The sequence below is a fragment of the Pseudomonas sp. EB271-G4-1 genome, from assembly GCF_058791355.1.
In genome coordinates this window covers 57,672-102,467 of the sequence record NZ_JBYTEO010000023.1, presented here as the reverse complement: position 1 = coordinate 102,467, position 44,796 = coordinate 57,672, and the positions used below count along the sequence as shown (strand labels likewise).

General features: G+C 61.4%; 48 protein-coding genes (1 of these 48 cut by a window edge). 28 read left to right on the top strand and 20 right to left on the bottom strand.

The genetic code is table 11. The annotated features are described in order from the left end of the window. Positions 1-86: 86 nt before the first annotated feature. Positions 87-476, bottom strand: coding sequence for a c-type cytochrome (locus AC3WWR_RS13805; RefSeq protein WP_020796904.1), 390 nt, complete (start codon positions 474-476; stop codon positions 87-89). Between the two features lie 207 nt (positions 477-683). Here AC3WWR_RS13805 and AC3WWR_RS13800 point away from each other — a divergent pair, with 207 nt between their 5' ends. The 3 genes from AC3WWR_RS13800 (at position 684) to AC3WWR_RS13790 (ending at position 2,538) form a co-directional block, all read left to right on the top strand. Then, positions 684-1,433, top strand: coding sequence for an SDR family oxidoreductase (locus AC3WWR_RS13800; RefSeq protein ID WP_492598799.1), 750 nt, complete (start codon positions 684-686; stop codon positions 1,431-1,433). Between the two features lie 34 nt (positions 1,434-1,467). Continuing rightward, positions 1,468-1,869 carry a cupin domain-containing protein gene (locus AC3WWR_RS13795; RefSeq protein ID WP_492598798.1) on the top strand — a complete coding sequence of 134 codons (402 nt, stop codon included), beginning with the start codon at positions 1,468-1,470 and terminating at the stop codon, positions 1,867-1,869. A 186-nt stretch (positions 1,870-2,055) separates the two neighbouring features. Continuing rightward, a complete protein-coding gene (locus tag AC3WWR_RS13790; RefSeq protein ID WP_492598797.1) occupies positions 2,056-2,538 on the top strand; it encodes a hypothetical protein in 483 nt (160 codons plus the stop codon). A gap of 189 nt (positions 2,539-2,727) precedes the next feature. Here AC3WWR_RS13790 and AC3WWR_RS13785 read toward each other — a convergent pair whose 3' ends face one another. Next, positions 2,728-3,558: an oxidoreductase gene (locus AC3WWR_RS13785; protein WP_020796900.1), complete on the bottom strand. Its 831-nt coding sequence runs from the start codon at positions 3,556-3,558 to the stop codon at positions 2,728-2,730. Positions 3,559-3,688: 130 nt separating this feature from the next. Here AC3WWR_RS13785 and AC3WWR_RS13780 point away from each other — a divergent pair, with 130 nt between their 5' ends. After that, on the top strand, positions 3,689-4,594 hold the full coding sequence (locus AC3WWR_RS13780; RefSeq protein ID WP_492598796.1) for a LysR family transcriptional regulator: 906 nt from the start codon (positions 3,689-3,691) through the stop codon (positions 4,592-4,594). 168 nt (positions 4,595-4,762) lie between these two features. Here AC3WWR_RS13780 and AC3WWR_RS13775 read toward each other — a convergent pair whose 3' ends face one another. After that, on the bottom strand, positions 4,763-5,482 hold the full coding sequence (locus AC3WWR_RS13775; RefSeq protein WP_033042620.1) for a cysteine hydrolase family protein: 720 nt from the start codon (positions 5,480-5,482) through the stop codon (positions 4,763-4,765). Positions 5,483-5,634: 152 nt separating this feature from the next. Here AC3WWR_RS13775 and AC3WWR_RS13770 point away from each other — a divergent pair, with 152 nt between their 5' ends. The 4 genes from AC3WWR_RS13770 to AC3WWR_RS13755 all read left to right on the top strand — a co-directional run bounded on the left by AC3WWR_RS13770 (position 5,635) and on the right by AC3WWR_RS13755 (position 8,070). Beyond that, entirely contained in the window at positions 5,635-6,531 is an 897-nt protein-coding gene (locus tag AC3WWR_RS13770) for an AraC family transcriptional regulator (RefSeq protein ID WP_083349369.1), read from the top strand. 21 nt (positions 6,532-6,552) lie between these two features. Further along, a complete protein-coding gene (locus tag AC3WWR_RS13765) occupies positions 6,553-6,879 on the top strand; it encodes an NIPSNAP family protein (RefSeq protein ID WP_020796896.1) in 327 nt (108 codons plus the stop codon). A gap of 193 nt (positions 6,880-7,072) precedes the next feature. Next, a complete protein-coding gene (locus AC3WWR_RS13760) occupies positions 7,073-7,882 on the top strand; it encodes a DUF2092 domain-containing protein (protein ID WP_033045360.1) in 810 nt (269 codons plus the stop codon). Beyond that, positions 7,879-8,070: a hypothetical protein gene (locus AC3WWR_RS13755; RefSeq protein ID WP_020796894.1), complete on the top strand. Its 192-nt coding sequence runs from the start codon at positions 7,879-7,881 to the stop codon at positions 8,068-8,070. Before AC3WWR_RS13760 ends, AC3WWR_RS13755 begins: the two co-directional genes overlap by 4 nt. 141 nt (positions 8,071-8,211) lie before the next feature. Here AC3WWR_RS13755 and AC3WWR_RS13750 read toward each other — a convergent pair whose 3' ends face one another. The 5 genes from AC3WWR_RS13750 to speB form a co-directional block, all read right to left on the bottom strand. Next, entirely contained in the window at positions 8,212-8,670 is a 459-nt protein-coding gene (locus AC3WWR_RS13750) for a GNAT family N-acetyltransferase (RefSeq protein WP_033045361.1), read from the bottom strand. 159 nt (positions 8,671-8,829) lie between these two features. Continuing rightward, on the bottom strand, positions 8,830-10,518 hold the full coding sequence (gene betA / locus AC3WWR_RS13745) for a choline dehydrogenase (RefSeq protein WP_492598800.1): 1,689 nt from the start codon (positions 10,516-10,518) through the stop codon (positions 8,830-8,832). Positions 10,519-10,535: 17 nt separating this feature from the next. Continuing rightward, a complete protein-coding gene (locus tag AC3WWR_RS13740) occupies positions 10,536-12,110 on the bottom strand; it encodes a purine-cytosine permease family protein (protein ID WP_020796890.1) in 1,575 nt (524 codons plus the stop codon). Between the two features lie 198 nt (positions 12,111-12,308). Further along, entirely contained in the window at positions 12,309-13,817 is a 1,509-nt protein-coding gene (locus tag AC3WWR_RS13735; protein ID WP_492598795.1) for an aldehyde dehydrogenase family protein, read from the bottom strand. Between the two features lie 71 nt (positions 13,818-13,888). Continuing rightward, positions 13,889-14,887 (bottom strand): agmatinase, encoded by a 999-nt coding sequence (gene speB / locus AC3WWR_RS13730; protein ID WP_020796888.1) that lies wholly within the window; start codon positions 14,885-14,887, stop codon positions 13,889-13,891. Positions 14,888-15,039: 152 nt separating this feature from the next. Between speB and AC3WWR_RS13725 the strand changes: the two genes are divergently transcribed. The 8 genes from AC3WWR_RS13725 to AC3WWR_RS13690 all read left to right on the top strand — a co-directional run bounded on the left by AC3WWR_RS13725 (position 15,040) and on the right by AC3WWR_RS13690 (position 25,190). Beyond that, a complete protein-coding gene (locus AC3WWR_RS13725; RefSeq protein ID WP_020796887.1) occupies positions 15,040-15,954 on the top strand; it encodes a LysR family transcriptional regulator in 915 nt (304 codons plus the stop codon). A gap of 69 nt (positions 15,955-16,023) precedes the next feature. After that, entirely contained in the window at positions 16,024-17,532 is a 1,509-nt protein-coding gene (gene gcsR, locus AC3WWR_RS13720) for a transcriptional regulator GcsR (protein ID WP_151142734.1), read from the top strand. A 398-nt stretch (positions 17,533-17,930) separates the two neighbouring features. Beyond that, on the top strand, positions 17,931-18,314 hold the full coding sequence (gcvH, locus tag AC3WWR_RS13715; RefSeq protein ID WP_020796885.1) for a glycine cleavage system protein GcvH: 384 nt from the start codon (positions 17,931-17,933) through the stop codon (positions 18,312-18,314). Between the two features lie 9 nt (positions 18,315-18,323). Further along, complete coding sequence (gene gcvP / locus AC3WWR_RS13710) at positions 18,324-21,173, top strand: aminomethyl-transferring glycine dehydrogenase (protein WP_492598794.1); 2,850 nt, start codon at positions 18,324-18,326, stop codon at positions 21,171-21,173. 129 nt (positions 21,174-21,302) lie between these two features. Then, positions 21,303-22,559, top strand: coding sequence for a serine hydroxymethyltransferase (gene glyA / locus AC3WWR_RS13705; RefSeq protein ID WP_033045713.1), 1,257 nt, complete (start codon positions 21,303-21,305; stop codon positions 22,557-22,559). Positions 22,560-22,714: 155 nt separating this feature from the next. Next, positions 22,715-23,671 (top strand): lipoyl synthase, encoded by a 957-nt coding sequence (lipA, locus tag AC3WWR_RS13700; protein ID WP_020799576.1) that lies wholly within the window; start codon positions 22,715-22,717, stop codon positions 23,669-23,671. A 14-nt stretch (positions 23,672-23,685) separates the two neighbouring features. Further along, the gene (locus tag AC3WWR_RS13695) at positions 23,686-24,471 is read left to right on the top strand and encodes a M15 family metallopeptidase (RefSeq protein WP_237750000.1); all 786 of its coding nucleotides are present in this window, start codon (positions 23,686-23,688) and stop codon (positions 24,469-24,471) included. Continuing rightward, positions 24,468-25,190, top strand: a complete 723-nt coding sequence (locus AC3WWR_RS13690) for a L,D-transpeptidase family protein (protein WP_492598793.1) — start codon at positions 24,468-24,470, stop codon at positions 25,188-25,190. Before AC3WWR_RS13695 ends, AC3WWR_RS13690 begins: the two co-directional genes overlap by 4 nt. On the opposite strand, the gene AC3WWR_RS13685 is transcribed toward AC3WWR_RS13690, so the two are convergent. From AC3WWR_RS13685 to AC3WWR_RS13675, 3 genes are all read right to left on the bottom strand, one after another. Then, positions 25,093-26,196: a sterol desaturase family protein gene (locus AC3WWR_RS13685; RefSeq protein ID WP_151142741.1), complete on the bottom strand. Its 1,104-nt coding sequence runs from the start codon at positions 26,194-26,196 to the stop codon at positions 25,093-25,095. The two genes, AC3WWR_RS13690 and AC3WWR_RS13685, sit on opposite strands and share 98 nt — an antisense overlap. Before the next feature lie 148 nt (positions 26,197-26,344). Next, positions 26,345-27,190 (bottom strand): nitrilase-related carbon-nitrogen hydrolase, encoded by an 846-nt coding sequence (locus tag AC3WWR_RS13680; protein ID WP_151142742.1) that lies wholly within the window; start codon positions 27,188-27,190, stop codon positions 26,345-26,347. Beyond that, positions 27,187-28,686 (bottom strand): purine-cytosine permease family protein, encoded by a 1,500-nt coding sequence (locus tag AC3WWR_RS13675; RefSeq protein WP_492598792.1) that lies wholly within the window; start codon positions 28,684-28,686, stop codon positions 27,187-27,189. Before AC3WWR_RS13675 ends, AC3WWR_RS13680 begins: the two co-directional genes overlap by 4 nt. Positions 28,687-28,885: 199 nt before the next feature. Here AC3WWR_RS13675 and AC3WWR_RS13670 point away from each other — a divergent pair, with 199 nt between their 5' ends. Further along, the gene (locus AC3WWR_RS13670; protein ID WP_020799581.1) at positions 28,886-29,791 is read left to right on the top strand and encodes a LysR family transcriptional regulator; all 906 of its coding nucleotides are present in this window, start codon (positions 28,886-28,888) and stop codon (positions 29,789-29,791) included. Between the two features lie 109 nt (positions 29,792-29,900). Here AC3WWR_RS13670 and AC3WWR_RS13665 read toward each other — a convergent pair whose 3' ends face one another. After that, positions 29,901-30,434 (bottom strand): cysteine hydrolase family protein, encoded by a 534-nt coding sequence (locus AC3WWR_RS13665; protein ID WP_033044615.1) that lies wholly within the window; start codon positions 30,432-30,434, stop codon positions 29,901-29,903. 63 nt (positions 30,435-30,497) lie between these two features. Continuing rightward, positions 30,498-32,225 (bottom strand): gamma-glutamyltransferase, encoded by a 1,728-nt coding sequence (ggt, locus tag AC3WWR_RS13660; RefSeq protein ID WP_020799583.1) that lies wholly within the window; start codon positions 32,223-32,225, stop codon positions 30,498-30,500. Between the two features lie 135 nt (positions 32,226-32,360). Here ggt and AC3WWR_RS13655 point away from each other — a divergent pair, with 135 nt between their 5' ends. Further along, on the top strand, positions 32,361-32,873 hold the full coding sequence (locus tag AC3WWR_RS13655) for a methylated-DNA--[protein]-cysteine S-methyltransferase (RefSeq protein WP_033044616.1): 513 nt from the start codon (positions 32,361-32,363) through the stop codon (positions 32,871-32,873). Between the two features lie 97 nt (positions 32,874-32,970). On the opposite strand, the gene AC3WWR_RS13650 is transcribed toward AC3WWR_RS13655, so the two are convergent. After that, positions 32,971-33,417 carry a hemerythrin domain-containing protein gene (locus tag AC3WWR_RS13650; RefSeq protein ID WP_033042600.1) on the bottom strand — a complete coding sequence of 149 codons (447 nt, stop codon included), beginning with the start codon at positions 33,415-33,417 and terminating at the stop codon, positions 32,971-32,973. Positions 33,418-33,562: 145 nt separating this feature from the next. Between AC3WWR_RS13650 and AC3WWR_RS13645 the strand changes: the two genes are divergently transcribed. Next, complete coding sequence (locus AC3WWR_RS13645; RefSeq protein ID WP_492598791.1) at positions 33,563-33,988, top strand: GNAT family N-acetyltransferase; 426 nt, start codon at positions 33,563-33,565, stop codon at positions 33,986-33,988. A gap of 136 nt (positions 33,989-34,124) precedes the next feature. On the opposite strand, the gene AC3WWR_RS13640 is transcribed toward AC3WWR_RS13645, so the two are convergent. Next, a complete protein-coding gene (locus AC3WWR_RS13640) occupies positions 34,125-34,475 on the bottom strand; it encodes a hypothetical protein (RefSeq protein ID WP_020799587.1) in 351 nt (116 codons plus the stop codon). Positions 34,476-34,623: 148 nt separating this feature from the next. Between AC3WWR_RS13640 and AC3WWR_RS13635 the strand changes: the two genes are divergently transcribed. The 9 genes from AC3WWR_RS13635 (at position 34,624) to AC3WWR_RS13595 (ending at position 39,618) form a co-directional block, all read left to right on the top strand. Further along, complete coding sequence (locus AC3WWR_RS13635; RefSeq protein ID WP_020799588.1) at positions 34,624-34,872, top strand: hypothetical protein; 249 nt, start codon at positions 34,624-34,626, stop codon at positions 34,870-34,872. 20 nt (positions 34,873-34,892) lie between these two features. Then, entirely contained in the window at positions 34,893-35,222 is a 330-nt protein-coding gene (locus AC3WWR_RS13630) for a DUF6388 family protein (RefSeq protein ID WP_020799589.1), read from the top strand. 24 nt (positions 35,223-35,246) lie between these two features. Beyond that, entirely contained in the window at positions 35,247-35,951 is a 705-nt protein-coding gene (locus AC3WWR_RS13625) for a YoaK family protein (protein ID WP_020799590.1), read from the top strand. 198 nt (positions 35,952-36,149) lie between these two features. Continuing rightward, positions 36,150-36,542: a sulfurtransferase complex subunit TusD gene (tusD, locus tag AC3WWR_RS13620; RefSeq protein ID WP_042955684.1), complete on the top strand. Its 393-nt coding sequence runs from the start codon at positions 36,150-36,152 to the stop codon at positions 36,540-36,542. A 1-nt stretch (position 36,543) separates the two neighbouring features. Next, positions 36,544-36,906: a sulfurtransferase complex subunit TusC gene (tusC, locus tag AC3WWR_RS13615; protein WP_020799592.1), complete on the top strand. Its 363-nt coding sequence runs from the start codon at positions 36,544-36,546 to the stop codon at positions 36,904-36,906. Next, complete coding sequence (tusB, locus tag AC3WWR_RS13610; protein WP_020799593.1) at positions 36,906-37,199, top strand: sulfurtransferase complex subunit TusB; 294 nt, start codon at positions 36,906-36,908, stop codon at positions 37,197-37,199. Before tusC ends, tusB begins: the two co-directional genes overlap by 1 nt. Then, positions 37,196-37,531, top strand: coding sequence for a TusE/DsrC/DsvC family sulfur relay protein (locus AC3WWR_RS13605; RefSeq protein ID WP_008062047.1), 336 nt, complete (start codon positions 37,196-37,198; stop codon positions 37,529-37,531). Before tusB ends, AC3WWR_RS13605 begins: the two co-directional genes overlap by 4 nt. Further along, the gene (locus AC3WWR_RS13600) at positions 37,528-38,529 is read left to right on the top strand and encodes a glycosyl transferase family protein (protein ID WP_492598790.1); all 1,002 of its coding nucleotides are present in this window, start codon (positions 37,528-37,530) and stop codon (positions 38,527-38,529) included. The genes AC3WWR_RS13605 and AC3WWR_RS13600 overlap by 4 nt, the downstream gene beginning before the upstream one ends. Before the next feature lie 90 nt (positions 38,530-38,619). Next, complete coding sequence (locus AC3WWR_RS13595; protein ID WP_033042494.1) at positions 38,620-39,618, top strand: glutathione S-transferase family protein; 999 nt, start codon at positions 38,620-38,622, stop codon at positions 39,616-39,618. Positions 39,619-39,749: 131 nt separating this feature from the next. On the opposite strand, the gene cysG is transcribed toward AC3WWR_RS13595, so the two are convergent. The 5 genes from cysG to lolA all read right to left on the bottom strand — a co-directional run. Beyond that, positions 39,750-41,144: a siroheme synthase CysG gene (gene cysG, locus AC3WWR_RS13590; RefSeq protein ID WP_492598789.1), complete on the bottom strand. Its 1,395-nt coding sequence runs from the start codon at positions 41,142-41,144 to the stop codon at positions 39,750-39,752. Continuing rightward, on the bottom strand, positions 41,145-42,425 hold the full coding sequence (serS, locus tag AC3WWR_RS13585) for a serine--tRNA ligase (RefSeq protein WP_033044210.1): 1,281 nt from the start codon (positions 42,423-42,425) through the stop codon (positions 41,145-41,147). Between the two features lie 15 nt (positions 42,426-42,440). Beyond that, on the bottom strand, positions 42,441-42,815 hold the full coding sequence (gene crcB, locus AC3WWR_RS13580) for a fluoride efflux transporter CrcB (RefSeq protein WP_020799521.1): 375 nt from the start codon (positions 42,813-42,815) through the stop codon (positions 42,441-42,443). Then, positions 42,815-44,137: a replication-associated recombination protein A gene (locus AC3WWR_RS13575; RefSeq protein WP_492598788.1), complete on the bottom strand. Its 1,323-nt coding sequence runs from the start codon at positions 44,135-44,137 to the stop codon at positions 42,815-42,817. The genes crcB and AC3WWR_RS13575 overlap by 1 nt, the downstream gene beginning before the upstream one ends. A 150-nt stretch (positions 44,138-44,287) precedes the next feature. Next, positions 44,288-44,796, bottom strand: partial view of an outer membrane lipoprotein periplasmic chaperone LolA gene (lolA, locus tag AC3WWR_RS13570; RefSeq protein ID WP_008062032.1) — the 3' portion only. The gene runs 115 nt beyond the window's last position; the window shows 509 of its 624 coding nt (coding positions 116-624); its start codon lies off the right edge, out of view; it ends in the stop codon at positions 44,288-44,290.

Below are 44,796 nucleotides of genomic sequence, written 5' to 3'. Positions count from 1 at the left end.
ATCTTTTGATTTTTCCAGGGCCAAAGCAAGATCAAAAGATCGCAGCCTGCGGCAGCTCCTACAGGTCGAGGTACATCTGCCAGTTTTCAGGGTGCCGGGAAGGTCTGGATGTAAGCCAGCAAATCATCGATCTTCTCTCGATCGCTGATCCCCCAGAAAATCATCCGTGTGCCCGACACCACGGCTTTCGGGTCCTCGATGTACGCCGCCAGTTTTTCCCGCGTCCAGACAATGCCCGACGATTTCATCGCATCGGAGTACTGATAGTCCGTGGTGCTGCCGGCAACCCGTCCGACAACACCGTTGAGTTGCGGACCAAAAAACGCCCGCGCCGACTCGCCGATCTGATGGCAGCCACCACACACCCGCTTGAACAGTTTACCGCCCGCCTCGGCATCGCCCTGCGCGTTCGCTTGCGTGGCGAACAGGCCTGTACCGAGGGTCAGGACGAGGGTCATCACGGCCGCTTTGTTCATTTCCAGCTCCCGCCTGCAGCGAAAAAAAAATGGCCGCCATTTGAGCATGACCAGGGCCCATGGCCGAAGCTTTTCGCATGTACAAGGCCCAAGCGTGCCGTCCATCCCGCCAAGCCTCGCTGCGCTTTTGCCCGCCTAGACTAGCTACTCACAACGTGAGTGGCATGTACAGCCGCCACCCCCACACCAACTTACGGAGACTCAATCATGAAAATTGTTGTCATCGGCGGTACCGGCTTGATCGGGGCACAACTGTGCAAACTGTTGCGCGAAGGTGGCCATGATGTGGTGCCCGCCACGCCGAGTACCGGCGTCAACGCCGTCACCGGGGAAGGCTTGCAGGCAGCCCTGCAGGGCGCTGACGTGGTGGTCGACGTCGCCAACTCACCTTCGTTCGAAGATGCCGCCGTGCTGGAATTCTTCGAAAAATCCGGGCGCAATCTTGCCGCCGCCGAGAAGGCCGAAGGGGTCAAGCATCACGTCGCGCTTTCGGTAGTGGGCACGGAACGGATGCTCGAAAGCGGCTACTTTCGCGCCAAGATGGCCCAGGAAGAGATCATCAAGAAAGCCGGTGTGCCTTACTCGATCCTGCGCGCTACGCAGTTCTTCGAGTTCATCGGCGCCATTGCACAATCAGGCGCACAAGGCGACACCATTCGCCTGACATCGGCCGCCCTGCAGCCGATCGCCTCGGCCGATGTCGCCGCGGCACTGGCCAAAATTGCCGTGGCGGCGCCCACCGGCAAAATCGAGGAAGTGGCTGGCCCTGACAAACAACCTCTGGTGTCGTTCGCAAAAACCTACCTGCAACACACCAAGGATCAGCGTGAAGTGATTACCGACGACAACGCCGGATATTACGGCGCGATCATCAACGACCAGTCACTGACCCCTGGCGCCAATCCCATCCTCGGCAAGATTCACTTCGATCAATGGCTCAAGAGCGCTGGCGTCTAATAAGGCAAACCGCGTACACATTCAGGAGAGTCCCATGCGAACCCACGTTCTCCTCGCCCTGCTTGCACTGTCCACCCTGCCAGCCCGGGTCCTGGCCGCCGACGCGCCGCACCCGGATGTCAAGGAAGTGTCGGTCACGGCGCTGCCCGATTACCCCGGCAAGGAAGTGCTGATGCTCACCGTCGAATACCCGCCGGGCGGTGCCGACCCGGTTCATCGACACGACGCCCACGGCTTCATCTATGTGCTCGAAGGCTCGATCGTCATGGGGGTCAAGGGTGGCAAGGAAGTCACGTTGAAGCCCGGACAAAGCTTCCATGAAGGACCCAACGACATACACACGGTGGGCCGCAATGCCAGCAACGACAAGCCGGCGAAGTTTGTCGTCTTTCTATTGAAGGACCAGGGTAAGCCGCCAGTGTTGCCTGCCGATTGATCATCGCCCGGCATACTCGCGTATGACTGGCTAATACCTGGATGTTGATCTGGACAACCTATGCATGAGTGACGGGGTTTTTCAGGCAATTAAGATGCAGGCATCGAATGTCAGGGCTGCAATAGCCGGCATTCCTGCCTGCCCACTTGTTGCTTGAACAATCCCGTGACTCATTAGGTGAACATGATGAACACCCCCCGCCTTGCATCAGGACTTGCCCTCCTTTCAGCCCTCGCTTTACTCACCGCCAACGCACAGGCCGTCGAAGCGGGAGCCGGAACGTCCGGCGCCCACACGGCCGTGCATAACGCTGCCGAGGGGGGTGCAGACCGCACCAAGGAACCACAACTGGCTGCCGATGGTGCGCAGCGTCTCAAGCAGAATCAGGTGGCTGAAGGTGGCGCCGATCGCCTGAGAGAACGGCAGCTCAAGCAAAATCAGGTCGCCGAAGGTGGCGCCGATCGCCTGCGCGAGCGGCAACTGGCATCGGACGGTTCCGATCGACTGAAGCAAAACAACGTTGCCGCAGGCGGATACAACTCGATGCGCGGGACAAGGGTGGCAGAAGGTGGCTCCGACCGCCTGCGGCACAATCATTACGCCGATGGCAGCAATGGCTACGATGCCAGCTCCGACGTCATGCCCTATTTCTGCATGGAATGCCGCTGATCTCCTGTAGGAGCGAGCATGTTCCGGGCGGCGTTCCGACGATGGTCGTGAACGATAACGCGTAGAACCAGATGCCCAGCGGCGCCCGTGGGTTTCTCGCGAGCATGCTCGCTCCTACAAGGGTAAATCTCATGCACAAAAAAATCCGGAGTCCTGTGAATGGGTCCGGATTTTTTGTTGCGCGTGTAGTCAGTCCTTGAAATCGGTGGACAGTGCCAGCTCGTTCCATTGCGCCAATTCCTGGGCGACAAAGCGGTTTTTCGCTTCGATGCGCGCGATGGTATCGCTGCCCAGTGCCAGCCGTTGTGGCGGCTTCGGTGCATTGACCAGGGCCAGCATGGCGTCGGCGAACTTCACCGGATCGCCCGGCTGGGCATGGTTGGCGGCTTCGGCATGCTTGCGCATGGCGCCGACGGTTTCATCGTAGTCCGACAGTTCCAGCGCGGTCTTCACCAGCGATTGCTCGTCGAGGAAGTCGGTGCGGAAGAAGCCCGGCTCGACCACCGTGGCATGTATCCCTAGCGGCGCCAGTTCCTGGTGTAGCGCTTCGGTAATACCTTCTACCGCAAACTTGGTGGAACCGTAGACACCCCAGCCCATGTAGGCGTGGTAGCCGCCGATGGAAGAAATGTTGATCACATGTCCGCTGCGCTGGCGACGCATGTGCGGCAGTACCGCCCGGGTCACGTTGAGCACGCCGAAGACGTTGGTGGCGAACAGACGCTCGGTCTCGCTGGCGCTGGTTTCTTCCACCGCGCCCAGCACGCCGAACCCGGCATTGTTGATCAGCACATCGATGCGGCCGAAACGCTTGATGCCTTCTGCGACGGCCTGATGCGCTTGCTCCTCGCGGGTCACGTCCAGGCGCACGGCCAGCAGGTTTGGGTGATCGCCCAGTTTGGCGGTGATTTCTTCAGGTTTACGGGCCGTGGCGATGACCGCGTCGCCGGCATGCAGAGCACGTTCTGCGATGAGAGTACCAAAACCACGGGAAGCCCCAGTAATGAACCAAGTGCGCATTTCAACTCCTCCTGTCAGCGACCCGAGCGTTATTGCCGGGCCTTCCTGATGAGTTGACGCCACTTTAAAACTGCACTACTGATGTGATAATCCCAGTAATTTTGCATGACTTTGTGAAAGGTATTCACATATGAAAGGGCCGTCCGCGTCAGACCTCTCGACCTTCCTGAGCGTGGCCCACCACTTGAACTTCAGCCGGGCGGCGGTGGAACTGGGGCTGACGCCGTCTGCGCTGAGCCATGCGGTGCGGACCCTGGAGAACCGGCTCGGCGTGCGGCTATTTAACCGCACCACCCGCAGCGTCGGCCTGACCGAAGCCGGTGAGCGCCTGTTCGCGCGATTGAAGCCCGCATTTCGCGATATCGACGATGCCCTGGAGGACCTGAACAATTTTCGCGATAAACCCTCGGGCAACCTGAGAATCAACGCTGGTCGCCAGGCCGCCGAACTGGTGCTGCTGCCGCTGGCGGCCAGGTTCCTCGAAGCCTGCCCAGACGTGAAACTGGAGATCGTGACGGACGACGCGCTGGTCGATGTGGTGGCGCAGGGCTTTGACGCCGGCGTCCGCTTTGGCGTCCGGTTGGAGGCGGACATGGTCTCCCTGCCGATTGGCAGCCACATGCGCTCGGTGGTCGTGGGCTCGGCGGAGTTTTTCCGCAGGCATCCCGTTCCGCAAAAACCCGAGGATTTGCATGGCCTGCCGTGCATCCGCCATCGTTTCCCCAGTGGCGCTATGTATCGCTGGGAGTTCGAACGGGGTGCAATCGCCCAGGAAATCGAGATAGACGGCCCACTGACCCTGGGCGACGTCAGCCTGATGGTCGGCCCGGCGTTGCAGGGCGTCGGCCTGGCCTACATCTTCGAAGACATGGTCAAGGCGCAGATTGCCGACGGCAGCCTGATCCAGGTGTTGGGCGACTGGTGTCCCTACTACCCCGGCCTGCATCTGTACTACCCAAGCCGACGGCATGTGCCGGCAACGCTCAAGGCTTTCATCGAATGTGCACGAGCGGCACGGGAGGTCGGTCCACGATAGGTTTTTTGGAACCTGTAGGAGCGAGCATGCTCGCGAAAAACCTGAGGGCACCGCGGGGTGCCAGGCTCCCCGCGTCATCGTTGACGACCATCGTCGGAACGCCGCCCGGAGCATGCTCGCTCCTACAGTAAATCGGGTACAGCCGTCTCCCCCCTAGTATCAGGGCGATCAGGTCTTGAGGTAGTCCAGCGTCTGCGCCGTGGTCCACAAGGCATTGGCGATGTAGCGATAGTTGATCAGCGCAGCCAGGTAGCCATCGCCCTCAGGCGTGCTCGGGCCGGCGGTGGCGTCGCGGACCACCGCCACTTCAAAGCCCTGCTCCAGCAACTCACGCAGGTGCGACTCGACACAGAGGTTCGCCGCCATCCCCGCCAGTATGATTTGCGAAACACCGTGCTTGCGCAGTTGCAACGCCAAGTCATTGGTTTCAGGGCCGTACACTTTATGCGGCGAAGCGATAATGGTCTTGCCGTCGAGGATGTACGGCTTGAACCCGGGCATGAAGTCGGCACCGGAGTTTTCGAAACCGTCGAGGCTCAGCGGCCCCTGCCGATCGAACATGCAGATGCTGTGCATGACCTTTTCCAGCGGCCCGCCGAAATGCCAGTCGTGATCGCACGGGTAGTAATAGTGCGGGGAAACAGCGACGGTGATGCCTGCTTCTTTGGCAGCGGCAAACAACTGCCCGAGGTGATTGACCACATCGTGCTCGACGACACTCTTGCCGAATACACCCCAGCTCACACCTTCGGGGCTGAGGAAGTCGATCTGCGGGTCGATGACCACCAGTGCTGCGCGGGCCAGGTCGAGCTGCATGCCCGGGTCCGGCAGCGCAGGCTCTGTCGGGTCGGCATACGGGGCGGTGGTGCGAATCGAATCGTTGCTCATGACAGTTGACTCCGCTCAAGGATGGAAAAATCGCGCTGCGCCATGGCACCCGGCAGGGGTGTTGTTTACCATCGGCGAGAACGTCATCCTACGGTCGCGCCCTGTTCCTCTTTTGCCAGGGCGTACAGCGTCTTTACCCAGGCGTCTCCAACATGGATATCCTTTCCGAATTCTTCGAGCGCACACAACTGCAGGGTCGGCTGTTCTTTTCCGGCCCCATGGTGGGCACACTGGTGCTCGACAAGCCGCCGGGCATGGCGTTCATCCATGTGATCCGTCGTGGCGGTATCCACATGGTGCAACCGGGGCTGCCAACGATCTCGATCAACGAGCCCAGTGTGCTGTTTTGCCCCAGCAGCTGCCGTTATCAATTGCGCTCAAGCTCGGTCGAGGGCGCCGAATTGATCTGCGCTTCGTTCCAGTTCGGACGCAATTCCCTGCAACCCTTCCCGCTCGGGCTCAAGGAAACCCTGGTGTTTGCCTTTCGCCAACTGGAAAACCTCACGCCCCTGCTCGGCACCCTGATCAATGAATTTCAGGACAAGGCCCCCGGCCGAACCAAAGCCCTGAACCTGCTGCTCGAATACCTGTTCGTGCTCCTGGTGCGCCGCTCGGTCAGCGAGGGCAAGATATCCAGCGGTTTGCTGTACGCCCTTCAGGATGGGCGCCTCGGGACAGTGTTCAAGCGCATTCACCAGGAGCCCGAGGCGCCCTGGACCGTAGAGAAAATGGCCAGCCTTGCGAATATGTCGCGGTCAAAATTTGCCGCCTGTTTTACCCGGATCATGGACATTTCGCCGATGGGCTACGTCACCGCCTGGCGAATGAAACTGGCCCAGGATCTATTGCGCGATGGTGTGCAGATCAAAGTCATCGCCGCGACAGTCGGCTACAGTTCGCAAGCCTCGCTCTCTCGAACCTTCCTCAACGTGGTGGGCTGGCCGCCGGCCGAATGGCTCAAGCGCGATACCTGCGGCGAGGCTGTCGCAGACGTGGCGGCGCGGCTTCTGCCCGACCTGCCGGACGATTCAACCACCGAACATAGCTAACCTGTCAGAGAGAAAAAACCGATGGTCACCTGCTACCTGAAATATGTGCTGGACCCCTACAAGCTCGATGCATTCGAACACTACGGCAAACTGTGGATTCCACTGGTGGAGAAGTTCGGCGGCCAGCATCACGGCTACTTCCTGCCGTCCGAGGGGGCCAACAACGTTGCCCTGGCCATGTTCACCTTCCCTAGCCTTGCGGCCTACGAAACGTATCGCCAACAGTCTATGAAGGACGCGGAATGCATCGCCGCCTTCAAGTACGCAGAAGAAACGCGCTGCATCCTCAGCTATGAGCGCTCCTTCTTTCGTCCGGTGTTCGGCGAGCAGAAACAGCAAACGGCCTGATGGGTTCACAGCGCATTGGAATCAATAAACATGCCGCCTGACCGGGCGGCATTTTTCATTGCCAAACCCAGAGTGTAATGGCGGGTTTGAATGTCAGATGAATGGTCGGCCAATAGACGGCAAACTGCTGATGATGGGACTAACTTTACAAGTCCGCACTGCCAACCCGGCATTCTTATAGCGGTGACCTCTCATGGAAAAGATCGCCCAAAAGTTTCTCGACACTTCTATAAACCGCTTCGCTGGAGCGAGCCTCGCACTGATTATCGGCTTGAGTACATCAACAGCGGCATTGGCCGATGAGGCATATGCCAAAACACTGCTCAAGAACATGTCCGACTATATGTCAGCGCAAAAAAATATATCGTTTAGCTACGACACGATTCTGGATGTCGTTACTAAAGATAAGCAACGACTTGCACTGGCAGGTTCCGGCACCGTTGCCATCACCCGGCCTGACAAGCTGCGCGGTACACGCACCAGTGGCTTTGCCGACCTTGAGATGCTGTTTGATGGCAAGACGCTGACCTTGATCGGCAAAGGCAAAAACATCTACACGCAGGTCGAAATCCCGGGCACGGTTGACCAGCTTCTCGATACGCTGCGCGACAAATACAACAGGCCACTGCCCGGTGCAGATCTGTTGATGTCCAATCCCCAGGATCAATTGATGTCAGGCGTGACCAACATCAAGGATCTTGGAAGTGGCGTTATCGGGGGGACCGAATGCGATCACCTGGCTTTCAGGAAGAAAGACGTTGACTGGCAAATATGGATCGCCCAAGGCGATCGCCCCTACCCTTGCCGTTATGTCATCACTTCCAAAACAATTGCCGGTAGTCCCCAATACAGCATCCAGCTAAGCGACTTTAAAAGTGGCGATGCCGTCGCGGTTGATGATTTCACGTTTAACAATTCGACCAATGCCGAGAAAATCGAACTCAAAGACCTGCCCAACGCCGAGGACTTGCCCAGCAACTTTGTTCGAGGAAAAGCCCAATGAACCTATTGATGAAATCCTTCGGCTTCCTTCTGGCGGCATTCGTACTGATGTGTGCGCTGGAGCTTGGAGAGACCTTGTCGATCCCCGGCGTGCACAGCGTCGTTCCTCACGCCGAGGCGGTGGTCGGGCGTCCTCTTACGCCCGTCAGCGTTGCCGGCGTCGCGAGGCGCACGGCGCGGCGCAATTAACCTTGATGTTCGAGCAAACCAGCAATAACGATCAACGCTCGAGCGCACCTGGACGATGGTGCCTGCCAACATGGCAATCACCACGCAGATGAAAACCTGCCTCCAGAGCGGCAGCCTCGTCGAGGCTGCCGCTTTTTGAACCTAACCTTGTTTCAAGTCCAGGCAATAGGTGTAGTAACCGGGATCGCGCACATAACCCAATGACTCGTACAGACGCTGGGCACCGTAGTTGTCAGTTGCGGTTTCCAGGGTCATGCCCTTGGCTCCCATCAACCGCGCAAAGTCGCGGGCGGTATTCATCAGCAGCGTACCAACGCCTTTGCCCCGGGCGGCGGGCGTGGTGAACAGGTCGCCGAGCAGCCAGGTGCGGTGCGCGTCGATGGAGGAAAAGGTTGGGAACATCTGCACGAAACCCAGCGCCTGGCCGTCGGTGTCCTCGGCGAAGAAGATCACCGACTCGTCGCGGGCAATGCGTTCGGCAATGAAGTTGCGGGACTGGGGCAGGTTCGACGGCTGGCCGTAGAAGCCACGATAAGCGTCGAATAACGGCGCGATCGTGTCGATGTGGGAAGCGTCGGCGCGCAGGGCCAGGATAGCCATGAGGGTGCTCCATTGCGGTCTTGGGAGTTTGAGCCTAGCAATGGCAATCGAATTTTTCCTGTGGGAGCGAGCCTGCTCGCGAAGGGGCCATGACATTCAACATTGATGTTGACTGGTCCATCGCTTTCGCGAGCAGGCTCGCTCCCACACAGGATTTGCTTAAACGCGCACGTTACGTCCTGGCAAGGTCGTGCGCTGGCTGTTTTCCCAATTCTCTACCAGCCCCACCGGCACATCCGACGCTGGCAACATCTTCACCCCGCGAACCAGGTCCGAAGCCCGTTCGGCGAGCATGATGGTCGGCGCATTGAGGTTGCCGTTCGGTTCGGTCGGGAACACCGAAGAGTCGATGACCCGCAAGCCCTTGATGCCATGCACCCGCAGCTCGGAATCCACTACCGCCATGTCGTCCTCGCCCATGCGGCACGAACCACAGGGGTGGTAAGTGCTTTCGAGGTTGTCACGGACAAAGGCGTCGAGGTCTTCATCGCTGGTCACCAGCGCTCCGGGAGCGATTTCGCCGTCGCGGAAACGGTCCATGGCTTTCTGGCCGATGATCTCCCGGGTCAGGCGGATGCAGCGGCGGAAGCCTTCGCGGTCCTCTTCGCGCTCCAGGTAGTTGAAGCGAATCTCCGGGTGTTCGTACGGATCGGCCGACCGCACGCGCACATAGCCACGGCTTTTCGGTTTGTTTGGCCCTGTGAGCACCATGAAACCGTGGCCCTTGATCGGCTTGTTGCCGTCGTAGCGCATCGCTGCCGGCAGGAAGTGGAACTGGATGTCCGGCCAGCGCAGGCCCTTCTCGGAGCGAATGAAACCACCGGCCTCGAAGTGGTTGGTGGCGCCCAGGCCGTCCTTGAACAGCAGCCAGCGCAAACCGATCATCAATTTGCTCAGCGGGTCCATCTTGCTGTTGAGCGTCACCGGTTCCTTGCAGCCGAACTGGATGTACACCTCGGCGTGATCCTGCAGGTTCTCCCCTACCCCCGGCAGGTCATGGCGCACGCCGATCCCGGCCTTGCGCAGGACCTCGGCCGGGCCGATGCCGGAGCGTTGCAGCAGGTGCGGCGAACCGATCGGCCCGGACGAGATCAGGACTTCGCGGTTGCAATAAACCTGGTGGGTCTGACCTCCGTGGTCATACATCACCCCGACTGCACGCTTGCCTTCGAGGATGACCTGGCGCGTCATCGCATGGGTGATCACCGTCAGGTTCGGACGGCCCATGGCCGGACGCAAGTAGGCGTTGGCCGTGGAGCAGCGCACGCCATTTTTCACGGTCATGTGCATCGCACCGAAACCTTCCTGCATGTAGCCGTTGCAATCTTCGGTCTTGATGTAGCCCGCCTCCGCGCCGGCTTCGACCCAGGCCCCGTACAACGGATTTTTCATGTGATTGCCGTTGCTGGTGTGCAGTGGTCCGGTCTGCCCGCGATAGCTGTCGCCACCGGACTCGTAGCTTTCGGCGCGCTTGAAGTACGGCAGGCAATTCTTGTAGCCCCAGCCCTGGGCGCCGAGGGATTCCCATTCGTCGAAATCCAGGGCGTGGCCGCGAATGTACACCAGGCCATTGATCGACGACGACCCCCCCAGCACCTTGCCCCGCGGGCAATGAATGCGCCGGCCGTTAAGGTAGGTTTCCGGCTCGGTTTCGTAGCGCCAGTTGTACTTCTTGGTGTTCATCGGGATCGAGAACGCACTGGGCATCTGAATCACCACGCTCTTGTCGCTGCCACCGAATTCCAGGACCAGCACCGAGGTGGCCGGGTCTTCGCTCAGGCGGTTGGCCAACACACAACCTGCCGAGCCTGCGCCAATGATGATGTAGTCGTATTTTTGCGTGGTCATTCTTTGCGTGGTCATGGCTATCTCCCGACCGTCGTTTGAGTGAATACCGGCCGTGGTTGCTGTTTATGGGTCAGCGTGTCGCCAGTGGTGTATTGCGGGGAGGTTATTTCGACCTGCTGGATAACGGCCTCTTCGCGCGCAAGGTCGATCGAACGGCTCAGCCAGTAGTACGCCAGGCCCGAGACGATCAGCCCCACCAGCCAGGCGATGTCGATGCTGCCCAGGGCCTTGGCCAGCGGGCCGACATACACTTCGCGTTGTTCGACGCCGTCGTAGATGTAGAAGAACGGAATCATCGAGATAAAGCCGATGGCATAGGCGGCGATGCCACGCAGGCCCCAGTTGCCGTAGATGTTGCCGTGGGGCATGAAGAAGTGCGGGATGGCGTAGCGGCCCTTGCGCACGAAGAAATAGTCCGTGAGGTTGACCGAGGTCCAGGGCACCAGGAAGTACAGCATCACCACCAGGTAGATGCCGAGCACCGACAGGCCTTTGCCGGAACTCTGGATGCTCAGGGCCACGCCCAGTTGCAGCAGGATCACGAACGCGATGGCGAGGATCCGCGCCTTGCGGGTCGGCTCGATGTGCCTGATCGAATCGACACAGGTCAGGGTAGTCAGCTTGGCGCTGTAGATGTTCATCGCGATCACCGGCAGGAACGCCAGGATGGTCACCACCACGACCGCGGTGCCCATCAGTGGCGACACGGTGTTGCCGACTTGACCCAGGGCCACCAGCACATCGGTGGAGTGCAGGTGATCGGCCAGCCAGCCACCGACGGAAATCATCCACGCTCCGGACAACGAAGCGCCGAGAAACACCACGGCGATCAGCTTGCCGCTGGAGGTGTTCTTTGGCAGGTAACGCGAGTAGTCCGACACGTAGGGGGCATAGGCGATGTTGTAACTCGCCGCGGCCGCGAACTGCGCGATGAAACCGGTCCAGTTGAAGCCCAGCGGTGCGGGGGCCGCTTCGCCCTCGGCCAGCGCCGGCAACACGGCGTCCGGTACCCAGCCCATCAACACCGCCAGGGTCACCAGGCCGTACAGCGGCAGCGACAGGCACAACGCCCATTTGAAGCTGCGGTGCATCCAGTCATGGCCGAGGATCGCCAACACCGCCGCCGGGAGGGTCACCGCCACCGCGATCACCGCGGGGCTGAAACCGAACAGCGTGTGCAGGCCCTGCATCATCAGCACCAGGTTGACGATGTTGAACCCGGCGAACACGAACAGCGTCGCCAGCAGCACCAGGATCACCCCACGGTAACCGAACTGCGCGCGGGACTGGATCATCTGTGGCAAGCCGAGGTGCGGGCCTTGCGAACCGTGAAACGCCATGAACAGCGTGCCAAACATGATGCCCAGGGTGCCGGCGAGTGTGGTCCAGAGCGCGGTCAGGCCGACGCTTGGGCCGACGAAGCCGATGGTCATGGTGAAGAAGGTGAAATTGCCGAGGAACCAGAACGGGCCCTGGCTCGACAGTTTGTCGGTGCGCTCGTTCTCGGGGATGAAGTCAATCGAATGCCCCTCGACGACGGATTTGTCGTCGAGGGAGGAGACACTCGTGGCGGACTTGGCGTTAGTGTTCATGATGGACTCTTATTGTTGGAAGATCATGACGAGATAACCGCGTTCTTTTGGGTGAACGACATCCCTGCTGGGGAACCTGTGGGAGCGAGCCTGCTCGCGAAGGCGATGTTTCAGGCGACATTGATGCTGGATATGCCAGCCTCTTCGCGAGCAGGCTCGCTCCCACAGGGTTTGTGTCGTTCAAGAGTCAGCCATGACTCACGGCAAGGTGATCCACACCGCCTTGGTTTCGAGCAAGTAATCGAGCTGCTCGGCGCCCAGGTCCTTGCCGAACCCGGACTGCTTGTAGCCACCGAACGGCATCGACGGGTCGAGGGTGCCGTGGGCGTTGACGTAGACCGAGCCGGCCTTGAGGCGTGGTATCAGGCGATGCACCTTGCCCAGGTCGTTGGAGTACAGGGCAGCCGCCAAGCCAAAAGCTGAGTCATTGGCCAGGGCCAGGGCCTCTTCATCATCATCGAACTTTGCTGTCACCAGCACCGGACCGAAGATCTCTTCCTGGACGATGCGCATGTCGTTGCGGCAATTGGCGAAGATGGTCGGCTCGACGAAGAACCCCGGACCGTCGACCGGTTGGCCGCCGTACACCAGTTCGGCGCCTTCGGCCTTGCCGGTCTCGATGTACTCGGTAACGCGCTGCTTTTGCAGGGCCGACACCAGTGGGCCGATGAAGCAGTCCGGGTCCAGGCCCGGGGCCATTTTCAGGGTGCGTGTATAGGCGATCAGCTCACGCAGGAATTCGTCATGGACGCTGCTATGAATATAAGCCCGCGTACCGGCATCGCATACCTGCCCGGAGTTGAAAAATACGCCATTGGCGACCGCTTGTGCCGCGGCCGGAATGTCGGCATCGGCAAACACGATGACTGGCGACTTTCCACCGAGTTCGAGGGTCAGCCGCTTCATGTCGTCCAGCGCCGCGCGGCCAACGGTAAGGCCCACCGGGGTGGAACCGGTGAAGGTCAATTTGTCGATGCCGGGGTGGGTGGTCATGGCCGCGCCGACCACGCTGCCGCGACCAGTGACAATGTTGATCACGCCGTCCGGAATGCCCGCTTCCTGCACCAGTTCCGCGAAACGCAGGGCCGACAGCGAGGTCAGCTCAGCGGGCTTGACCACCACGGTGCAACCGGTGGCCAGCGCCGCGCCGAGTTTCCAGGCCATGGTTTGCAGCGGGAAGTTCCACGGCACGATGGCGCCGACCACCCCTACCGCTTCCTTGCGGGTATAGGCCAGGTAATTACCCGGCAGCGAAGGCTCGACGGTGCGCCCGTGGAGCTTGGTGGCCCAACCGGCGAAATAGCGCAGGGTTTCGACAGTGCCCTGGATATCGACGTCCTTGGCGAAGGCTACCGACTTGCCCATGTCGATCGATTCGATTTGCGCCAGCTCGTCGGCGTTCTGTTCGATCAAATCCGCCAGGCGCTGGATCAGGCGTTCGCGTTGCGCCGGTTTTGCCTGGCTCCATTCACCCCCATCGAACTGCGCGCGGGCTGCTTGCACGGCGCGGTCCAGGTCTTCAGTGGTGCCCATGGGAATGCGGGTGATCAGGCCTTCGGTCGAGGGCTCGATGACTTCGGACGTCTGGCCGTCGCTGGCGTCGACCCAGGTACCGCCTATGAACATCTTCTGCGCTTTGCTAAGGAAGGTCTGGGTGGCTTCGCTGACACCAAACTTCTGCAGGTAACTTTTGACGATCGTGTCCATTTTTATTCTCTCTGCCCGGCAGTCAGTTCCTGCCGGGTCTTCGTGGTTTCGATATTCAGGCTGGCCAGCTCTTAAGCCAGCGATTCGCTTTCGGCGGCGGCTCGCACCAAGCCCCGCTCGTGGAAGATGAAGCCGATGCTGTTCAGCAGCAGCTGCGCAGCGAGGATCGAGGTCATGCCGGTCGGGTCGTACACCGGTGCCACCTCCACCAGGTCCATGCCAACGATGTTGCCTTTGCTGCGCTTGGCCAGGGCCTGGATGATTTCCAGCACTTCGTAGTAGAGGAAGCCGCCGTGGCTCGGGGTGCCTGTGCCGGGGGCGATGGACGGGTCGAAACCGTCGATGTCGATGGTGATGTAGTAGTTGATGTTCTGCGGGATCAGCGCCAGTACACCTTCGACGCCAAGGCGACGCACATCGCGCACCGAGAGGATCTTCGAACCGGCCTCGTGAGCCGCTTCGTAGTCGTCGCGGTTGGACGACGAGACGTTGCGGATGCCCATTTGGGTCATGCCGACAATGTGGTTCATTTCCGAGGCGCGGCGCAGCGGGTTGCCGTGGCCGTAACGCACGCCGTGGCGCTCGTCGACGAAGTCCAGGTGTGCATCGAAGTGGATGATGTGGATCGGGCCGCGCCCTTCGAAGGCCTTGATGACCGGTGCGTGCACCGAGTGATCGCCGCCCAGCACCACCGGCATCACACCGGCATCGAGGATCTTGCGCACCGCGTATTCGGTGTTCTTGTTACTGGTGGCCATGTCGGTGTGGACGATGTCGGCATCACCGACGTCGACCATGCGCACGTCCGATGCGGTGAGGTACATCACGTCATCTTCGTGATCGTAGGCCCCGGCGTGGCCGAAGGAAAACAGCGTCGATGCTTCACGAATCCCGCGTGGTCCGAAGCGTGCGCCGGAGCGCCACTGGGTGCCCATGTCGTTGGGCACGCCAAGCACCGCGACGTCGGCATCCAGCGCATCCCAATCGGTGCACACCGGGGATTTGCCAAAGGTGCAATGACCCACGAATGGCAGGTTCAGACGACCGGATTCATAACCGTTGTTCGACATTTCTAGCCTCTCCACTTCTTGTTATCGGCTTGGCGGAACTGCAAGGCGACCGCCGTTGGAAAGACTATGAGCGCAGGTTTTCGTGGAAAAAATGCTAAACATCAGATACTCATATCGGCATTCCCGATGCATCCCCATGCCGGAGGTTCCCGATGATCCAACTGCACGATGTCGACCTGAAACTGCTCAGGGTATTTGCCACGATTGTCCGCTGCGGCGGTTTCTCCGCCGCCCAGGCGGCGTTGAACGCCGGGCAGTCGACCATCAGCGAACAGATGACCCATTTGGAAACCCGCCTTGGGGTCAAGCTCTGCCAGCGCGGGCGCAGCGGCTTTCGCCTGACCGAGCAAGGCGTGGCGATCCATGAAGCCACCCAGCGCCTGCTGTCGGCGGTGGAAAATTTCTGCATGGACGCCGACGTACTCAAGCAGCACATCAGCGGCAAGCTCAACCTGGGGATCATCGACACCACCATCACCGACCCCGATTCGCCGATCCCGCGCACCACCCAGCGCTTCGTGTCGCGCGGGCATGACGTACACCTGAACGTGTACGTCGGCACTCCGGCAGAACTGGAAGAACGGGTGCTCGACGGTCGCCTGCACCTGGCCATCGGGCATTTTCCGATCCATGTACCGGGCCTGCTGCAATCGCCGCTGTATCAGGAAGCGCTGGGCTTGTATTGCGGGCGCCGGCACCCGCTGTATGGGAGCACGGCCGAAGGTGCCGAGTTGCTCGAAGAAATCGGCGCGGGTCGCATCGTCGTACGCGGCTACATGCAGCAATACGACCTGGAACACTTGGGCGTGAGCAAGGCGGCGGCCACCGTGGACAATATCGAAGCCTCGGCGATCCTGATCATCTCCGGCGCCTACATGGGTTTTCTGCCCGAGCACTTCGCCGCCCAGTGGCTCAAGTCAGGCGAAATGCATCAACTGGGCCCGGCGAGCCTGCGGCTGAAATCACCGTTCGACGTGATCACCCGGCGCGGTGTGGCACCGCCGCCGATCCTGCAGGCGTTTCTCGAGGACCTGGCGGCCAGCACCCGCAAAACGGCCAATGGATGACGTGACGCTCGCCAAACTCGAATTCGCCCCGGCATACTGATTTTCGTTCGCCCATCTTGCAGGCCTGTCATGCGCATCCACGTCACCTTCATCGACCGCGTCGGCATCACCCAGGAAGTGCTGGCCCTGCTCGGCGGGCGCAGCTTCAATCTGGACGCCGTGGAGATGGTGCCGCCGAACGTCTACATCGACGCCCCGACCCTCGGCGCCGAAGTACTGGAAGAGTTGCGCGAGGCACTGTTCGGCGTGCGCGGTGTGCAGGCGGTGACCCTGGTCGACATCCTTCCGGGGCAACGTCGGCGCCTGCAACTGGACGCCTTGCTGGCCGCCAGTTCCGACCCGGTGCTGGCGGTCGATGATCGTGGGCACGTGCTGCTGGCCAACCCGGCATTGATCGCCCTGTGCGGTCGCGAACCGGCCGGTGAATCTCTGAGCGCGCTGTTCGACGATGCCGATTTGCAACGCACCTTGATCGCCCAGCATTTCCGCCTGCCCATGCACGAGGTCAGTCTTGGTGGCCACACGTTGCTGCTCGACGCCATGCCGATTACCGACGCTGGCGCCCTGCTCACCCTCTATCAGCCGAATCGCATTGGTGAACGCCTCTCGGCGCTACACCATGATCACGCCGAAGGTTTCGATGCGCTGCTCGGCGAGTCGCCGCCGATCCGCTCGCTCAAGGCCCGCGCGCAACGGGTGGCGGCCCTCGACGCACCGCTGTTGATCCAGGGAGAAACCGGCACCGGCAAGGAACTGGTGGCCCGCGCCTGTCACGCAATCAGCGGTCGCCGTGACAAGCCGTTCCTGGCCCTCAATTGCGCGGCGCTGCCCGAGAGCCTGGCCGAAAGCGAACTGTTCGGCTACGCCCCCGGAGCGTTCACCGGGGCACAACGGGGTGGCAAGCTCGGGCTGCTGGAACTGGCTGACCAGGGCACGGTATTTCTCGACGAAGTCGGCGAGATGTCGCCGTACCTGCAAGCCAAGCTGCTGCGTTTTTTGAGTGATGGCTGCTTCCGCCGGGTCGGGGGCGATCGCGAGGTCAAGGTCAATGTGCGGATCCTCAGCGCGACCCACCGCGACCTGGAAAAAATGGTCGCCGAAGGGCACTTTCGCGAAGACCTGTTCTACCGCCTCAATGTCCTCAACCTGCAGGTGCCGCCACTGCGCGAACGTGGCCACGACATCCTGTTGATGGCCCAGCACTTCATGCAGCAGGCTTGCGCGCAGATCCAGCGCCCGGTCTGTCGCCTGGCGCCCAGCACCTTTCCCGCCCTGCTTGGAAACCGCTGGCCGGGTAATGTGCGGCAACTGCAAAACGTGATCTTTCGCGCGGCGGCGATCTGCGAGAACCCGTTGGTGGACATTGACGACCTGGACATTGCGCGCACCGCTGTGGAGCGCCGGAACGATGGCGAGGTGGGGAGTCTTGAGGAGGCTGTCGAGGGGTTTGAAAGGAATTTGCTGGAGCAGCTTTACCAAAGCTATCCGTCCAGCCGCTTGCTCGCGGCACGCCTGCAAACCTCCCATAGCGCGATTGCCATCCGCCTGCGCAAGTACGGCATACCCAACAAGTCGTAAATTCGACCCCGCCCCGTAGGAGCTGCCGCAGGCTGCGATCTTTTGATGTTGATCTTTTCCTGAGCCGCCGAAGATCAAAATCAAAAGATCGCAGCCTTCGGCAGCTCCTACAAAGAGTTGTTTGCAAATCGATACAGCGTATCGAAACCAAGACAAAACCCTTTCAACCTGTCTACGCCGGACATCGGTCCCTTCGCTTCCCATGCCTGTCTTGATTTCAATACGGCAACCGCGCATCAATTTGCCCAATAAATCACTAAGCCATTGATTTAAAACAACTAATCAACCTTGGCACCACCCTTGCTATCTCTCCTCCAGCCAAGCTCGCTACCCACACCCGAGCCTGCCCATCGCCTCCGCCACCTGCAGCGGATGAGTCTGAACAATGAGGAGTTGATATGAGCGAATTGCGTTTTACCGTCGAACACGAATGGCTGCGCACCGAAGCTGACGGCACTGTCACCGTTGGCATCACGGCGTTTGCCCAACAGGCATTGGGGGATGTGGTATTCGTTCAGGTGCCTGAGTTGGGCAGCTTCGACGCCGGAGCCGAAGTGTCGGTCGTGGAATCGGTGAAAGCCGCCAGCAGCATCGGCATGCCGTTGGACGGTGAGGTGCTGCACGTGAATTCGGAACTGGACAGCAACCCGGAGCTGGTCAACGAAGACCCGCTGGGCGAAGGCTGGTTCTTCCGTTTCCAGCCCGCTGACGCTGCCGCGCTCGGCCAACTGCTGGATCAGGCCGCCTACGACCGCCTGATCCAAGACCAGATCGACGCCTGAGGACTGCCCATGACCGCCCTCCTCGACACACATGACGAATTCATCGCCCGCCACATCGGCCCCCGCGCCGGTGACGAGCAGGCCATGCTCAACACCCTCGGCTTCGACTCCCTCGAAGCCCTGAGCGCCAGCGTCATTCCCGACAGCATCAAGGGCACCAGCGTGCTCGGCCTGGAAGACGGCCTGAGCGAAGCCGACGCCCTGGCGATGATCAAAGGCATCGCCGGCAAGAACCAACTGTTCAAGACCTTCATCGGCCAGGGCTACTACGGCACCCACACGCCGTCGCCGATCCTGCGCAACCTCCTGGAAAACCCGGCCTGGTACACCGCCTATACCCCCTACCAGCCGGAGATTTCCCAGGGTCGCCTTGAAGCCCTGCTGAACTTCCAGACCCTGATCAGCGACCTCACCGGCCTGCCGATCGCCAACGCCTCCCTGCTCGACGAAGCCACCGCCGCCGCCGAAGCCATGACCTTCTGCAAGCGCCTGAGCAAGAACAAGGGCAGCCACCAGTTCTTCGCCTCCGTGCATTGCCACCCGCAGACCCTTGACGTGCTGCGCACCCGTGCCGAGCCGCTGGGCATCGAGGTGGTGGTCGGTGACGAGCGCGAACTGAGCGACGTGTCGCCGTTCTTCGGGGCCCTGCTGCAGTACCCGGCGAGCAACGGTGACGTGTTCGACTACCGCGAACTGACCGAGCGCCTGCACGCCGCCAACGCCCTGGTGGCCGTGGCCGCCGACCTGCTGGCCCTGACCCTGCTGACCCCGCCGGGCGAATTCGGTGCCGACGTGGCCATCGGCAGCGCGCAACGCTTCGGCGTGCCGCTGGGCTTCGGTGGCCCGCACGCGGCGTACTTCTCCACCAAGGATGCGTTCAAGCGCAACATGCCGGGCCGTCTGGTCGGCGTCTCGGTGGACCGTTTCGGCAAGCCGGCCCTGCGCCTGGCGATGCAGACCCGCGAGCAGCACATCCGCCGCGAGAAGGCCACGTCCAACATCTGCACCGCCCAGGTGCTGCTGGCCAACATCGCCAGCATGTACGCCGTGTACCACGGTCCGCAGGGCCTGACGCAGATCGCCCAGCGTGTGCACCAGTTGACCGCGATCCTGGCCAAGGGCTTGAACGCTCTGGGCCTGAAGGTTGAGCAGGACAGCTTCTTCGACACCCTGTCCATCAAGACCGGCGCTGACACCGCGAAACTGCACGAGCGGGCCCGCGCCCAGCAGATCAACCTGCGCGTGGTCGACGCTGAACGTCTGGGCCTGTCCCTGGATGAAACCAGCACCCAGGCTGACGTCGAAACCCTGTGGGCGCTGTTCGCCGCGGGCCAGAGCCTGCCGGACTTCGCCGCCCTCGCCGCCGCCACGCAAGCGACCCTCCCGGCCGCGCTGCTGCGCCAGTCGCCGATCCTCAGCCACCCGGTGTTCAACCGCTACCACTCGGAAACCGAGCTGATGCGCTACCTGCGCAAGCTGGCGGACAAGGACCTGGCGCTGGACCGCACCATGATCCCGCTGGGCTCGTGCACCATGAAACTCAACGCCGCCAGCGAAATGATCCCGGTGACCTGGGCCGAATTCGGCGCCCTGCACCCGTTCGCCCCGGCCGAACAAAGCGCCGGCTACCAGCAGCTGACCGATGAACTGGAAGCGATGCTCTGCGCCGCCACCGGCTACGACTCGATCTCGCTGCAGCCGAACGCCGGTTCGCAAGGTGAATATGCCGGCCTGCTGGCCATCCGCGCCTACCACCAGAGCCGTGGCGAAGACCGTCGCGACATCTGCCTGATCCCGTCCTCGGCCCACGGCACCAACCCGGCCACCGCACAGATGGCCGGCATGCGCGTGGTGGTCACCGCCTGCGACGCCCGCGGCAACGTCGACATCGAAGACCTGCGCGCCAAGGCCATCGAGCACCGCGAGCACCTCGCCGCGCTGATGATCACCTACCCGTCGACCCACGGCGTGTTCGAGGAAGGCATCCGCGAAATCTGCGGCATCATCCACGAGCACGGCGGCCAGGTGTACATCGACGGCGCCAACATGAACGCCATGGTCGGCCTCTGCGCCCCGGGCAAGTTCGGCGGCGACGTGTCGCACCTGAACCTGCACAAGACCTTCTGCATCCCCCACGGCGGTGGCGGCCCGGGCGTCGGCCCGATCGGCGTCAAGTCGCACCTGGCGCCGTTCCTGCCGGGCCACGCACACATGGCCCGCAAGGAAGGCGCAGTCTGCGCCGCACCGTTCGGCAGCGCGAGCATTTTGCCGATCACCTGGATGTACATCCGCATGATGGGCGGCGCCGGCCTCAAGCGCGCGTCGCAGCTGGCGATCCTCAACGCCAACTACATTTCCCGTCGCCTGGAAGAGCACTACCCGGTGCTGTACACCGGCAGCAACGGCCTGGTGGCGCACGAATGCATCCTCGACCTGCGCCCGCTGAAAGACAGCAGCGGCATCAGCGTCGACGACGTGGCCAAGCGCCTGATCGACTTCGGCTTCCATGCCCCGACCATGTCCTTCCCGGTGGCCGGCACCCTGATGATCGAGCCGACCGAAAGCGAATCCAAGGAAGAACTGGACCGCTTCTGCGACGCCATGATCCGCATCCGCGAAGAAATCCGCGCGGTGGAAAACGGCACCCTGGACAAGGACGACAACCCACTGAAAAACGCCCCGCACACCGCGGCGGAGTTGGTCGGCGAGTGGTCGCATCCTTACAGCCGTGAGCAGGCGGTTTATCCGGTTGCCTCGCTGATCGAAGGCAAGTACTGGCCGCCGGTCGGCCGTGTCGACAACGTGTTCGGCGATCGCAACCTGATCTGCGCGTGCCCATCCATCGAAGACTACGCATAACCCCCGTAGGAGCTGCCGCAGGCTGCGATCTTTTGATCTGGCTTTAAAAAATCAAAAGATCGCAGCCTCGTTGCACTCGTCAGCTCCTACAGGTGCCCCCCATTTCGAGAACAACAGAGGACTTTCACCATGTTCAGCAAGCAGGACCAGATCAAAGGCTACGACGACGAACTGCTGGCGGCGATAAATGCCGAGGATGCGCGGCAGGAGCACCACATCGAGCTGATCGCTTCGGAGAATTACACCAGCCAACGGGTCATGGAAGCGCAAGGCAGCGGCCTGACCAACAAGTACGCCGAAGGCTATCCGGGCAAGCGCTATTACGGCGGTTGCGAGTATGTCGACGTGGTCGAGCAACTGGCCATCGACCGCGCAAAACAATTGTTCGGCGCCGACTACGCCAACGTCCAGCCGCACTCCGGCAGCCAGGCCAACGCGGCCGTGTACCTGGCGTTGCTGCAGGCTGGCGACACCGTGCTGGGCATGAGCCTGGCCCATGGCGGTCACCTGACCCACGGGGCCAAGGTGAGTTTTTCCGGCAAGCTCTACAACGCCGTGCAATACGGCATCGACACCGCGACAGGGTTGATCGACTACGACGAAGTCGAACGCCTGGCCGTCGAGCACCAGCCGAAAATGATCATCGCCGGATTCTCCGCTTACTCCAAGACCCTGGATTTTCCGCGTTTCCGTGAGATCGCCGACAAGGTCGGTGCCTGGCTGTTCGTCGACATGGCCCACGTCGCCGGGCTGGTGGCCACCGGTCTGTACCCGAACCCGCTGCCTTACGCCGACGTGGTCACCACCACGACCCACAAGACCCTGCGCGGTCCGCGCGGTGGCCTGATCCTGGCCAGGGCCAATCCGGAGCTTGAGAAAAAACTCAACGCCGCCGTATTCCCCGGTGGCCAGGGCGGTCCGCTGATGCATGTGATCGCCGCCAAGGCCGTGTGCTTCAAGGAAGCGCTGGAGCCGGCGTTCAAGACTTACCAGGCACAAGTGATCCGCAACGCCCAGGCGATGGCGCAGGTGTTTATCGAACGGGGCTATGACGTGGTGTCCGGTGGTACCGACAACCACCTGTTCCTGGTCAGCCTGATCCGCCAGGGCCTGACCGGCAAGGACGCTGACGCCGCCCTGGGCCGTGCCGGCATCACCGTGAACAAGAACGCGGTGCCCAACGATCCGCAGTCGCCGTTCGTGACCTCAGGCCTGCGCATCGGTACGCCGGCGATCACCAGCCGTGGTTTCAAGGAAGCACAGAGCATCGAGCTGGCAGGCTGGATCTGCGACATCCTCGATCACCTCGGCGATGCCGATGTCGAGGCCCAGGTCGCCCGCCAGGCTGCCGCTCTGTGTGCGGACTTCCCGGTGTACCGCGACTGATCACACAACACAAACCCCTGTGAAAAACCTGTGGGAGCGAGCCTGCTCGCGAAGGCGGAGTGTCAGTCGACATCTGTGCTGGATGTTCCACCATCTTCGCGAGCAGGCTCGCTCCCACAGTTCCGGTTCTTGTCTGACATACCTTGGGAGCATCTATGAACACAGTGCAAGTCGGCACAAAACTGCGCGGCGCGGAAAAAGTCGCGCGGATTCCAGTGAAAATCATCCCCACCGAGGACCTCCCGCGCAAACCCGACTGGATCCGGGTACGCATGCCGGCCTCCCCCGAGGTCGACCGGATCAAGCAATTGCTGCGCAAACACAAGCTGCACAGCGTCTGCGAAGAAGCCTCGTGCCCGAACCTGGGCGAGTGTTTTTCCGGGGGGACTGCGACATTCATGATCATGGGTGACATCTGCACCCGTCGCTGCCCGTTCTGCGATGTCGGCCACGGGCGCCCGAAGCCGCTGGATGTGGATGAGCCGACCAACCTCGCCGTGGCCATCGCCGAACTGCGCCTCAAATACGTGGTGATCACCTCGGTGGACCGCGACGACTTGCGCGATGGCGGCGCCCAACACTTCGTCGACTGCCTGCGCGAAATCCGCAAGCTATCGCCGGGCATTCAACTGGAAACCCTGGTGCCGGACTATCGCGGACGGATGGACGTCGCCTTGGCGATCACCGCCCTTGAGCCGCCCGATGTGTTCAACCACAACCTGGAAACCGTTCCGCGCCTGTACAAGGCCGCACGACCCGGCTCGGATTTCGAGTGGTCGCTGGATCTGCTGCAAAACTTCAAGCAGCGGGTACCACAGGTCCCCACCAAATCCGGGCTGATGCTGGGCCTGGGAGAAACCGACGAAGAAGTGATCGACGTCATGCAGCGCCTGCGCGAGCACGATGTCGACATGCTCACCCTCGGCCAATACCTGCAACCGTCGCGCAGCCACTTGCCGGTCCAGCGTTTCGTGCACCCGGACGTGTTTGCCTGGTTCGCCGAGGAAGGCGCGCGCATGGGCTTCAAGAACGTCGCGTCCGGGCCATTGGTGCGCTCGTCCTATCACGCCGACCAACAACTTCATGGAGGTGCCGCCGATTTCAAGCCATGATGAAGTGACTTGTCATGCCATTACGCAGGCCGGACCCGATGCCATTTGTCGTTCGAACATTGCTTCCGCTCCTCAGTCTCGCCTTGTCGGGTGTCGCCGCTGCCGAGCCCAGGCCCGAGCACATGGTGTATTTACGCACGATCGATCCGGGTATCGAACAGGACATTCGTTATGCCAGCGCCCACAACTTCACCGGGCACCCGCTCGAGGGTTATGAAGCGCCCGAGTGCTTGCTGTCGCAGGATGCCGCCAAAGCCCTCGCCCGGGTACAAACGGCACTGCGGGCGCAAGGCTATGGCCTGAAGGTGTTCGATTGCTATCGCCCCAGTCGCGCGGTCGCGGACATGGGGCGCTTCGCCACTGAGCCGGGCGATCCGCTCAAGGCCGAATTCTATCCACGGGTGGATAAGCAAGACTTCTGGCGCCTGGGCTATGTGGCGCGCGTATCGAATCACTCCAAAGGCAGCACCGTCGACCTGAGCATGACGGGACCGGACGCCCTGCCCGCCGACACCTGGACGCCATCTGCCACGCCAGTCGATTGCACGGCGCCTTATGGGCAGCGTTGGCACGACGGCGCAGTCGACATGGGCACCGGTTTTGATTGCTTCGACGAGCGCGCCCATACCGATTCGACGTCGATCACGGCGACGGCCATGGAAAATCGCCAGCGACTGACCCGCGCCATGGCGCAGGAGGGATTCACCGGTTACTCCGCCGAGTGGTGGCACTTCACCTATACCCGGGATGCGACGTTGAACACCGTCATGAACTTCCCCATCACCCCGCTGGCACCATGAACAGCCTTGGCAGAATCTGCGCGTTGCTGATCCTGTTGCTGCCCTGTGCCGCAATGGCCCAAGGGCTCGACGGTAGTGGCCAGTTGATCGTGGTCACCAGCAAGCACTGGGACGACATCCAGGGCAGCGCCCAGCGTTATGAACGGCACGGGGACAGCTTCCAGAAAGTCGAAGCGCCGTTTGCCGTCGTGCTGGGAAAAAATGGCATGGGCTGGGGCAAGGGACTGCTCGACACCGGGCAACTTCAGGGGCCGGTGAAACAGGAAGGCGATGGAAAGGCACCCGCCGGGATGTTCAAACTCGGCAGCGCTTTTGGCTACGACGCTTCAGGTGAAACCCGCCTGCCCTACCTCGCACTGACCTCGACCATCGAATGCGTGGATGACAGCCGGTCCGCTCATTACAACGAATTGGTCGACGGCGCCACGATGGCCCAAGACTGGAACAGCTCTGAACGCATGCGTCGCCATGATGACTTGTACCGCCTGGGCATTTTCATCGAGCACAACACCCCCGCATCCCCCGCCGCCGGTTCCTGCATTTTCTTCCACATCTGGCGTGGCCCCACGGAACCGACGCGGGGCTGCACCGCGATGGACCCGATGGATATCGCACGCCTGCTCAGTTGGCTGGACCCACGCCAGTCCCCGCTGCTGGTGCAACTGCCCGAGACGCAGTACGAGCAGTTGCGCAAACGCTGGAACCTGCCTGCGCGCTGACCGCAAGCGAGCGCCTGGCCAGGCGGATCTTGCCCAGCGTTTCGACAAAGGGCGTGATGATCAGGCTGTAGACGGTCAGGTAACGACCATGATCCGCTTCGCAGGTGCCGAAGCGGATGGGCTCCGGTTGCGTTTGGGTGACGTACAGCGTGCCGAACATCCAGTCCCAGAGTGACAGGTTGACCCCGAAGTTCTTGTTGAAGTGCCGCGGCGCATCGCTGTGGTGGACCTGGTGCTGGGCCGGGCTGTTCAGCACATGCTCGACCACAGGCCCGAAGGACAGCCAGACGTGGCTATGGCGCAGATTGGCCGCCAAGGCATTGAGGATGAACACCATGTAGGTCACGCCGAACAGCGTGTAGCGGCTGATCTCCCCGCCACAGGCGTACCAGAAGAGTCCGGCAAAGGCGCTGATGAACACAAGGTCAGTCAACCGCTCGACCACTTTCTCGAGGAAATGCACCCGACTGGCCGTGGCCGGGACCAGCACCGTCGCCGAATGATGGACTTTGTGGAACGCCCACAGGTAGCGCGAATGGTAAGCGCGGTGGGCCCAGTAATGGATGAAGTCCTGCAGCAGGAACACACCCAGGCCATAGAGCAAGGTCAGGACCAGGTGCTCCTCGACCTGCACCCGTGCACCCCACAGCTGAGTGAAAAAGCGGATGTAGTCACCGGAACGCAACACATAGGGGTCCACTAGCCCGACGATGGGCACCACCAGCACGACCTTGAGGATCGCGCGCACGAAGTAGTAGCGGTAATCGAGCAGCGCCGAGGGATGAAAATGCACACGGTTGCCGCCGATGAACTGCCAGAAGCTGTGCGCGTCCGTCAGCCCGCGAGCTCGGCGCCAGCGGAACAGGCCGTAGGCAACGGAGTAGGAGATGAAAAGAAAGGCGACGCAGAGACGGCCATTGAGGTCGAAGAGCCCGAGGAACTGGTTGCTGACAGGTATAAATACCCACCTGGACAGGTATTGCTCGATCAGTGCGAGAACATCCATGAAAGGCTGCCCCCTGCTGAAAGTAGAGCGTTGTGTGTGGGATGGAAAAACGCGTGTCGCAGGAACACGGCGGGCCGGCTCCTGCGGGACATTATTGCGGATGTATCTTATTCAGGTCTTGGGATTTCGGCAACCTCTGGGCCAAACGTCACTTCACTTCACTGCTCAAGCCATACAGCTGCGGCCGGCGGTCCCGGTGCAGGTCATTGCGCTCGCTGATGCGCTTGTTGCGGGCCTCGGCCAGGTTCAGGTTGGCCAGCAGCATCTGCTCGCCACCCTGCTCCGCCGGACCGGCCACCGGATAACCGTCGGCGTCGACGATCACCGAACCTTGCACCCAACTCACCCCGCGCTCAACACCATGACGGTCACAGGCGGCGATGAACATGCGGTTGACCGAGGCATTGGCCTGCACCCGCAAGACTTCCGCCGGGCGCTCGGATTGCGGTCGCGGGCCGTCGGGCCAGTTGACCGGCGCACAGAGCAGGTCGGCACCGGCCAGCGCCGGCAGGCGCACCCATTCGGGGAACTCCAGGTCGTAGCAGATCAGCATGCCGATGCGCCCGTGGACCGTTTCGATCACCGGCGGTGCGGCAGTGCCGGCTGTGAAAACTTCTTTCTCCGCATCCCACAGGTGCGCCTTGCGGTACACCGCGCGCAAACCCCGGGTATCGATCAGTGCCGCGCTGTTGGCCAGCTCATCCCCGGCCAGACGCTCGCAGAATCCACCGACGATGACCATGTTCAATTCACTGGCCAGCGCCTGCCACAGGCGCAAGGTCGGCCCCTCGGCGGTTTCCGCGAGGGCCAGTGCTTCCGCGCGGTCGGCAAACAGGTAGCCGCTCTGCACCAGCTCCGGCAACACCACCACCTGGGCACCCTGCAGGGCCGCCGAACGGATCGCGCGTTCGGTGAGCGTGCGGTTGTACGCGAGGTCGCCGATTTTCGGCGCCAATTGGCAGCAGGCGACCCGGATATTCTTTGCCGTGTTCAACGCACCGACTCCGTGGATGAATGGGTCATGGCGATAATCTCGTTTTCACTGATCGCCTCGATGACCCGGCGCTCGGCGGCCAGGTCGAGGGAGCGGCTGAGCAGGTAATAGGTCAGGCCCGAAACCAGCAGGCCCACCAGCCAGGCGATGTCCACGCCTTCCAGCACCCGTGCCATAGGACCGACGAAGACTTCCTTGCTGGCGGCGGCATCGTAGATGTAGAAGAACGGCACCATGGCGGCAAAGCCGATCAGGTAGGCCACGATGCCGCGAAACTGCCACGCGCCGTAGATGCCCTTCGGCGTGAAAAAATGCGGGATCGCGTAGCCGCCCTTGCGCACGAAGAAATAGTCCACCAGGTTGACGGCGGTCCAAGGCACGAGGAAGTACAACAGCAACACGAGGAAGGTGTTCAGCCGCGCGATGCCGTCACCCTTGATCGACAGCACGCAGGTCAGCAGGATGATGCTGATGGCACTGATCGACAGCACACGGGCGCGAGGTGTCGGGGTGATCTTGCTGATCGAATCGACGCCGGTCAGCAGCGTCAGCATGGCGCTGTAGGTGTTCAGCGCAATGATCGGCAGGAAGCCCGCCACCGACACCACCACCAACAGATTGCCCAGCCCGGGAATCATCGAGGAACCTACCTGGTTCAATGCCACCAGCGCATCCACCGCTTTCAGTTCCTGGGCGAGCCAGGCACCGAGGCCGATCATCCAGCTGCCCGACAGCGACGCGCCGATGAATATCGCCGCGATCAGTTTCGGCCGGCTGGTGTTTTTCGGCAGGTAGCGCGAATAGTCGGAGACATAGGGTGCATAGGAAATGTTGTAGCTGGCACCAATGGCGAACAGGGTAGCGAAGGCGATCCAGCTGAAGCCGAGGTCGCTGGCCGGCGTGACGCCCTCGGAACCCGCGCCGAACATCAGGGCGATGGTCACCAGGGCATACAACGGCAGCGTCGCCAGCAGCGCCCACTTGAAGGCTTTGTGCATCAGGTCGTGGCCGAAGATCGACAGCAGTGCGCCGATCAGTACCACGGTCACGGCGACGATGGTCGGGTCGATGCCGAACACATGCTCCAGCCCGTTCATGATCAGCGAGACGTTCACCACGTTGAAACCGACGAACACAAACATTGTCGCCATCAGCGCCAGGATCACCCCGCGATAGCCGAACTGGGCACGGGACTGGATCATCTGCGGCAGGCCCATTTCCGGCCCTTGCGAGCCGTGGAAAGCCATGAAGATCGTGCCGAACATGATGCCCAGCGCACCGGCCAGCAGGGTCCACAGCGCCGACAAGCCCAGGCTGGGGCCGACGAAACCGATGGAGATGGTGAAGAAGTGGAAGTTGCCGAGAAACCAGAACGGCCCCTGGCTGCTGAGTTTGGCGTGACGTTCGTTTTCCGGGATGTAATCGATCGAGTGGCCTTCGATGGCCAACCCGCCGCCCGCCTCGGTGGCGTGCGCAGAAAGTGGGGATCCTGACATACGATAGTTCCTATGCAGTAGATTGTTTTTATTTTGAGCGCAGTGGTCGATTCGACGTCCAGATCTGGCAAAACTCCAGAAAAAGCTGACGAAGACCCTGGTTTCCCTGCAATGTATGGCGTTGGCCGCAGCGATAAAATATCCAAGGCGCACTGTTCACATAGATCGGCGTCAATGTAATCGAGTATCGGGAGCCCCCATGCTGGGAACTGTAACGGAGCTGGATCTGCGCCTGATCCGGGTATTTCTCACGGTGGTCGAGGCTGGCGGGATCTCGGCGGCGCAAACAGCCCTCAATACCACGCAACCGACTATCAGCGCACAACTGGCGACGCTGGAGGCACGGGTGGGTTTTCGCCTGTGCGAACGCGGTCGCGGCGGATTTTCCGTAACGCCCAAGGGTGGTCAGTTCGTCGAGGCGGCGCGGCGCTTGCTGGCTGCCGCCGAGGGCTTCAGGGTTGAAGTGCAGCACATCAACCGCAAGGTCTCGGGCAACATCAATGTCGGCCTGCTGGGGCAGATCGACCCGGTAGCGAACAAGAAAATCGGCTTGGCCATTGCCCGCCTGCGGGCTCGGCACGAGGGCCTGTACTTTCACTTCACCGAGCTGTCTTCATCGCTGCTGGAAGAGAAAATCATCAACGGCCATATTGATCTGGCGATCGGTTATTTTTGGCATCGCTTGCCCAATATCGACTACTTCCCGTTGTTCCAGGAAACCCAGATCGCCTACTGCGCGCCGTCACACCCGCTGTTCGAGCAGGTGGGCGCGCTGACGCGCGAGGATGTCAGCCAGCATGACTGGGTCTGGCCCAGCCACCCCTTGCCGGAGATGCCGGCGCCGACCTCGATCGAACGCTTGACCGTGCTCACTGACAGCATGGACGGAGCGGCCCTGCTGATCCTGTCCGGCCAACACCTGGGCTTCCTGCCGCAGCATTATGCGGCCCGGCATGAACAGCTCGGGCAGCTGCATCCGCTCAATCCGCAATTGCTGCGCTACGAGGTCGGCTTTCACGCAGCGGTGCGGCATTCGGCGCGGCAGCGGGAGCTGGTCAGTGCGTTCCTCAATGAGCTGATCGATATCTTCAGCGCACCCTTGTAGGAGCGAGCCTGCTCGCGATGGACTTCAGAGCGCCTCGGGGTGTCAGGTTTCCAGCGTTATCGTTAACGTCCATCGCGAGCAGGCTCGCTCCTACAGGGGGGTGGTGTTATCAGAAGCGGATTTCAGCGGCAGGGACCACGTCGATCCGCGCCACCGAACTGCTCAGGTCGGCCCAATCCTTGTTGTGTTCGGCAATGATGTCTTCGGCCGTGGTTTTGCCATTGTCGACAGTGGAATGCGCGTCGGCGGCCAACACCACGTCGTAACCCAGTTGATGCGCCTGGCGCAGGGTTGCATTCACGCAGTAATCGGTTTGCAGGCCGCAGATGACCAGGCGATCGTAGTCTTGCACCGGCACCAGTTTCTGCAGGTTGGTCTGATAGAACGAATCACCGGTGGTTTTACGTACGCGATGATCCTCGGGCGCAGTGTGCAGCCCTTGCGCCAATTGCCAGCCTGGAGCGCCATGCTTCAACAGGTCGCCCTCTTCTTCGTGCTGGATCAGCACCACTGCCACGCCGGCTTTTCTCGCCCGGGCACTCAGGCCATTGATCGTTTCAATGACGCGCTGGATCTCGAAGCACTCGTACTCGCCGGAGCACAGGGCCTGCTGGACGTCGATGATTAACAGTGCGGTGGTCATGGTACCTTCCTTGATGAGTTGAAAAATCAGGGGACGCGTGCGCCCCCCATTCAAACACAACCATCAGTAACCCAGCGACAACCCGGTATTACGCCGTGGATCGTTGGCCCCGTAGAAACGGTTCTTGCCCACCGGCTTGCCCTCCAGCGACGGAGCCCCTACCAGGATTGCTGCCAGGTGGTTGGCGTCCTGGGGACCGGCAAACTTGTGGCCCCAGCTTTCGAGGATCTTCACCGTGTCGGGACTGGTGGTGAAGGTCTCCAGGTTGGTTTCCTCCGGCAGCCATTGCTGGTGGAAACGCGGCGCATCGACCGCTTCCTGGATGTTCATGCCGTAGTCGATCACGTTGAGCATGGTCAGCAGGGTCGCGGTGATGATGCGGCTGCCACCGGGGGTGCCGACCACCATTACCACTTTGCCGTCCTTGGTGACGATGGTTGGGCTCATGGACGACAACGGCGCCTTGCCGGGCGCGATGGCATTGGCCTCGCCCTGCACCAGGCCGTACATGTTCGGTACGCCGACTTTCGAGGTGAAATCATCCATTTCGTCGTTGAGGATGACCCCGGTCTTGCTGGCCATGACCCCGGCACCGAACCAGTCGTTGAGGGTGTAGGTCACCGATACCGCGTTGCCCCATTTGTCGACGATGGAGTAATGGGTGGTGTTGCTGCCCTCATGGGGCGCCACGCCGGGCTTGAGATCCTTGGAGATGCCGGCCTTTTGCGGCTGGATGGCTTCGCGCAGCTTGGTCGCGTAGTTTTTGTCGAGTAAATGCGCGATCGGGTTTTTCACGAAGTCCGGGTCGCCCAGGTAGCTGTTGCGGTCCACATAGGCGTGGCGCATCGCTTCGATCTGGTAGTGCATGCCCTGGGCCGAGTGGTAGCCCAGGTCCTTCATCGGATAGCCTTCGAGGATGTTCATGATCTGGCAGATCACCACCCCGCCGGAGCTCGGTGGCGGTGCCGAGACCACATGGTAGCCGCGATAGTCACACTCGATGGGTGCCAGCTCGCGAGTCTTGTACTTGTCGAGGTCGGCCTGGGTGATGATGCCCTTGTTGGCTTGGCTGGAGGTGACGATGGCGTCGGCCACCCAGCCCTTGTAGAAACCGTCGGCGCCTTTCTCGGAGATTTCCCGCAGGGTTTTGCCGAGGTCTTTCTGTACCAGTTTCTGGCCGACCTGCATCGGCTCGCCATTGCTCAGGAAGATCGCGCCGGAATCCTTGATGTCCTTCTTGAACACGTCGGTGGCGTACTCCAGCAACTCGACATCGCCCTGCTCCAGCACGAAGCCGTCTTCCGCCAGCTTGATCGCCGGGGCGATCACTTCCTTGCGCGGCTTGGTGCCGTATTTGGACAGCGCCAGCTCCATGCCGGACACGGTGCCCGGCACCCCGACGGCCAAGTGTCCGCGGGTGCTCAGGTCGGGGACGACGTTGCCCGCCTTGTCCAGGTACATGTCGGCGGTAGCGGCCAGCGGGGCTTTTTCACGGAAGTCGAGGAAGGTCTTACGACCGTCGGCGAGTTGAATGGTCATGAAACCGCCACCCCCCAGGTTACCGGCCGCGGGATACACCACCGCCAGCGCGTAACCCACTGCGACAGCGGCGTCGACCGCATTGCCGCCGTTCTTCAGCACATCCACGCCCACATGACTGGCCAAATGCTGGGCGGTGACCACCATGCCGTTTTCAGCCGCGACCGGGGCCACAGAGGCCGCATGGGCCATCAGGCAGCTGAGCGCCAACGAGGTCGCAATCAGCGATTTGGCAAAAGGTTCGTACTTCATGAGTCGGTCTCTTTTTGTTTTAAAGTAGGAAAACGCTTCAAGAGCAGTAGGCAGTATGGTCGGGATTGCATATTGCGCCTCCCCGGCGAGGCAGTATGCTTAACACCTGTTCAGCAATTCGGCGATGCGTGCGGCATGACCTACACCTACATCACCTTGGCATCACCCGTCGGCGAGTTGAAGCTGGTAGCGAACGATTGCCGTCTGGCGGCCATCCTCTGGGAAAATGACAAACCAGGCCGGGTGCGCCTCGGCCCGATGGATGAAGCGCCGGACAACCCGGTCCTGATGCGCACTGCGCAACAGTTGCGCGAATACTTCGCGGGCACACGCCAGGCGTTCGAGCTCGACCTTGATTTTGCCGGGACGGAATTTCAGAAGAAGGTCTGGAGGGCCTTGTTGACCATTCCCTTTGGCCAGACCCGCAGCTACAGCCAGATCGCCGAGCAGATCGGCCACCCGAGCGCGGTGCGGGCAGTGGGTGCGGCGAATGGCAGGAATCCGATTTCGATCATCGCGCCCTGTCATCGGGTGATTGGCGCGTCGGGGAAATTGACCGGGTTTGCCGGGGGGCTGGAGGCGAAGCAGACGTTGCTCACGCTGGAAGGCGGCCAATGGCCCGAAACCGCGCGCCTCCCGGGCTTTTGATCTTGTAGGAGCTGCCGCAGGCTGCGATCTTTTGATCTTGTTGTTTAAAAAGCAAAGTCAAAAGATCGCAGCCTGCGGCAGCTCCTACAGGACTACATCACGCCGGTGTAGAAAGCTGCGCCTTGTATTCCTTTTGATACTGCGTCGCCAGCGACTCTTTCTGCTTGTCGTCAAGCAACTTGCCCGCCATCTGGAAGAACTTCTGCTCCTCTTCTTCAAGGTGGTGATGGACCTTCTCGGACAATTTCTTCGCCGTCGCCAGCCAGGCCGGGCTGGACATCTCGGTGCTGTCCAGTTCTTCCATCATCTCATCCATCTCGTGGTGCTCGGAGATCGCGTGGCGACTGAGGTCTACGCCATTGTCGAATTCCATCAGCGGGATGTAGAAATGCCGTTCTTCAGCGGTTTCGTGAGCCTGCAGTTCTGACTTGAGCTGCTTGTATGCGTCGACGCGCTCAGGGGTATCGCCGCTGGTGCGGATCAGGGCTTTGGCGTAGGTACGCTGGCGCTCGTGGCTTTCGCGCAAGGCTTCGAAAATATTCACGGAATGTCCTCATCAGTCGCACTCGGGAATGGCGCGTCACAACAAGTGACCTCTGCGCACTGGCGACGGTTCCACTGGCTGAGGGTCATGGAACTATGGCGGCAACCACGATAGGCTGCCGATTCACTGCCATAAGGACATTGCCATGAACCTGCGGATAGAGTTCTCGCCCACCCCCACGGAAGAAGAGCGCCAGGCCATCCTGATGCCGCTGCGCGCCTACAATGCCTCGAAGGCCGACGGCGCCGTACCCGAGCATATCGCCCTGCTGGTACGTGACGAAAACGATGTGATCCTTGGTGGCCTTTACGCCAGGTTGTTCTACCAGTGGATGTTCATCGACCTGCTATCGGTGCCGGAGCAGGCCCGGGGACAGGGCATGGGCACGAAGCTGATGCAGATGGCCGAAGACCTGGCGCGGGAGAAAAAATGCGTGGGAATGTGGCTCGATACCTTTGAATTCCAGGCACCGGAGTTCTACAGGAAATGCGGCTACAGCGAGATTGGGCATATCGCCGACTACCCGCCGGGGTACAAGCACTTCTTCTTCCAGAAGCGCCTGGACTCCTGACCACAACGCGAATCCCTGTAGGAGCTGCCGCAGGCTGCGATCTTTTGATCTTCGACGGACTTGAGATCGAGAAAAAACAAGATCAAAAGATCGCAGCCTGCGGCAGCTCCTACAGGGCATGCATCAACCCATCAGGTCAGAGGCAGGTGGCCAGTGCCGCCAAGCGGCGCTTGGCGACGAAGTCGTCTTGCTGAGCGTAGTAACTCAATACGGTGCCCGAGGCATCGGTGGTCACGTCGACGAACGACTCGGCCGAGCGGGTATAGACGGTGGTGCTCCCCTTCGCTCCCGGCTCCAGGTACGCCGCAGCATCAACGCCGAACACCGCTTCGTCCTGCCAGGAATACTGCACGCACTGGGCGACGTCCTTGGCCGGCTTGTCGGAGTTCAAGGTCTTGTACGGGGCCTTGGTACGAGCATCGTTCATCGCCGAGCCCGCGCATCCCGCCAGCAAGGTAGCGGCCAGCGCCACCATCAGAATTCGCATTGCATTCACTCATGAGGAAAAAGCGGACTGTATCACCGCGGCAGGGCGTATCGTTCTGCTTTACTTCATTAAAACCGCGACATCGCGTGACGATTCGCGCACCCTGTCGAGCCAATAGCGCTGTATTACACCTTTCACTGGACGCCCCATGACACCCAACGCCGAGTTTTACAAACCGACCACTGAATATGCCGACAAGCTGATCAGCCAGATCGGTCAGACACCGTCCTGGATCGCCAAGCGAATCGGCGTCACCGACAAGCGCATTCGTTACATCCTTGAGGGCGAAAGAACCGTCAAGGGTGAAACCACGCCGATCCAGATGACCTATACCGAGCAGTTTGCACTCGAATGTCTGGCGGCAGCGGCCAAGGCCAGCAAGAAGCAGTCTTCGTAATTCGTACTCAAGGAGCGACCATGGCGGCACCCGAGCAACAACACGAACTGGCGCTGGAAAAGTTTCTCGACCAACGTCCCGAACTGCGCATCGAGCTCGACCACCTCAACCCGCTGCTGGCCCAGGCCAAGGGCGAGACCCTCGCGCAGTTTCGCGATGATCGTTTACACGAGGCCTTTGAAGCCGAAGCCGAGCGCCTGGGTTTGTTTGCCTGGGAGCTGACACTGCAATTGACCGCCGCCACTCCTGAGGACTATCAGGCCAAGCGTCTGGAAGTGCACCGGGAAGTTGCGCAAATGGCCGGCATGGACTGGCTGGAGTATTGCGACCTGTACGGGATACAACCGTAACCTTTGCTGAGGATCACTGCATCGATGTTGCCCACCGCCTCGAAGACCCACGCCAGCCCCGGACACCTGCACACGCAGAAATGGCGTGGGCGCATCGGCCTGAGCCTGGTGGCCATGCTTTCGGTGCTGGCCGGCATGACTGACGCGATCGGTTTCATGGCCAGTGGCGATTTCGTCTCGTTCATGAGCGGCAATACCACCCGGATGGCCGTCGCCATCAGTGCCGGCGACCTTGGGTTGACCCTGCGCCTGGTGATCCTCATCGCCACCTTCATCTTTGGCAATGCGCTGGGCATTATCGTCAGCCGCCTGAGCAGGCGCCGGTCACTGCCCTTGCTGTTGTGCATTGCCGCCCTGCTGTGCGCCGCCGCGGCCTGGCCCTATGACTCGCAATTGCCTGCCCTGCTGGCAGCCATCATCGCCATGGGCATGCTCAATGCCGCCGTGGAAGAGGTCAACGGCCTGCCGGTCGGCCTGACCTATGTGACCGGAGCCCTGTCGCGCTTTGGCCGCGGACTGGGGCGCTGGATGCTCGGCGAGCGCCGCAACGGTTGGCGCGTGCAACTGATCCCCTGGACCGGCATGTTCGCCGGCGCGGTACTCGGTGCCGTGCTGGAACATCATTTCGGGCTCAAGGCGCTGTTTGCCAGCGGCCTGCTGGCGGCTGCGCTGGGAGTGCTGTCACTGAAGATCCCGCGGCGTTGGCAGTTGGGCTACATGCCGCGCTGATTTTTTTGCTGCCTGTGCGGGCCTCTTCGCGAGCAGGCTCGCTCCCACAGGTTTTGCGGTGCAGCTGTGAACTTTACCATCACACAAATCCCTGTGGGAGCGAGCCTGCTCGCGAAGGGGCCCACACCGGTAACATCGATTTAGCCCCTGCGCCGATAAAGCTTTATCATGGCCGCAGTTTCGCTGATCGAGTCCGCCATGAAGTTCGCCATCGCCGTATTTTCCGCCGCCCATGCGCCCTCTTCGCGCCGCGCCTTGCTGTTCGCCCAGGCGCTGCTTGCCGGCGGGCATGAGATTGTCCGGCTGTTTTTCTACCAGGATGGCGTTTACAACGCGTCCGGCAGCGTGGTCACACCCCAGGACGAGCTGGATGTGCCCCGGCAATGGCGCGCCTTCGTCAGCGAAAACCAACTCGATGGCGTGGTGTGCATCGCCGCCGCCTTGCGCCGTGGCGTGTTGAACGAGGAGGAAGCCAGGCGCTATCAGCGCGAGGCTGTCGCCGTCGGCGCGCCGTGGGAATTGTCCGGGCTGGGGCAGTTGCATGACGCCGTGCAGGATGCCGACCGCCTGATCTGCTTCGGAGGTGCGTGAAATGGCCAAGTCCTTGCTGATCATCAGCCGCCAGTCGCCCTGGTCCGGTCCAGGCGCACGCGAGGCGCTGGACATCGTGCTGGCGGGAGGCGCCTTCGATCTGCCGATCGGCCTGCTGTTTCTCGACGACGGCGTGTTCCAGCTCGCCCCTCATCAGCACGCCAAGGCCCTGCAACAGAAAGACCTGAGCGCCAACCTGCAGGCGCTGCCGATGTTCGGCGTCGAAGAACTGTTTGTCTGTGCCGACAGCGCTGCCGAACGTGGCCTGGACCCAGGTGCCCTGGCACTGGAGGAAGCCCGCGTGTTGGCCGCCCACGAAATCACCGCACTCATTGACCATTACGACCAGGTGATCACCCTCTGATGTCGACTTTGCATGTGTTGTCTCATTCCCCGTTCGGCGACGACCGCCTGAACAGCTGCCTGCGCATAATCGGCGCCAACGACGCATTGCTGCTGTGCGGTGACGCCGCCTATGCCCTGCAGCCGGGCAGCGCCCCTTTCACGGCGCTGAGTGCGCGCGGCCTGGCCCTCTACGTGCTGGCCGAAGATGCCCAGGCCCGGGCTATCGAAGTTCCGGGTTGGGCTACGGCTGTCGATTATCCGGCCTTCGTCGAACTGTCGATCCACCACGCCAAGGTCAACAGCTGGTTATGAATGTATTGACGGTCGGCGCGCGCGCCATCGAGCTGGACAAGGACGGTTTTCTGCTGGAGCTCAGTGACTGGTCGGCAGACGTCGCCAGTGCCCTGGCCGCCGCCGAAGACATCGAGTTGAGCCCCGAGCACTGGGAAATCCTCGAACTGTTGCGCAGCTTCTACGCCGAATTCCAGCTGTCGCCGGCGACCCGGCCGCTGATCAAGTACACCGCATTGAAACTCGGCCCGGACAAAGGCAACAGCCTGCACCTGAACCGACTGTTCAAAGGCACCCCTGCCAAACTCGCCGCGAAACTGGCGGGCCTGCCCAAACCGACGAATTGCTTATGACCGACTACCCAGCGTTGACCCTCGAAACGCCTGCCGAGCACCCGTTCGCCCAATTCGTGCGCATCCTCGGTAAAGGCAAGCGTGGCGCCCGCGACCTGACGCGTGAAGAAGCCCGCGCCGCCATGGGCATGGTGCTTGACGACCAGGTCGAGGACACCCAGTTCGGCGCGTTCCTGATGCTGTTGCGCCACAAGGAAGAAAGCGCGCAGGAAATGGCCGGTTTTACCGAGGCCCTGCGCGAGCGCTTGCAAGCGCCGGCACTGGCGGTCGACCTCGACTGGCCGACCTATGCCGGCAAGAAGCGTCATCTGCCGTGGTACCTGCTGGCCGCCAAGTGCCTGGCGCAGAACGGTGTGCGGGTGTTCATGCACGGTGGCGGCGCGCACACCGCCGGTCGACTCTACAGCGAACAACTGCTCGATGAACTGAACATCCCGTTGTGCCGCGACTGGCAGCAGGTCGGCACAGCGCTGGACAACGGCGGCCTGGCCTTCATGCCGTTGGTGGATTGGGCGCCGCAACTGCAGCGCATGATCGACCTGCGCAACACCCTCGGCCTGCGCTCGCCGATCCACTCCCTGGCGCGCATTCTCAATCCGTTGGGCGCCCGTTGCGGCCTGCAAAGCATCTTCCACCCCGGCTATCAGGCAGTGCATCGCGATGCCAGCGGCTTGCTCGGCGACACTGCGATCGTGGTCAAGGGCGATGGCGGCGAGATCGAGATCAACCCCGACGCCGACAGCCACTTGTACGGCACCACCGGCGGCGAGAGCTGGGATGAGGAGTGGCCGCAACTGTCGAGCCAGCGCCACGTCAAACCCGCCAGCCTGGAACCGGCGCACCTCAAGGCGGTATGGCGCGGCGAAGTGGTGGACAGCTACCCGCAAATGGCCCTGATCTCGACCATGGCCCTGGCGCTGCGCGGCCTCGGCCATAGCCGCGAGCAGGCGTTCGAGACTGCCCAACAGTACTGGGATGCGCGGGACAAATCGATTTAATCGATCATAACCCATTAATATTTGCGCTTTTTTATCGAACCTATGAGCTTAGACTCCTCTCCAACGCTTATCGATTGAGGAGACTTGGACATGGGTTTGTTAGTTGAAGGTCGCTGGCAGGACAAGTGGTACGAAAGCAAGGACGGCACGTTCCAGCGCGAACAGGCGCAACGTCGCAACTGGGTCACCGCTGACGGCCAACCGGGCCCCAGTGGTGTCGGTGGTTTCGCCGCTACGCCAGGGCGCTATCACCTCTACGTGTCGCTCGCCTGTCCCTGGGCCCATCGCACGCTGATCCTGCGCAAACTCAAGGGCCTGGAAAGCCTCATCGACGTGTCGGTGGTCAGCTACCTGATGCTGGAGAACGGTTGGACGTTCGACAAGTCCCACGGCTCCACCGGCGACAAACTCGATCACTTTGACTTCATGCACCAGCGCTACACCGCCGACACCGCCGACTACACCGGCCGCGTCACGGTGCCGGTGCTTTGGGACAAACAACAGAAACGCATCGTCAACAATGAATCGGCGGAAATCATCCGCATGTTCAATGGCGCCTTCGATGAACTGACCGGCAATGACCTGGATTTCTATCCGGCACCGCTGCGCGGCGAGATCGACGCGCTGAACGAGCGAATCTATCCGGCCGTGAACAACGGCGTATACCGCGCCGGGTTTGCTACCTCGCAAACCGCCTATGAGGAGGCCTTCGATGAACTGTTCGCAGAACTGGATCGCCTGGAGCAGCTGTTAAGTGCCAATCGCTACCTGACCGGCGAGTACCTGACTGAAGCGGACATCCGCCTGTTCACTACGCTGATTCGATTCGACGCGGTCTATTACGGTCACTTCAAGTGCAACCTGCGACGCATTGCCGACTATCCGAACCTGTCGAATTGGCTGCGGGAGATTTACCAGTGGCCAGGGATTGCCGAGACGGTGGATTTCACCCATATCAAGCATCACTATTACGGCAGCCACAAGACCATCAACCCGACGGGGATCGTGCCGAAAGGGCCGCAGCAGGATTTCACCACGGCCCATGATCGGGAGCGGCTGAGCGGGAAAGGGGTTTGGCGCAGGGCCTGAAGGCTGATCGTTCCCATGCTCCGCGTGGGAATGCATCCCGTGACGCTCCGCGTCACAGCGTTAGAAGCGGAACGCAGAGCGTCCCTGGCGGCATTCCCACGCAGAGCGTGGGAACGATCGGTTGCAGAGATTCAGACTTGCGCCTGAGCCCCTTCAAACCACGCCAGTTTCTCGCGCAGTTGCACCACTTCACCCACGATCACCAGCGTCGGCGCATGCACTTCATGCTCTGCCACCAGCCGTGGCAGGTCCGCCAGGGTGCCGGTAAACACCCGCTGATTGACCGTAGTGCCCTGCTGGATCAACGCCGCCGGGGTATCCGCACCGCGACCATGCTTGATCAACTGCTCACAGATGATCGGCAAGCCCACCAGCCCCATGTAGAACACCAGGGTCTGCGTCGGCGCGACCAGGTCGGCCCACGGTAGATCGGTGGAGCCGTCCTTCAGGTGACCGGTGATGAACCGCACCGACTGCGCGTAATCGCGGTGGGTCAGCGGAATCCCGGCATAAGCAGCACAACCGCTGGCCGCCGTGATGCCCGGTACGACCTGGAACGGGATGCCATGGGCCGCCAATTCTTCGATCTCTTCACCGCCACGCCCGAAGATGAACGGATCGCCGCCCTTCAACCGCACCACACGCTTGCCTTGCTTCGCCAGGTCGACCAGTTGCTGGTTGATCTGGTCCTGCGGCACGGCGTGATCGGCGCGGCGCTTGCCGACATACACGCGCTCGGCATCACGACGGCACAACTCGATAATCGCTGGCGCCACCAAGCGGTCGTACAACACCACGTCGGCTTGCTGCATCAGGCGCAAGGCGCGGAACGTCAGCAGGTCCGGATCACCGGGACCGGCGCCCACCAGATACACCTCACCGGTGGCCACCGGCGCCTCTCCAGCAATCTTCGCCTGCAGCAATTGCTCGGCTTCCCCGCCCTGCCCGGCCAGTTGCCGGTCGGCAATCGGGCCCTGGAACACGTCTTCCCAGAACGCACGACGTTGCTGCACGTCCGGGAACAGTTTTTTCACCTGGTGACGGAAACGTGCCGCCAGACCAGCCAGTTGACCATAGGTCGAAGGAATCCAGGTTTCGATCTTGGCGCGGATCAATCGCGCCAGCACCGGCGCGTCGCCACCGCTGGACACGGCAATGATCAGCGGCGAACGGTCGACAATGGCCGGGAAGATCACGCTGCACAAGGCCGGCGCGTCCACCACATTGACCGGCACGCAACGCCGATGGGCATCGGCAGACACCTGTGCATTGAGCGTTTCGTCGTCGGTGGCCGCAATGATCAGCGCACAACCGTCCAGGTCCGACTCGAGGTAACCGCGCGTCAGGCACTCGCCAGCGCTGGCGCTGACCAGCTCGCGCAACTGGGTTTCGATTTCAGGTGCGACCACCCGCAGCAGCGCACCGGCATCGGCCAGCAGGCGGGATTTGCGCAAGGCAACTTCCCCCCCGCCGACGACCAACACACGACTGCCGCGAAGGTTATGGAACAGCGGCAGATAGTTCATTTAGCCGATGACCTCAAGGCCACCCATGTACGGCTTGAGCACCTCAGGCACACGGATCGAACCGTCGGCCTGCTGGTAGTTTTCCAGCACCGCCACCAGGGTACGACCGACCGCCAGGCCGGAACCGTTCAGGGTGTGTACCAGTTCCGGCTTGCCGGTTTCCGGGTTACGGAAACGCGCTTGCATACGACGGGCCTGGAAATCGCCGCAGTTGGAGCACGACGAGATTTCACGATATTTGTCCTGGCTCGGAATCCACACTTCCAGGTCGTAGGTCTTGACCGCGCTGAAGCCCATGTCGCCGGTGCACAGCGCGATGGTGCGGTAAGGCAACTCCAGCAGTTGCAGGACTTTCTCGGCGTTGGCGGTCAGGCCCTCAAGCGCTTCCATCGAAGTCGACGGCTCGACGATCTGGACCATCTCGACCTTGTCGAACTGATGCTGGCGGATCATGCCGCGGGTATCGCGACCCGACGCACCGGCTTCACTGCGGAAGCACGGCGTGTGGGCAACGAACTTGATCGGCAGCAGTTTCGAATCGACGATTTCGCCGGCGACAATGTTGGTCAGCGACACTTCGGCGGTCGGGATCAGGTACAGGTCGGCTTCGCCTTCGCGCGCGATCTTGAACAGATCTTCTTCGAACTTCGGCAGTTGACCAGTGCCCTGCAGCGCCGGAGCCTGAACCAGATAAGGCGTGTAGGCCTCTTCGTAGCCGTGCTCGGTAACGTGCAGGTTGATCATGAACTGCGCCAGGGCGCGGTGCAGGCGCGCGATCGGGCCGCGCAGCAGGGCGAAACGAGCGCCGGACAGCTTGGCAGCGGTCTCGAAGTCGAGCCAGCCAAATTTTTCGCCCAGGGCGACGTGGTCCTGTACCGGGAAATCGAACGCGGTCGGCGTGCCCCAGCGGCGCACTTCGACGTTGCCGTCTTCGTCGTCGCCAATCGGCACCGATTCGTGTGGCAAGTTGGGAATGCCGAGCACGATCGAGTCCAGCTCGGTCTGGATCGCGTCCAGTTCGGTTTTACCGGCACTCAACTCGCCCGCCATGCGCTCGACGTCGGCCATCAACGGAGCGATGTCTTCGCCGCGCTGCTTGGCCTGACCGATGGATTTGGAGCGCGCGTTACGTTCAGCCTGCAGTGCTTCGGTGCGGGTCTGGACGGTCTTGCGCTGTTCTTCCAGCGCTTCGATGCGCGCGACATCCAGGGTAAAGCCACGGGATGCCAGGCGGTCCGCTACGTCCTGAAGGTTGCTACGTAACAGTTTGGAATCGAGCATGTCGGTCTCTCGTTATCAAAGTTTGGTCAAGGACAGGCCAGCCCAGGTGGCGAGCAGCCCGCCGAATACGCTGATGGCAGCATAGCCCAGGGCTAGCGGCACCTGCCCGCTTTCCAGCAGGCGCACCGTATCCAGTGAAAAGGATGAAAAAGTCGTCAGCCCCCCGAGGAAGCCGATGATCAACCCGGCACGCACCTCGATGGGCACCTCCGGGCGTAGCAAAAACAGACCGTATAAAACGCCGATCAGCAAACAGCCGACGATATTAACGGCCAGCGTCGCGGTATAGAAGTGCCGCGGCCAATTAGCGTTGATCCAGTTGCCCGTGGCAAAGCGTAACAAGGTGCCGGCTACACCGCCGGCGGAAACCGCAAGGATCAAGGGGAGCACTATTTTCTCCGCTGCCGGGGGCTTAATCGGTCTAGTTTCGCCAGGTGATTGAGCTTTTCGCCAATCTTCAGCTCCAGGCCACGGGGCACTGGCTGGTAAAACGGGATCGGGTCAAGTTCTTCCGGGAAATAGTCTTCTCCGGCGGCGTAGGCATCAGGTTCGTCGTGGGCATAACGGTATTCGTCGCCATAACCGAGCTGCTTCATCAGCTTGGTCGGCGCATTGCGCAGGTGCAGCGGCACTTCCAGCGAGCCATACTCGGCGGCGGCACGTAGCGCGGTCTTGAAGCCCATGTACACCGCGTTGCTTTTCGGCGCGCACGCCAGATAAGTAATGGCCTGCGCGACCGCCAGCTCGCCTTCGGGGCTACCGAGGCGCTCCTGCACTTCCCACGCCGCCAGGCACAGGCTAAGCGCACGCGGGTCGGCATTGCCGATATCTTCGCTGGCCATGCGCACCACGCGCCGGGCCAGGTACAACGGATCGCAACCGCCATCGATCATGCGCGCGAACCAGTACAACGCGCCGTCGGGGTTGGAACCACGCACGGATTTGTGCAGCGCGGAGATCTGGTCGTAGAACGCTTCGCCACCCTTGTCGAAGCGCCGGCGGGTATCACCGAGCAGGCTTTGCAGCAGATCGATGCCGATCTCGCTGTTGTCTTCGGCCAGGTCCGAGGCGTTTTCCAGCAGATTGAGCAAGCGCCGGCCATCGCCATCGGCGGCCGACAACAGCATCTGGAAGCCCTCATCGCTGAGGGTCAGGTTGCGCTTGCCCAGGCCACGCTCTTCGGTCAGCGCGCGGTGCACCAGTTTGCGCAAGGCGGCTTCGTCGAGGCTCTTGAGCACATAGACTCGTGCGCGCGACAGCAAGGCGTTGTTGAGTTCGAACGAGGGGTTTTCCGTGGTCGCGCCGATAAAAATCAGGGTGCCGTCTTCGACATATGGCAGGAACGCATCCTGCTGGGACTTGTTGAATCGGTGCACTTCGTCGACGAACAGGATCGTGCGTCGGCCGTACTGCGCGGCCTGCTGCTTGGCGATTTCCACCGCCTGGCGAATTTCCTTCACGCCGGCGAGCACTGCCGACACCGTTTCGAAATGCGCCTCCGATACTTCCGCGAGCAAACGCGCCAGGGTGGTCTTGCCTACGCCTGGCGGTCCCCAGAAAATCATCGAATGCAGGGCACCCTGCTCCAACGCTTCGCGCAAGGGCTTGCCGCGAGCGAGCACGTGTTCCTGACCGACGTACTCGTCCAGGTTGGTCGCGCGCAAACGGGCGGCCAAGGGTTGGGCGATCGGGGTGCTGCGAAACAGGTCCATCACTATTTCCGAAACCTCAATTGAACACCGTCCCCACTGTAGGAGCGAGCATGCTCGCGATGGTCGTCAACGATAACGCTGGCAACCTGACACCCAACGGTGTCCTTGAGTTCATCGCGAGCATGCTCGCTCCTACAGGGGTTTCGCGTTTTATTCCTGGATTACATCGGCACCCTTGGGAATGTCGAACTTGAACTTCGATGCCGGGATCGGCTCGTTAGCCTTCACCCCGGTGAACAGGATATTGGTGCGCTGGCCGACACTGTCGATCAGTTGCATGTCATTGACCAGGCCATTGCGGAACGACAGGCGCAGGCTGTCGAACAAGGTGTCCTTGGTCTTGGGCTTCAAGGTGAAGTCGATCACGCCACCGGCTTCCTTGGCGCTGATATCGAAGCTCTGGCTGATCTTCGACACGTCACCGGACAGCAGCAGCGCTGGCGTCTGGGTCAGGCGTTGATCGAGATTCTTGATGGTGGCCTGTTCCAGGTCCGGGTCCCACAGGGTGACCTTTTTACCGTCGGAGACCATGGTCTGCTCGGCAGGCGCATTGGTGTGCCAATAGAACAGGCCAGGGCGCTGCAGCGACATCTCGCCGGCAGTTTCCTGCAATTGGGTACCGGTGCCATCCAGGGTCAGTTGGGAGAAGCGCGCGGTCA

Coding starts and splice junctions, on each gene's coding strand:
- AC3WWR_RS13805 (WP_020796904.1), bottom strand. CDS start 476: ATGAACAAAGCGGCCGTGATGACCCTCGTCCTGACCCTCGGTACAGGC.
- AC3WWR_RS13800 (WP_492598799.1), top strand. CDS start 684: ATGAAAATTGTTGTCATCGGCGGTACCGGCTTGATCGGGGCACAACTG.
- AC3WWR_RS13795 (WP_492598798.1), top strand. CDS start 1,468: ATGCGAACCCACGTTCTCCTCGCCCTGCTTGCACTGTCCACCCTGCCA.
- AC3WWR_RS13790 (WP_492598797.1), top strand. CDS start 2,056: ATGAACACCCCCCGCCTTGCATCAGGACTTGCCCTCCTTTCAGCCCTC.
- AC3WWR_RS13785 (WP_020796900.1), bottom strand. CDS start 3,558: ATGCGCACTTGGTTCATTACTGGGGCTTCCCGTGGTTTTGGTACTCTC.
- AC3WWR_RS13780 (WP_492598796.1), top strand. CDS start 3,689: ATGAAAGGGCCGTCCGCGTCAGACCTCTCGACCTTCCTGAGCGTGGCC.
- AC3WWR_RS13775 (WP_033042620.1), bottom strand. CDS start 5,482: ATGAGCAACGATTCGATTCGCACCACCGCCCCGTATGCCGACCCGACA.
- AC3WWR_RS13770 (WP_083349369.1), top strand. CDS start 5,635: ATGGATATCCTTTCCGAATTCTTCGAGCGCACACAACTGCAGGGTCGG.
- AC3WWR_RS13765 (WP_020796896.1), top strand. CDS start 6,553: ATGGTCACCTGCTACCTGAAATATGTGCTGGACCCCTACAAGCTCGAT.
- AC3WWR_RS13760 (WP_033045360.1), top strand. CDS start 7,073: ATGGAAAAGATCGCCCAAAAGTTTCTCGACACTTCTATAAACCGCTTC.
- AC3WWR_RS13755 (WP_020796894.1), top strand. CDS start 7,879: ATGAACCTATTGATGAAATCCTTCGGCTTCCTTCTGGCGGCATTCGTA.
- AC3WWR_RS13750 (WP_033045361.1), bottom strand. CDS start 8,670: ATGGCTATCCTGGCCCTGCGCGCCGACGCTTCCCACATCGACACGATC.
- betA (WP_492598800.1), bottom strand. CDS start 10,518: ATGACCACGCAAAAATACGACTACATCATCATTGGCGCAGGCTCGGCA.
- AC3WWR_RS13740 (WP_020796890.1), bottom strand. CDS start 12,110: ATGAACACTAACGCCAAGTCCGCCACGAGTGTCTCCTCCCTCGACGAC.
- AC3WWR_RS13735 (WP_492598795.1), bottom strand. CDS start 13,817: ATGGACACGATCGTCAAAAGTTACCTGCAGAAGTTTGGTGTCAGCGAA.
- speB (WP_020796888.1), bottom strand. CDS start 14,887: ATGTCGAACAACGGTTATGAATCCGGTCGTCTGAACCTGCCATTCGTG.
- AC3WWR_RS13725 (WP_020796887.1), top strand. CDS start 15,040: ATGATCCAACTGCACGATGTCGACCTGAAACTGCTCAGGGTATTTGCC.
- gcsR (WP_151142734.1), top strand. CDS start 16,024: ATGCGCATCCACGTCACCTTCATCGACCGCGTCGGCATCACCCAGGAA.
- gcvH (WP_020796885.1), top strand. CDS start 17,931: ATGAGCGAATTGCGTTTTACCGTCGAACACGAATGGCTGCGCACCGAA.
- gcvP (WP_492598794.1), top strand. CDS start 18,324: ATGACCGCCCTCCTCGACACACATGACGAATTCATCGCCCGCCACATC.
- glyA (WP_033045713.1), top strand. CDS start 21,303: ATGTTCAGCAAGCAGGACCAGATCAAAGGCTACGACGACGAACTGCTG.
- lipA (WP_020799576.1), top strand. CDS start 22,715: ATGAACACAGTGCAAGTCGGCACAAAACTGCGCGGCGCGGAAAAAGTC.
- AC3WWR_RS13695 (WP_237750000.1), top strand. CDS start 23,686: ATGCCATTACGCAGGCCGGACCCGATGCCATTTGTCGTTCGAACATTG.
- AC3WWR_RS13690 (WP_492598793.1), top strand. CDS start 24,468: ATGAACAGCCTTGGCAGAATCTGCGCGTTGCTGATCCTGTTGCTGCCC.
- AC3WWR_RS13685 (WP_151142741.1), bottom strand. CDS start 26,196: ATGGATGTTCTCGCACTGATCGAGCAATACCTGTCCAGGTGGGTATTT.
- AC3WWR_RS13675 (WP_492598792.1), bottom strand. CDS start 28,686: ATGTCAGGATCCCCACTTTCTGCGCACGCCACCGAGGCGGGCGGCGGG.
- AC3WWR_RS13670 (WP_020799581.1), top strand. CDS start 28,886: ATGCTGGGAACTGTAACGGAGCTGGATCTGCGCCTGATCCGGGTATTT.
- AC3WWR_RS13665 (WP_033044615.1), bottom strand. CDS start 30,434: ATGACCACCGCACTGTTAATCATCGACGTCCAGCAGGCCCTGTGCTCC.
- ggt (WP_020799583.1), bottom strand. CDS start 32,225: ATGAAGTACGAACCTTTTGCCAAATCGCTGATTGCGACCTCGTTGGCG.
- AC3WWR_RS13655 (WP_033044616.1), top strand. CDS start 32,361: ATGACCTACACCTACATCACCTTGGCATCACCCGTCGGCGAGTTGAAG.
- AC3WWR_RS13645 (WP_492598791.1), top strand. CDS start 33,563: ATGAACCTGCGGATAGAGTTCTCGCCCACCCCCACGGAAGAAGAGCGC.
- AC3WWR_RS13640 (WP_020799587.1), bottom strand. CDS start 34,475: ATGCGAATTCTGATGGTGGCGCTGGCCGCTACCTTGCTGGCGGGATGC.
- AC3WWR_RS13635 (WP_020799588.1), top strand. CDS start 34,624: ATGACACCCAACGCCGAGTTTTACAAACCGACCACTGAATATGCCGAC.
- AC3WWR_RS13630 (WP_020799589.1), top strand. CDS start 34,893: ATGGCGGCACCCGAGCAACAACACGAACTGGCGCTGGAAAAGTTTCTC.
- AC3WWR_RS13625 (WP_020799590.1), top strand. CDS start 35,247: ATGTTGCCCACCGCCTCGAAGACCCACGCCAGCCCCGGACACCTGCAC.
- tusD (WP_042955684.1), top strand. CDS start 36,150: ATGAAGTTCGCCATCGCCGTATTTTCCGCCGCCCATGCGCCCTCTTCG.
- tusC (WP_020799592.1), top strand. CDS start 36,544: ATGGCCAAGTCCTTGCTGATCATCAGCCGCCAGTCGCCCTGGTCCGGT.
- tusB (WP_020799593.1), top strand. CDS start 36,906: ATGTCGACTTTGCATGTGTTGTCTCATTCCCCGTTCGGCGACGACCGC.
- AC3WWR_RS13605 (WP_008062047.1), top strand. CDS start 37,196: ATGAATGTATTGACGGTCGGCGCGCGCGCCATCGAGCTGGACAAGGAC.
- AC3WWR_RS13600 (WP_492598790.1), top strand. CDS start 37,528: ATGACCGACTACCCAGCGTTGACCCTCGAAACGCCTGCCGAGCACCCG.
- AC3WWR_RS13595 (WP_033042494.1), top strand. CDS start 38,620: ATGGGTTTGTTAGTTGAAGGTCGCTGGCAGGACAAGTGGTACGAAAGC.
- cysG (WP_492598789.1), bottom strand. CDS start 41,144: ATGAACTATCTGCCGCTGTTCCATAACCTTCGCGGCAGTCGTGTGTTG.
- serS (WP_033044210.1), bottom strand. CDS start 42,425: ATGCTCGATTCCAAACTGTTACGTAGCAACCTTCAGGACGTAGCGGAC.
- AC3WWR_RS13575 (WP_492598788.1), bottom strand. CDS start 44,137: ATGGACCTGTTTCGCAGCACCCCGATCGCCCAACCCTTGGCCGCCCGT.